This window comes from Corynebacterium pseudodiphtheriticum (assembly GCF_023509295.1).
Taxonomy (GTDB): Bacteria; Actinomycetota; Actinomycetes; order Mycobacteriales; family Mycobacteriaceae; genus Corynebacterium; species Corynebacterium pseudodiphtheriticum.
On record NZ_CP091864.1, the window covers coordinates 115,343 to 173,013 of the forward strand.

Here is a 57,671-nt window from a genome sequence, read left to right on the forward strand (position 1 = left end):
CAACAAAGAAACTTTTGGATGTCACCGGGTGGGATCTTGCTTCGGTTGATGCAATCGAACTCAACGAAGCATTTGCTTCGCAATCGCTTGCTTGCATCCGAGAATTGGAGCTTGCTGAGGCCAAAGTCAATGCCTGGGGAGGAGCAATTGCTCTTGGGCATCCACTAGGATCCTCAGGTTCACGGCTTGTCACTACTTTGCTGCACAGGCTGGAGGACACTGAAGAACAACGAGGCATTGCCACTCTGTGTGTTGGTGTTGGTCAGGGCTGTGCGATCGCTATTGAACGAATCTGATCAGCCCAAACTCTGACCACTAGAAACAAGGAAAAGGCGATATGAATTTTCCAGAATTCGGTACCCTCCGGGTCCAGCAGCACGATGACTGTGTGTTTGTGCAGTTAGACAGACCACAGGTGCGTAACGCAATTGACCAGGTTATGGTCGATGAACTGCATGAGTTATGCGGGATTTTGGAAAAAGACCCGCAGATTTTAGTCATCACTGGTTGCACAGTGGAGACTTCCCGGGGGGAAAAAACAATCTTTGCCTCGGGTGCAGATATTGCCCAGTTGCGTGAACGGCGACGCGACGACGCGCTGCGCGGGATTAATTCCACGATTTTCCAACGCATCGCGCAGTTACCTGCACCTGTCATTGCTGCAGTTGATGGTTTTGCACTGGGTGGTGGACTGGAATTGGCTTTAGCAGCAGATTTTAGAGTAGCTACCCCAGGAGCAAAATTTGGCCAACCAGAAGCGCAGCTCGGAATCATTGCTGCTGCTGGCGGAACGTACCGCTTGAAAAAATTGGTAGGTGAAGTTGTCGCAAAGGAGATCCTGCTAGCCGGGCGAATTCTGGACGGAGCCGAGGCAAAAGAGGCCCATCTGGTCAATGAATTGTATTCAGCAGACGAATTATTGGCAGGAGCACACGATCTTGCGGCACGAATCGCGAAGCAGGATCCTTTGGCAGTACGCATTACGAAGAAAGTACTGGACATGCCCGAGGCTGCTCATCCGCAGGTAGATAATTTGGCACAGGCGATTTTGTTTGAATCTGACGCCAAATTTGAACGGATGCAGGAGTTTTTGGACCGCAAGAAGAGATAAGCCACCTCGTGAGCGCATAGTGAGCTGACACTGAATACCTAGAGAGCACCGGAACCAGGAGAAATTACAATGAGTGAAACCTCAGAACCACACATCGCAGCGAAGGGATTCCCAGACCAGGTCGGTGTCATGGGTGGTGGGCGAATGGGGGCAGGAATCGCGCATGCGTTCCTGTCCGCAGGTGCAACAGTAACCGTCGTCGATATTAATGATGATGCTTTAGAAGCAGCACGTAAGCGCATCACGAAATCCGTAACCGGCTCGATTGATCGTGGTGCTGCAGGAAGCGTTGATGAATGGATGCAGCGTGTACAGCTCAGTACAGATGCTGGAGCTTTTGCTGGTTGTAGCCTCGTGGTTGAAGCAGTGCCAGAATCAATGGAACTGAAAAATAAGGCTTTCACCACGATTTCACAAGCATCACCTAAGGCAGTAATTGCGACGAATACGTCGTCGTTGTCTGTGTCTGAATTAGCTGATGTCGTCACCAATGATGTGATCGGACTTCATTTTTTCAATCCGGTACCAGCATCAAAATTGGTCGAAGTCGTCGTAGCTAAGAGCACACCGGAAGAACTAGTGAGCGATGCCCAGGGTTGGGTAGAAAAACTCGGAAAGACGCCCGTAGTGGTCAAGGATGCACCAGGTTTTGCTTCCTCGAGGCTTGGTGTCGCGATCGCGCTGGAAGCTATCCGTATGGTCGAACAAGGTGTAGCGAGCCCGAAAGACATCGATAACGCTATGGTGCTGGGGTACAAATTCCCAGTCGGTCCACTAGAACTAACTGACATTGTAGGCCTAGATGTCCGGTTGGGGATTGCGGAATATTTAGAAGAGACCTTAGGCGAACGGTTCGCCCCGCCCAAACTCATGCGAGAAATGGTGGAACGTGGTGAGCTCGGACGAAAAACCGGCAAAGGGTTTTACGATTACAGCGGTGATTCCTAGTGCTAATTCCGCGGGTCAACGATGGCATTGCTGATGCGGGCTGTGCACAAACGCTTGCCGACGTCGTCGGTGATTACAATTTCGTGGCTGCATATAGTTTTGCCCAGGCGGATCGCCGTTGCTGTTGCAGTTACCCAACCGTTTTTTCCAGATGAATGGTGAGTTGCATTGATATCTACTCCGACGGCGACCTTGCCAAACCGAGAAGCATGGATAACTGCAGCCCAGGAGCCTACTGCTTCCGCCAAACACACCATGGCTCCGCCGTGTAGCAGACCCAAAGATTGGCGGTTCCCGTCAATCGGCATCCGGGCAACGACAGTTTCTGGAGATTGCTCCAGAACTTCTACGCCCATCTTTTCGTCTAATTCACCAAGAACAATTTTCCATGTGGGATTTTCAGCCATCATCGGCTCCTTCAAAATTCATAACACTTGTGGACCGTCACAACCACTATAGGGCGCTTCTCACAAAAGAAAGGATTACATAATGACAACGACAACAGTAAATACTTCCAAGTTGGAAGAAAAGGTTCAGGTCGTACCAAGCTATCTCCGTGGTCAGTGGGTAACACCAGAAGACGTTTCCGATGCAGCACAAGTACGAGATGCGGCAACCGGTGAGGTGGTCTGTCATTTCAGTGCCAAAGGTTTAGATATTGCTTCTGCGGTGAATTATGCACGTGATGTAGGCGCAAAAAACCTACAGAAGTACACCCTGCATGAGCGCGCGATGATGATTAAAGAGATGGGTCTGTACCTGAAAAAGCACCGGGATGAGTTAAATGCACTTGCACATAAAACCGGAGCCAATAAGCGGGACAATTTCGTCGATGTTGATGGTGGAATTACCACCGCACTGGTTATTTCGTCCAAAGCACGGAAAGAGTTACCCAATTCTCAGGTCATCGTCGATGCTACTGAACCGGAAGTATTGTCTGCTGATGGTTCGTTTCTAGGCACACATATTTTTGTTCCGCAGCAGGGAATTGCTGTCCAGATTAATGCATTTAACTTCCCGGTATGGGGAATGTTGGAAAAATTTGCTCCTGCTTTCATCGCGGGAATTCCCACTATCGTCAAACCAGGTACCCCTTCGGGCTATGTGACGCAGTCTTGCGTGAAATTCATGGTTGAATCCGGAATTTTGCCCGAGGGGGCTATTCAGTTGATTTCGGGTTCAGCCCGCGATTTGTTGGACTATTTGGATTACCGGGATCAAGTGGCCTTCACAGGGTCTGCGGCGACAGCGCAGAAGTTACGCGCTCATCGTAACGTTGCAGAAAACGGTGTGCAGTTCAGTTCTGAGGCTGACTCGCTGAATGCCGCCATCCTGGGGGCTGATGTGTCGCCGGAAGATCCGGAATTCGCCATTTTTATCAAGGCAGTCTTCGCCGAAATGACTGCAAAAGCCGGACAGAAATGTACTGCTATCCGTCGTGTATTGGTGCCCAACCCTCTAAAAGAAACTGTGGCACAAGCGTTGCGTGATCGTTTAGCAGAGAAAGTGGTCGTCGGAGATCCGCGGGATGAAAATGCGACGATGGGTCCACTGGTCTCTGTAGAGCAACGCGCCGATGTTGCAGCCGCGGTTAGTCGTTTAGCAGATGCGGGTGGACAGGTGGTATGCGGTGGTCCTGATGAATTGGACGGCGCATACTTTGCTCCTACGGTGTTCACCTTTGATGACCCTTATGCGTCGGCGGTCCATGAAGTCGAGGCTTTTGGGCCCGTGGTTTCTATTGTTGGGTATTCGGACACTGTGGAAGCGATCGAATTGGCTGCGCGTGGCCGAGGTTCCTTGGTTGCGTCGGTGATTACTCACGACCCAGAAATTGCTGCTGAGTTTGCTCGCGGAGTTGGGGCGCACCATGGGCGGTTACATTTCCTTGATCGTGACGATGCGAAAACTTCGACTGGGCATGGTTCTCCACTACCGAATCTCATTCACGGAGGGCCAGGTCGTGCCGGTGGTGGTGAAGAACTAGGAGGTGTACGTTCCATTAAGCACCACATGCAGAGGGTTGCGATCCAAGGAACACCTGATCATCTGACTGCCATTACCGGCATTTGGCATCGGGGGGCGAAGGCGAACACTGTGTCGCGAGAAGACGTAGAAACTGGTCGAGGGGTGCACCCATTCCGTAAATCGATTGCGGAGCTAGAAATTGGTGACCAGTTTGTATCTGATTTCCGTGAAGTGCGTCTGGAAGACATCATCGCCTTTGCAGATTTCACTGGTGATCAATTCTACGCCCACACGGACGCGAAAGCGGCTGCAGCGAATCCGTTCTTCCCGAGCCAAGTAGCACACGGCTACTTGCTGGTTTCTTGGGCGGCTGGATTGTTTGTGGAACCCGCGCCAGGCCCGGTGTTGGCTAATATCGGCTTGGAAAACCTGAAGTTTGTCACCCCGGTTCCTGCTGGTACTTCCATCCAAGTGGTGCTGACCTGCAAACAGATCAAGCCCCGAGAAACCGAAATTTATGGTGATGTTTATTGGGATGCACAGCTGCTTAACCAAGATGGCGAGTTGTGTGCTTCTTATGATGTGCTCACCGGTGTGGAAAAGGAACACACAACGTTTGTTGACTGGTCTGACTAGTACGACCCAGTTTAAAACGGCGGCACGGCATCAGACTTCTGCTGGGCGGCCGCCACCCAGGGGTCGCCTGCAACCTCGGGCTGAGTGATGGTGGACTCGTGTGTGCGATCCCGGGATTCTGCCACTGGCTCGAGGTTCCGTATCGCAGTAATTGCTTCTTGGATTTTGTCGATGTGTTTCCGGCAGGCGGCAATTTTGATCGTGCGGAAACTGTCGTGATTCAGCATGCTTTGTAGTTTTAAAATGTCGCTGTACCAGAGCTGTTGCTCCTCCGTCATTGTTTCCGATGTTCTTGACGCCCTAGAAGTTCTGGATGCTTTCGAGGTCTGCGATGAGTTCGACATGCCCGGTGTATCTGCTTGGTTGTTCTCTGCGGCCAGGCGCTGCATTTTTTGTGCTTCCTCGCGCTGTGCTTTGCGGTAGCACGACATTTTCTGTGCCACGTTTTGTACCCATCGGCGGTTCGGCTTAGCTAGTGGGCCTTCTGCTTCGGTGGATTGCCAGGTGCCGTCGGCGAATAACCATACGATGGTTGCGGTGGCTGGTTCGAAGATGGGGCGGGCGCGTTTGTCGGTTTTGATGTTGTGGTGGTGTTGGCATAGTGAAATGAGGTTGGCTGGGGTTGTTGGCCCGCCGTTGTGGTATTCGATGACGTGGTCCATTTGGCACGTGGTTGCGGGTTCCTCGCAGCCTGGGTAGCGGCAGTGTCCATCGCGTCCGGTTACGGCTGCGCGCATGGTTGGTGTGGTGGCATAGCCTGTGACTTCGTGGTGGGCGGTGGCATCCATGTCGTGGTGCTTGTCTGCCTTATCGGCGAGGCTATCGGCAGCGGTGCCAAACAGTGTGGTTACACCGGCGCCGGTATCTGTAGAGATGAATAGTGGGGCGTCGGCAACGTCGGTGGCGCGGTAGCAATTCAGGGTCACGGATGTGTGTGCTTTACCCAAGAGCAGATCGATGGTGGCGTCGCGAAGCGAAAGACCGGACTGCTGCGCGTGCTCACGGATGTGTGCATCGATTGTCACGGCGGTAGTGGCGTCAGTATCGAAGCGAATTTCATGCGTATCGGTATCGTTGCGCTCAAAATCGGGAATACCGTTAACATCGTAGGTTTTCCTGGGTGATTCCTTCTTCTTGTCTTTGCGCACCGAGGAATCAAGGGCATCAATTTCGCGAATGATCCGGTTTCTTATGACTCTTCTCGACGCCATCTGCTGGTTAGGTTTGGTAGGAGTGAGGAGATCTACGAGCAGCTCATCGATGGCGGCAAACAGGCTGGCATTGACGGCACCTGCTTTATTCAGAGCACGATCAATGGTGATCCAATGTTCGAGATCTAATTGCCACATCGAGGTTGCTAGCTTGCGCAGCTGCGGAAGGTCTGACATGCGGTAAAACGCGCTGGCGATGTCACCGGCCTTGTGGTTGCCAACACCGCTGGCTGCAGTGATATACCGCAACATGAGGTCGTAATCATCGCTGGCAAGATCAGTGATTCGTTTCCACGCAAAATAAGCGTGACGACGCAGCTCCAGCATCGTCATGGCGTCTTTATCGTGTGGATTGCAGTGGGTGAAATATACCTCTGGGAACTCAGAAGAATGCTGGACGCCTTGCTGGCTCTTGCGGCGATGGTTGTTCTTTGCCACGACGTCCCTCCCCGAACGTGATTGCTAACTAGAATGATTTTAGTCTAGCGATGAAAAGAATAAAAAGCAATGGTGTTCGAATGAAAGTATGCCCCATAAATTTGGGACACGGTGCTATGGAACCCTGGCGAACTTGGGTGTTGTGTGTGAATATGCGTGTAAAACTGCTTATAATGGCAAGGTTTTGGGGTTGTTTCTCGAGAATGCACGAGATCATGGCTGTTTTGTTGAACTAGAAGGCATGTTCGTATTTGTCGCATCGATCTGCTAGTCTGCTGGATATGAAAAATTATTTATGTTCGAATCGTTGCGGGCGAGTTCTTGGCAGCCAGTGACCTAGTTTTGGCGGTTAACGGCGTGGTCCAGTTTTGGCAGGCGTTTGGCTAAAAATCCGTCGGCGTGAGGAGGGATAAAACACATATGGGGAGCACCACAAATGCCCTGATTTTGAAAACCAAACCGACTGAGTGCGAGACAATGGAAGTGCGGGCATAACTGTAAACAACTAAACAGAGTTACAAGCAGTCAAAGCAGCCATAGGCAACTACAAGCAGCTACAAGAAAATGAAAGGGAGCATGGGCGTGGTTATTGTTCACATTGCTATCGTGCTCGGCGCCATCTTCCTCGGCGCACGAATTGGTTCCATCGGCATCGGTATGGCCGGCGGTTTAGGCGTCGTTCTGCTGGGCCTTTCTGGAATTCCCGTAACCCGGGAAGATATTCCTTTCGACGTCATCGCCATCATCATGACGGTCATCGCGGCGATCGCAGCGATGCAACGTGCTGGCGGCATGGACTACCTCGTGCACATTGCCGAGCGTTTCCTGCGTAAACACCCCAAGCGCATTACCTTCTACGCGCCAGTAGTTACCTGGCTGATGACAGTGCTCGCAGGCACTGGTCACACGGCCTTTTCGACGCTTCCGGTCATCGTAGAGGTAGCAAAAGAAGGCAAAGTGCGCCCATCACGCCCCTTGTCGGTAGCCGTTGTTGCTTCGCAAATGGCCATCTGTGCCTCACCGATTTCCGCCGCCGTCGTGTTGTTGGCTGGCCTGCTGGAACCTATGGGCGTTGGCTACCTGCAGGTGCTCGCGGTTGTCATCCCGGCGACCTTCATTTCAATCTTCCCGGCCGCCTGGTTAGCCAATAAATTCGGCAAAGAACTTGCCGATGACCCCGTCTACCTGGAGCGCAAAGCACAAGGCTTGGTGGCAGAACCACTCGGGGCAAAAAACTACCAGCCGCAAGCTGGTGCCAAAGCCTCCGTTTTGATTTTCCTCGCCGCCATCGTCATCGTCATGGCTTGGGCAACTATCACCTCCGATCAGGTTGGCCTCATCGCCGAGCCAACCTTGCCGCGAAATGAAGCCATTATGACGGTCATGCTGACTGCGGCGACGATCATCGTCATGCTCACCAAAGTCCCCGCTGGCGACGTTCTCAACACCCCGGTTTTCAAATCAGGCATGTCTGCCTGCGTGTGCGTATTGGGTGTGGCTTGGCTCGGAACCACGCTGATCAACCACTACCTCGATGACATTCAAAACCTCGCCGGTGGTGTCCTGGAATCTTCGCCATGGTTGCTTGCGGTGGTCCTCTTCTTCGGCGCGGCACTGCTGTACTCGCAAGCAGCGACGACCAAAGCGCTCATGCCAGCGGCACTTGCCCTCGGTGTCAACCCGGTCACAGCCGTCGCAGCCTTCCCGGCAGTATCCGCACTCTTTATCTTGCCGACGTACCCAACGCTGCTGGCGGCCGTCGAAATGGACGACACCGGCACCACGCGCATCGGCAAAGCAGTGTTCAACCACCCATTCCTGATCCCGGGCGTGGTCAGCATCGCCAGCTCTGTGCTGCTGGGCTACCTCTTTGGTTCTGTGATTCTCTAAAACTTAGTGATATCGGCTAGCTCATTTTGCGGGCGCCCCGGGGCCAGTTATTCCGGGCGCCGGGGGTTCAGCAGATCCGAGCCTTCCGGAGCATGCGCGGGATCGGCGCCGGATTCCAGCTGCTTATTCTGCTCGTCGACGAAAATCACCCGCGAGCGATAATCGCGCAGTTCTTCGTCGCTGTACTGCGCATACGCGATGATGATCACCAGGTCACCCGGGTTGATTAGTCGCGCGGCCGCACCATTGATTCCGATGATGCCCGACCCGCGCTCACCGGTGATCGCATAAGTGGTCAGACGATTGCCGTTGTTGATGTCGACGATGTCGATCTGCTCGCCTTCGAGAATGTCCGCGGCCTCCATCAGCGCGGCGTCGATGGTGCACGAGCCGACATAATGCAGATCAGCCTGCGTGACTGTGGCTCGGTGAATCTTGGATTTCAACATGGTACGCAACACGGCACATACCTTAGTCGGTGCGGTGGTGTGGTGATAAACGGTCGGATAAAGGCGTGATAAACGGCGTGCTAATGGGGTGATGAATGGTCGGGTAGAAAAGCGATAAATAGACTAGTAGGAATAAAACCCGCAGCTCGCGCTATGCTTCCCGACGCGCACCCGCCCCTGGCAGCGCCACCGCAAACTCGGGTTCGGCGAAACCGGCCTCGGCAAAAGCCCGCGCGATGGCCTCCGCGGCCACCTCCACGTTCTCAGAAGGCAACAAAGCAATCGACGAACCACCAAAACCGCCGCCGGTCATGCGCGCCCCCAGCGCACCATGTTGCATCGCGACGTCTACCGAAACATCCAACTGCGCCACGCTGACCTCATAGTCATCGCGCAGCGACGCGTGGCTGGCCTGCATAGATTCGCCAAAGCCTGCCAGATCACCAGCCCGTAGTTGCTCGATTGCAGTGGCAGTACGGGCAATCTCGCTGACGATATGCCGTACCCGCTTGCCGACGGTTGCCTGCCACGCAGCAGCATCCACCCCTTCCGGCTTATTCGCGCTTGCCCAGCGCGCAGATGCGGCCTCGGCATCGTCGGCATACCGCAGGCTATCGACTCCCAGATCAGCGGTGACGCCATCGACGACGGCACGACGTGAGGCGTACTGGCCGTCGGCAAGCGAATGCGGTGCGTTCGTATTAGTGATCAGCACGGCCAAGCCACGGTCGGCGATCTGGAACGGCACCTGGTGGGTGGAATCGGTGGCGAAATCAATCGCAAGCGCGTGGCCCGGCTCGGCGAATAACGCAATGCGCTGGTCCAAACCACCAGTGGAAGCACCGACGACCTCGTTTTCCGCGCGGATGGCAGCGTGCATCAAAGCGGTGCGGTCAATGCTGGTTTTGCTCAGATCCGCCGCCGCCAGGGCCACCGAACACTCCAGCGCTGCGGAACTCGACAACCCGGCGCCTACCGGAACGTCCGAGACAATCGCGATGTCCAGGCCCGGAACCTCGAGGCCCGCGGCCCAGACCGTGCCGACGACATAACCCGCCCAATTATCCGGATAACCGGGGCAAACCTGGTCCATGGCGATTTCCGCATGCATGGTTTCTGCCTGCGTGTTTTCCGCACCAAACTGCGAGACCACACGGTAGACGCCGTCGTGGTTCAGCGCCGCAGCCACATAAGTACGCTGCGACAACGCAAACGGCAGGCAGATACCACCGGCATAGTCGACGTGCTCACCGATCAGGTTCACCCGCCCCGGCGCAGACCACACGCCGGCGGGGTCAGCGGGCTTTGCAGCTCCGAAGTGCTCGCGGAACAGCGCGGTGACATCGGCGATTGCTTGTTCAGTGCTGCGGGTGGAAAACCAATTAACCATCGTGATCAGCTACCTCTTTTTCGGCGATTTCCTCGTTTTCTGCAACTTCTTTGATGTCGGCGACTTCCCGGAATCGTGCGGCGATGCGCTCCGGGGTGGTATCGGAAATCCAGGCCCCCTGGCCGGACTCACTACCAGCCAAGAACTTCATGCGGCCCGGCGAGCGCATCAACGAAAACAGCTGCAGGTGCAAGCGGCCATCTTCCGGCGCATTGACCGGGGCCTGGTTCCACGACGCAATATACGGGGTGCGTTCGACGCCGTCGAAAAAGCGATCCATGCGCCCGAGAATATCCAGGTACAACCGCGTCAACTCGTCTTTTTCGGCATCGTGCAGTTCCGCGAAATTCGGCACCGCGCGGTGCGGGACCAGCATGATCTCCACCGGCCACTTTGCCGCGGCGGGCACGAACGCCGTGAAATACTCGCCGTGGACGACGACGCGCTGGCCGTCGGCATGCTCGCATTCCAGGATGTGATCGAACAGGTCTGGGCCGGTTTCAGCGCCACCAGTGCCAGTGCCAGCGCCAGACCCGCCTTGCGCTTCCCGAAATTCCTGCGCGCGGGTAGCGATCTGCGCGGCGCGCTCCGGAACGAACGGATAAGCATAAATCTGGCCATGCGGGTGCTGCAGGGTGACGCCGATTTCCTCGCCCCGGTTTTCAAACGGGTAGACGTACTCGATGCCGGGCAGCTCAGAGAGTTCTTTGGTGCGGTGCGCCCAGGCCTCGACGATGGTGCGGGCCCGGGTATACGGCAGGTCCCGGAAAGACACCTGTGAATCCGGGGTAAAACAGACTACTTCGCAGCGGCCGTGCCCGGGTTTGCTGGGCACGAAAGCGGGCGTGGCCGTGCCTGTTGCAGGGTCAGAGCCAGCACCCAAGTCAGCCTGCGATTCCGACTGCGCCAGCGACGGGAAGCGGTTCTGGAACACTACGACGTCGTAGTCGTCGGCAGGAATCTCGGTGGGCAACTGGCCTGGACGCGTCGGTGCCAGCGGGTTCTCATTCGCCGGCGGCAAAAAAGTGCGGTTCATCCGGTGCGCGGCATAGGTATACCAGGCGCCGGTCAGTGGATCCTGGCGCAGCTCCGAAGCGCTGCTGGCGGCGGGTAACTCGCGTTCGTCGACAAGCGTGCGGGTGCGTTCGCCGGAGACGAACTCTGGCGTGTCATCGAAGTAGAGCAGCTCGCGGCCGTCGGCAAGCTGGGTGCGGGTAATGCGCATCGGATGCTGCATGGAAAACTCCAGACTTAACGGGTGGTGGAATCGTCGGGATTGGCTTCGGCTGCAGCGCTAGCCTCAGCTGCAGCGCTAGCTTCAGCCTCGTCGATTTTGATCGGATTGGCCTTCGTCCACCAGAAGAACACACCGGCGGCGATCAGCATCGCCACGCCGGTCCACAGGTTATATGAGGAATCCTTCGCTGCACCCGTCGCGGCATCCACGCCCGGGTCCAGGAAGAAGAAGCTCAGCAGCAAGATCAGGCCGTACAGGCCCAGCAGTGCGCCGATGACGTTACGGATATCGAATGCGCCGGCGGTGTGGGAGCGCTGCGATCCTTGTGTACTCATGATTATGCGTGCTCCTTGCTAGATGAAGATGATGTTGAGGATAACGACCAACACCAGGCACAACACACCCAACGGGATAGTGCGGCGGTACCACGGTAGGCCATCTTCGGTGGAATCTGTGAGGTTTTCCTTCGGGGTGACGGACTTGACGAAGCCCACCAGCTCCTCGTCCGGCTTTGGCTTGGTGACCAGGGACACGACGATGGAAACTAGGATGTCCACGACGAAGGCCAGCGATGCTGCGACAAACGCGGTGCCTTGGCCCGGCAGGTTGAACAGGCCAGCTTCGACAGCAGAGAAGGTAGCAATCGCCCAATAAACAATCGCAGAACCAGTACCGGCAACCAGACCAGCCCAACCAGCGGTCGGGGTCATGCGCTTCCAGAACATACCCAGGATGAAGGTGGCGAACAGCGGCGCGTTGAAGAAGCCGAACAAGGTTTGCAGGTAGTCCATGACGTTGCCGAAGTTCGACGCCAGCAGTGCAGTGAACACGGCAATGACGGTGGCGCCGATTGTCGCCAAGCGGCCGACGCGGGTGTAGTAGTCGTCCTCGCGGTCTTTGACCACGTAGGTTTGCCACAGGTCATAGGAGAACACGGTGTTGAATGCGGAAATATTCGCGGCCATACCAGCCATGAATGCAGCCAGCAGACCAGCCAAAGCGATACCCAGCAGGCCGTTCGGCAACAGATCGCGCATCAGGTACAGCATGGCGTCGTTGGGTTCTGCAGAACCATCCATCAGTGGGGTGACGGTGGCTCCGGCGATCATGCCCGGGATGACGACGATGAACGGCACGAACATCTTCGGGAACGCACCAATGATCGGGGTTTTGCGTGCCGACGACAACGAATCCGCAGCCATGGAACGCTGCACCTCAACGAAGTTGGTGGTCCAGTAACCGAAGGAAAGCACGAAGCCGAGGCCGAAGACGAGGCCAATCGCGGAAACGATGGGGTGGTCAAAACCAGAAATTTCCGTACCGGGCCAAGCGCTGAAGTGGCTCGGATCAGCTACTTTTTCCTTCAGCCCAGACCAGCCGCCGACGCTGTGCAAACCGATCAGGGTCAGTGGCAGCAGGGCAGCGATGATGACGAAGAACTGCAGCACCTCGTTGTAGATGGCAGCCGACAGGCCGCCCAAGGTGATGTAGGAGAGCACGATGACGGCGGCGATCACCAGCGTGACCCACAGTGGCCAACCCAGCAGTGAGTTGACGACTTTGGCCAGCAGCAACAGGTTAATACCGGCGATCAGCAGCTGCGCCAAGGCAAACGACAAGGCGTTGACCAGGTGCGCACCATTACCGAAACGACGGCGCATAAACTCGGGGACCGAACGAACCTTGGAGCCGTAGTAGAACGGCATCATCACGATACCCAGGAATACCATCGCTGGGATTGCGCCGATCCAGAAGTAGTGCATCGTTTCGAAGCCGTACTGCACACCGTTGGCGGACATGCCGACGATCTCGACGGCACCCAGGTTGGCGGAAATAAAGGCCAGGCCCGTCACCCAGGCTGGTAGCGAGCGTCCAGACAAGAAGAAGTCGATGGAACTCGACACCTTTGACTTCGCTGCCCAGCCGATGCCCAGCACGAACAAGAAATAAATCGCCACCAGGGTGTAGTCCACCCAGGATGCATTCAAAAGCAGGGCGTCTTCCTGCATAACGGGAACCTCCCGGAAAATAGGCCTTCCCCAAAGCCGAGGAAGACCTGCATCGCTGGCCCGCTCGGTCCCTGTGTGAAGGAAAATGGATGTGCACCTAGCAGCGAAAACTACCCAAGTTAGGTAACCATCACATGAAAGGTGTTTTTCGGCGCATTCATCATAACCTTAAAGGGTTGGTTTAGGGTGAGGTGGGGTCGAAGTGGCGGAAATTCCGAAACGGAAGCTCATGCTGCTTGCCGACGCCAACTGCAGCAAACTTTCGTCACTGCGCAGCGCATTTGGCGGGCACGTCATCGGTTCCACGGCGACAGCCCGGCCGATACTCGGGGCAGATTCCGGGGAAGTATAAACCTGACACCAACTGAAATGCTCATCCGCCCACAGTATGGCGCCGTGGCCGTCGGCATTGCGCAGCTCGATCTGGTGGGCTGCGTGATCGCTGCTGGTTTGGGGTGCCTCCATCCGGAAACAATGGTCCAGCTCTATTCCCTCCATATGTTGGTGCTTGCCGACGATCTCCGCGGCCGGAATTTCCGGCCCCGCCGGAAGCAAGCGGTCTGGGTCGAGCGGCAGATTCGTGGCTGCTGGCATGGATAAGGTGCACTCATCCAGCGGTGCACCCAGCGCGCTGAGGTACGGGTGCCAGCCCACGCCGAAAGGGCTGGATTCGGTGCCAGGGTGGGTAGTTTCGGTGCCGGTATTGGTGACAGTGAGTTCTGCGGACAGGCCATCGTCGGCAAGCGCCCAGGTGATGGAATAGTGCAGCGGCCAAGCCCATTCGGTGCGCGCCGGGCCCTGCCACTGCAAAGTCACGGCACCGGGGGAGCGGTCGGTGATTTCCCACGCAGCTTCGGCGGCAAAGCCATGCAAGGCATTGTTGCGGTCGGGCTCGTTGCAGGCTAGGCGGTGGATGGTGCCGTGGTGGGAAAAGATTCCGTCGCCGGTACGGTTGGGCCACGGTGCGAGGAGTGCTCCGGCGGTGAACGGACGCGCGTGCTGATAGCCCGCTACCAGGGGTTTTTCGTCGTAAAGCAAGGTGGCCAGGCCAGCACCATGCGGGTCGATCGTGGCGGTGTAGTTGCCAGCGGAGATCTGCATTGCAGCGTGAGAGGTCATGCCCAGCAGTTTAAATCGTGTGGTGGAAAACCCCGCGGTGGTGTGGCTCAAGCGAGCCGTAATTGCGCACTATTCGGAAAATTGGCGAAAATTGTTAATTTAGAGGGGGTGCTAATCTAACAATTTTGCGTCGCATGCCTATTTTGCTGGGAAGTTTCAACCGGTTGACTTGAAAAGATCATTAACCCGAAACGTTAAAAATTGCTTGGGAACTTTTTCCATTCGGGGTGCGACTACTTTGTGTAGTTCGCGGCTGCAGACGAGAACTTCACCAAAACAAGTTTTAGTCCCCGAACCCGAAGGCTTTTGTCCATGACTCTACGCCAAGATCGCCCAGCGCAAGCATCTGCAACGATGCCTGCTGGCGCCGTCGATGAGACCTCTGCGCGCAATAAACGTGGCGCACGCAAACCCAATGCACTGGTTGCGCTGCTCCGACGCCTGCATTTCTATGCTGGCATGTTCATCGGACCGTTCCTGCTCATCGCCGCCATCAGCGGTGCACTGTATGCAGTCGCACCCACCGCAGAAAAGCTGGTGTATCAAGACGTACTGACCGTCACCCCGCCACCTTGGGCGGAAGGCGTTACCAACACCATCTCGCTGGAAAAGCAGGTGAATAATGCCCACGAAGCCTTCCCGGATCTGGATATTGCTCAGGTGTGGCCATCCTCGGAACCTGGTGAGACCACCCGCGTGCTGCTGATCGATGAAACCATCGACGAGGCAGAACTGCGCAGCGTGTTCGTCAACCCGTACACCGGAGCCGTCGTTGGTGACGAGCCATCTTATTCCGGTCTGGGCGAGCTGCCGCTGCGCCGGTGGATCTCGCACCTGCACGAAAGCATGCACTTGGGCCCAGTAGGTGAGTTGTACTCGGAGCTGGCGGCCAGCTGGTTGTGGTTCTTTGCCTTGGGTGGCCTGGTGTTGTGGGCTTCCCGCAATAAAAAGGTGCAGCAGCTATTCGGGTTCGCTAAGGCTCGGGCTGGCAAAGAAGCGAAAAATGGTGACGCCCAAGAGGGCAAGGACGTTAAGGACGCCAAGGAGGGCAAAAAGAAAGGCAGCGGACGTCGTCGCTTGGTGAACTTGCACGGTGTGACGGGTACCTGGATGCTCATCGGCATGCTGGCGCTGTCGGTCACCGGAATTACGTGGTCCACTTACGCTGGCGGAAACGTGAACCGCACCGTGGAAGCGTTGCAGTGGCGGGCGGATCCGATCACCACGGAACTCAGTGGGGAATCGGCAGCAGAGGCAGACCCGCACGCGGAACACGCTGGCCACGGCGGTGGCGGCGGCGCGGAAGCAGAATCTGAGGCTCGTGCTTGGACCCCGGAGGAAATCGCCGAACAGGCCGATCAGGTTCTGGCGACGGCTCGTGAAGAGGGTCTGACTGGTTCATTACGCATGTACCCAGGCGAAAGCGTGGAGCACGGCTGGCAGGCCAGTGAGCGCTGGACTGAATGGCGTACCACCTCGGATGCTATTTCCGTCGATGGTGAGACCGGCGAAGTCATTGACCGCCTGCCATTTTCCGAGCTGCCACTGTTTTCCAAGCTGACCTCGTGGGGCATCTATCTGCACATGGGGATCATGTTCGGCTTGCCGCTGCAGATCCTGCTGCTGGTCACCGCCCTGGCTATCGCCGGGTTGGTGGTGCTGGGCTACCTGATCTGGTGGAAACGCCGCCCAACCCCGGGCGCAACCGCAGGCATCCCAGGGCCACGCACCAAGCTGAGCAGCACACAGTGGATCATCGTTGCAGTATTCCTGGTGGCCGTGGGCGGTTTCTTGCCGCTATTCGGAATTAGCTTGGCAGCGATGCTGCTTGCCGACGTCTTGCTCAGCAAGCGCGCCGGGCACACAGGGCACACCGGGCACGAAACCAGGCGTGCAGCTGTCGACGGCGCACGTGCTTAATTAGGATCGGTTTTTATTACTCCCAGGAGCTAGGCGCCTCGACGTGGTCGCGGCGTTTCTCTCCTTCGGCGTACAACGGCATGTCCTGACCGGCACGGTAGAACGGCGCGTTGTTTGCTGGCAGTGGGTTCTTGCCCTTGATCAAATCTGCTGCCTTCTCCGCGACCATCATCGTCGGCGCATAAATATTGCCGTTGGTGATTGATGGGAAGACCGAAGCGTCGACGACGTACAAGCCTTCGGTTCCCCACACCTGCATGGTGTCTGGGTCCACCACTGCCATTGGGTCGTCCTCCGCACCCATCTTTGCAGTACAGGAAGGGTGCAAAGCGGTTTCGCCGTCGTTGCGGACCCACTCCAGGATCTCCTCGTCGGTTTGCACAGCCGGGCCAGGGGAGAATTCGCGGGTGCCGTGCTCGGCCATCGCGTCGGTGGCCATCAGCTCACGTGCCTTGTGCACGGCTTCGACCCATTCGCGGCGGTCCTGCTCGGTGCGCAGGTAGTTGAACAGCATCTTTGGCTTGACGTGTGGGTCTGCCGACTGGATGCGCACCCAGCCCTTGGTGTCGGAGAACATTGGGCCGACGTGCCACTGGAAACCATGCTTGACTTTGGCTGGGGTGCCGTCGTAACGCACCGCCATAGGCAGGAAGTGGAACATCAGGTTCGGGTACTCTTCGTCGTCGTTGGAACGCACGAAGCCACCGGCCTCAAAGTGGGAGGTTGCCACAGGGCCCTTGTGGGTCAGCAACCACTGCAGGCCCATGAACGGCCAACGCCACTTGCGCAGGTAAGGCTGCGAGGAATGCGGCGTATCTACCTCATACTGGATGTAGACCTCCAGGTGATCCTGCAGGTTTTCGCCCACGCCTGGCAGTTCCTTGACGACGTCAATGCCGTGCTCTTCCAGCAATTCGCGCGGGCCCACGCCGGAAAGTTGCAGCAGCTGTGGCGTGTTGATAGCGCCGGAAGCCAGAATGACCTTGTCCGCGTAGATGCGTCGGGTAGCACCCTGCCATTCGTATTCCACGCCCTTGGCGGTGGTGCCGTCGAAAATTACGCGACGGGTGAAAGCCTGGGTGCGTACTTCCAGATTTTCCCGCTGCAAGATTGGGTGCAGGTAGGCGCGTGCCGACGAATGGCGGCGGCCTTTTTTAATATTGCGGTCGAAAGGCGCGAAGCCTTCCTGCCGGTAGCCGTTGACGTCGTTGGTCAGTTCGTAGCCGGATTCCTGCACGGATTTGAATAGTGCCTGGAACAGCGGGCTGGTCGCTGGGCCGCGGGAAAGATACAGCGGGCCGTTGTGGCCGCGGCGCGGATCGTTGGCGTCGGCGCCTTTCGCGGTTTCCATTTTGTTGAAATAAGGCAGGCAGTGTGCGTAGTCCCAGTGCTCTAGACCTGGGTTTTCTGCCCACTTTTCATAATCCAGCGGGTTGCCTCGCTGGAAAATCATGCCGTTGATGGAACCGGAACCACCCAATACTTTGCCGCGGGCGTGAGGCACGCGGCGGCCATTCATCTCTGGTTCTGGCTCGGTTTCGTAGAGCCAGTCGTAGTCTTTATCGCCGATGGGGAAGGAGAAGCCCGAAGGCATGTGGATGAAAAGGTCCCAGATGCTGTCTGGGCGTCCGGCTTCCAGGACGACGACGCGGGTATCAGGGTCTTCGGTCAAGCGGTTAGCAACCACCGATCCTGCAGATCCACCGCCGACGACGACGACATCGCTGACCTCGTCGGTAACTGGCGCCGAGTTTTTCGACGCTTTTTTGGCCGAGGTCGCGGCATTCATGGAATTAAACAGTCGCGAAAAAATGCTCACGCTGTGTCCTTTCTACTGCTAGGGCCCACGGCGGTAGCCGTGTGCGGAACAACCCACCAGCCTAGCTGTGAAAAATAGCCCTAGCCAATAACTGTGTGATGGTATACAGTCAAAAAGCTTGAAAACTGAGAATTGGTTCAAAGTAGAATCAAAAAATCCGCACAACGCATCCGCAAAATGCAGCAGCATATGCGTAACAGTAAAAATAAGGAGATGGTGGTGGCTGAACAAGCTGAGCCGCAATCGACAAATACTAGGGCTTCGCGGTTTATCCCGCGGGCTCTGGTGGGAACCTTCCGTGCAGAAACCGGTTATGATCACGGCGACGACGTCCCAGTGGCGAAGCCGAACTGGGTGGTGTTTGGTTTTTCCAGTGCGATCATCCTGGCAATCGCGCTTTACACGTTCATTGCTACGGAATCTGCGGAAAATAACCTGAACGCGATCACCAGCTGGATCGCCGGTAATTTTGGCTGGTTTTATATTTTGACTGCCACCGCGGTGGTCATCTTCGTGTTGGTCGTAGCATTTTCCCGCACCGGCAGTATCCGGCTGGGGCCGGACCACTCCCGTCCGAAGTACAGCCTGTACACCTGGGCATCGATGTTGTTCGCTGCCGGTATCGGCGTCGACCTGATGTTCTTCGGTGTCGCTGAACCACTCACGCAATACTTTGAGCCACCAACCACGGACCCAGAAACTTACGCCGCGGCGAAAGAAGCCGTGGCCTGGGCTATGTTCCACTATGGAATCGTCGGTTGGGCCATGTATGCGTTGATGGGTATGGCTTTTGGCTACTTCGCCTACCGCTTGAACATGCCGTTGGCGATCCGCTCGGCGCTGTATCCCATCATCGGCAAGCGTATTCACGGTGCTGCTGGTCATTCCGTGGAAGTCGCCGCGATGCTGGGTACCGTTTTCGGTATCGCGGCGTCGCTGGGCATCGGTGTGGTCCAGCTCAGCTATGGTTTGCACATTATCTTCGGCTTTGAGGTGACCATGGGCTTGCAGGCTACCTTGGTTGCCGTCGGCGTGATCGTGGCGACGATTTCCGCTATATCCGGCGTCGACAAGGGTATTCGCCGTCTTTCGGAGCTCAACGTGGCCGTCGCCATTTTCTTGGGCTTGTACGTGCTTATCGCCGGTAAGACCGCCTGGTTGCTGAACTCGCTGATCGATAACGTCGGCACGATGCTGGCGAGTTTCCCGGCTTGGGTGATGGACACCTACGCCTACGCGGATGATCAGGAAGCCGTCAGCGCGTGGATGGAAGCCTGGACACTGTTCTTCTGGGCCTGGTGGATTGCTTGGGCGACCTTCGTCGGCCTGTTCCTGGCACGCATTTCCCGCGGCCGCACTCTGCGCCAATTCGTCATCGGTACCTTGATGTTCCCATTCCTATTCATCGTGCTGTGGATGTCGTTTTTTGGTAACTCGGCACTGGATTTGGTCATGGGCGGCAATAATGAAGAATTTGCCGAAACCGCGATGGCACAGCCGGAGTCCGGTTTCTATGAGCTGCTGGGCACCTACCCGGGTGCGTCCGCACTGATTTTGCTGGCCACCCTGTGTGGTTTGCTGTTGTACATCACCTCGGCGGACTCCGGTGCGCTGGTGATGGCGAACTTCACCTCGCACATCATTGACCATCGTCAGGATGGCGCGCCGTGGTTGCGCGTGTTCTGGTCGCTGACCGTCGGCGTATTGACGCTGGGCATGTTGGGTATCGGTGGCGTGGCCGCGGTGCAGGCTGCCACGGTGATCATGGGCTTGCCGTTTGCTTTCGTGATGTGGATGGTGATGTTCTCGCTGTGGAAGTCCCTGCGGCAAGAAAATATCCAACGCGATTCCCGTGCAGTGGCGCTGCACTCCGCGATCGCCGGTCGTGTTGCCGGTGCCCGGTGGAAATCCCGGATTGGTCGTGCCAACCGCTGGCCAAACGGCGAGGAAATTACCGCGTACTTCGAGAACACCGCCACCCCTGCGCTGGAGAAACTCTGCACTGAGTTGCGTAATGAAGGCCTGGATGCCCGTTTGCTCACCAGCTTGGTACCGGAGTGTCAGTTGCCGCAGCTGGACCTGGAAATTCAGCTGGGCGACGAGCGCGAGTTCCGTTATCAGTTGTACCCAATCCAGACTGAAAGCCCGGATTTCGTAGACGGAAATAGTGATTATTATCGCTTGGAAGTCTTCGATAACAACGGATCCATGGGCTTTGACGTCTATGGCTACGACGAAGATCAGCTGATCAATAACGTGCTTGACCTCTACGATCGCCACTTGGAGTACCTGCACATGCAGGCGCCGCTGCGTGGTTCTTCGGACCTGTCGGATAATTCGGATCCGGTTCGCAGCTGGAAGGAAGACTTCTCCGAATAAAGCCGGTGTTATTGACCCTGGCTAGTAACCGCGGTGCGATTAGCGCGTCAGCAGTACAGCTATAGTGAAGCCCCCAGATCACCTTGTAGGCAACAGTCCGCTGTGATTCCGGGGGTTTCTTGCTGTTCGGATGAAGCTATTGTGTGGCTTTTATTGTCCAAAAAGAAGTAACAGCAGCAGCTGTCAGGAAAGTTGGAATCAAAAGCCACAGTCCGCCGGTGGAGTCAACAAAAATCATCAACAGTATAGGGATGATCAATGCTGCCCATGCGGCAATGATGCACGACTGTGCCAGTTTTGAATAGCTCATGAGAACTCCTTAGCAAAAAGCAGCAGCTCCGGTGTTAGCAGTGTGTAGATTATCGCATTCATTAAATAACTTGCGACCCATATTCAGATCATTACAAGACTTCTCCGAATAAAGTATTGTATTGCGCATGAGTACAAAAAAGATTGCGCTGTCCTTAACTGCTGCCGCAACGATGGCAGCAAGCATCATTACCGCTCCAGTCGCTCACGCCGTACAGGGCGGAACTCCAGTTTCCGATGACGATGCGAACGCGAAAAACGTCGTTATCGTCTCCGGATGCACCGGCACCGCCATCAGCCCACACTGGGTGTTGGCTGCACGGCATTGCTTCGGTGACGGCACCACCGCAAAGCTGGTGCGCACCGGAATTGAAAAGACCGGCACTAAAGGCTCCGAAGAGGTCTATCACGCACCAAGTGGCGATATTTCCTTGGTGCGCATGTCTACGCACTCCTCATTTGATTTTGACAGCTACCCAGAGCTGGCCACTGAAGAACCGAAGCCAGGCCAGGTAGGAACCTTCTACGGCTGGGATAACACCTCACACAAGCGCTTGCCGCATTCACAGGCTGAGGTGCAAGGTATATACCAGGACGGTAGCTACGACAACGGCAAGATGTATACCGTGCACCACAAAGATGGTGCGTACTCGCAGCCAGGTGATTCCGGCGGGCCGTTCTTCATCAACGGCAAGCTGTCCGGTGTGGCTTCCGCAATTTCCGGTGATGGCGTGCCACTGAATTTGGCCGATATCTCTGCGCAGCTGGACTGGATCAAACAGACCATGGCGAAAAACGGTGACGAGCCAAACCTGGGCAATGGCGCGGTTAATGGCATGGACAAAATTTTGCAGGAGAAGGGGCTGCAGAAGCCGGGAGCGGAAAAAGATAAAGAAAACGGGCAGCAAACTCAGGAGCAGGCAGCAAATCCAGAGCAGCCCCAGCCACAGCAACCACAACCGCAGCCAGAGAGCCAGGAACCAAAGCCTGCGCAAACAAAACCTGGAAAGCAGCAGCCAGCGAAACCTGCACGGCCTAACCAGGGCAGCCCGCTGCTGTCGTCGTCCAGCCTGTAAATTTCTGTCCGGGAATTTCCTTTTTGGGCCACGCTGAAATGAACCGCAGAAGAATTGTCTGATGCGGTTTTACACAGGGGGTATGCGGGGCTTAACGGATTGTTAAATAACTCTCATATGGTTTTTAGTCGAAATGGAGACTTTTCCAAATGAAGTAACATGTCCCGCATGAACATAAATAAGATTGCGCTGTCCTTAGCTGCTGCCGCAACGATGGCAGCAAGCATCATTGCCGCCCCGTCCGCTCATGCCGTGCAGGGCGGCACTCCGGTCTCGGATGACGATGCACTGGCGAAAAACGTCGTCATCGTTGGCGGATGTACCGGAACTGCCATCAGCCCGCACTGGGTTTTGGCAGCAAAACACTGCTTCGGCAACGGCACCACGGCACACATGTTGCACACCGGTGTCGAAAAGACTGGAGTGGATGGCACCGAAGAGGCCTACCACGCACCAACCGGCGATATTGCCCTGGTGCGTATGTCCACGCATTCCGCATTCACATTCGACAGCTACCCAGAGTTGGCTACTGAAGCGCCAAAGCCAGGACAAGTGGGTACCTTCTACGGCTGGGATAGCACCGCGCACAAGCGGCTGCCGCACTCCCAGGCAGAAGTGAAAAACTTATATCAAAACGGCAGCTATAACAACGGCAAAATGTACACGGTTCACCACAAAGACGGAGCGTATGCACAGCCTGGTGATTCCGGCGGGCCATTGTTCATTGACGGCAAGCTATCCGGCGTAGCCTCCGCGATTTCTGGCAACGGAACGCCGATGAACTTGGCCGATATCTCAGCTGAGATCAACTGGATCAAGCAGACTATGGCGCGCAATGGAGATGAGCCAAATCTGGGCAATGGAGCGGTCAACGGCATGGATAAACTGTTGCGGTTGAAAGGTTTCTTGCCACGGGCGTGAGCAAACTTGCACAGCGCGGGGACATCTTTCGCAGTAAAATTGGGGTATTCAGACACGAAAACCCAAGCGAAAGGTGTCATTTTGACCAACGCGAATAACCGCAGCACGCTGTTTGACCCCACCACCACGGACTTGCTTGCCGACGTCTACCGCGCCGGAAACGACGCCCCAGCCAGCTTGTTCATTGGTGGGCAGTGGCGCCAGGCGCAAGAAGGCGGCACTCGCACCATTAACTGCCCTGCTGATGGCACCACGGTGGGCATGGTCTCGGAAGCCACGGATGACGACACCATCGCGGCTATCAAGGTAGCCCGTGAAACTTTTGACTCCGGCGTGTGGTCGTCGGTGCCAGCCCGGGACCGTGGCCGTCTGGTCATCGGCATTGCAGATAAAATCCGGGAAAATAAAGAACTCTTCGCCGCCGCAGAATCCGCAGACACCGGTAAGCGCTTCGAAGATTCTCTGGTGGATATGGACGATATCGCCGCAGCCTTCGAACACTTCGGCACCTTGATCGGCCACCAGGCCGGCCGCGTGATCGACCCGGGCATGGATAATGTGCGCTCGCGCATTGATCACGAACCAGTCGGCGTCGTCGGCATGGTTACCCCATGGAACTACCCGCTGCTGCAGGTCGCCTACAAGGTCGCACCAGCCATCGCTGCTGGTAATACCTTCGTGCTCAAGCAAGCAGAACTGACCCCACACACCGCGATGCTGCTGATGGCCGTCACCAAGGAACTCGGCTTGCCCGACGGCGTGGCCAACCTGATCACCGGTGCAGGCGCAAACTGCGGTAACCCATTGTCTACCCACCCGGATGTGGACATGGTCTCGTTCACCGGTGGCCTGCAAACCGGCAAGCTCATCGCCCGCAACGCGGCAGAAACCGTCAAGCGCGTGGCCCTGGAACTAGGCGGCAAAAACCCGAACATCATCTTCGCGGATGCAGACTTCGACGTTGCCGTCGACAACGCGTTGAACGGCGCGTTCTTCCACTCCGGCCAGGTTTGCTCGGCGGGTTCGCGCATTCTGGTGGAGGAATCGCTGCACGATAAATTCGTCGAAGAATTTGCCAAGCGCGCCAACAACATCAAGTTGGGTGGCCCAACCGACGACAAGGCCGAAACCGGCCCGCTGATTTCCGCCGAGCACCGCGAAAAAGTCGCCGGTTATGTAGAAGAAGCCCGCGAGCACGGCGCGAAGATCCTCTCTGGCGGGCGCGTTGCCACCAGCGAGGACAGCAACGGCCAGCACGGCACCGGGCAGTCGGATCTGGGCGCAGGTTTTTATTACTTGCCGACGGTCATCGACGGCGTCGACCGCAATGCCGACATGGATTTCGTTTACGACGAAGCCTTCGGCCCAGTCGTCACCATCGAGACTTTCCGCGATGAAGACGAAGCCCTGGAGATCGCCAACGACACCATTTACGGCCTGACAGGCGCAGTATTTACCACCGATGCCGGTAAAGCCGAGCGCATCGTGCGCGGGCTGCGTCACTGCACCATCTGGATCAACGACTACCACCCATACCTGCCGCAGGCAGAGTGGGGCGGTTACAAGCAATCCGGTAACGGCCGCGAGCTAGGTGAGGTCGGCTTAGCGGAATACCAGGAGCACAAGCACGTGTACCATAACCTGACGCCTACCGTGCACGGTCAGTTTGGCCAGCAGTAACTAGTGAGTCGGTTGCTTATTCGGTAACTGGCTGACCGCCGTGTACAACTCGTCGTGGGGTTTGGCCGCTTTGTAGGCGGCCACCCAGACGTAGATAAACGACACGTACAGCACGATTCCGGTGACGATCTTGCTGCCGATGAGCAGCACGAGGTCGTCGCCAAGAATATTCCAGCCAAAGTGGCAGGCGAACGCCACGGCAAACCAACCCAGCGCGTGCGTGAGCCGCCACCCCAGGCTCCGGTCAGCGGCAAACAATGCCCAACCGATGCCCCAACCCGCCAGACCGGTGAACGCGATATGTAAAAACGGGCCGAGGAACACCCGCGCAGCCCAAATCTGCAGCACACCCATGATGTCTGAGGACGGGTGGATCGGCGACATGACGATGCCGTAAAGCAGATTTTCAAAAGATTCAAAACCTAAGCCAACCAGCATGCCGATGACAAAACCATGCCACGGGCGGTTGAGCTGCTTAAACGCCAATAAAATAAAAACTACGCCGGTGGCTTTCGCGATTTCTTCGGGGTACGCCCCGCCCCAGGACGCGGCTGTTGTCGTGGCGCCGGTATGTGCGGCGAGATCAATAATCGACGGCGCGCTCACCGACACCAGTGCGTAGCTGGTGCCCGCACCCCACAGCACCGCCAACAACGCGGGTGCCCAGCCCTGGTATGGCCACAGGCGGGTCTTGCGAACCACTGCGATGAGAATACCCAGATACAACACAGTGAACACTGTGCTGATTACCGCTGGCACGGGGAGGGCGAGAGCATGCGTTAGCACCGGCAGAACCATGAATGGCAAGCCCAGCAGGATGAACAAAAACAGCGAATAGCGGAATAATTTACTCATGATTATGCGACCCGCCTGACGGTGTGTGCTTGTGTGTTGCTGTGCGTTTGCGTGCTCGGATGCGGTGCTGCGTTATGCACGGGTTGTGGTTCTGGGGGCAGCAGCGGATTGTCCGCCGCATCACTGCCTGTTCCGGTATAGCTTTGCAGCAGTTCACGGACGATTTTTGGCAATTCCTCGCCGGAAATTTCCCGCCAGGAGCCGGTGACAATATCTAAGTTTTCGTTGATGCGCCCACGGAACACGATGACCTGGGAAGCGCCGAGTTGGCTCGTCGACATGGCGATACCGTGGCCGTTGGGCTCGATAAGCAAACGCTGTTCGCCTGCGCGCAGAATATCGCCTTCGGGCAGGTCGGTGCCCGCCACAAAACGAAACATGCGGCGTAGCGTCAGGTCCGGATCACCGGCGTGCGGGGTAGTCAGCGACTCAATGTGTAGACCAGGGCAGTTCCAGCCCTGCCCGGTCAGCGCCATGGCATCAACGGGGCATTCCCGGTCCGCTAGGTGTATCTCTGCACCGGCCACAGGGTCTTTCACCACCAGGGGAGTGGTGGCCTGCTGCGCCGACGGGGTGACCTTGTTGAGCACCACCGGAGCGAGCATGGCGGCGACGACCACCAGGACAAGCACCACCCACAGCAACGTGGTGCGTTGCGGCTGGCTACGGTACAAGCGCAGTTGGGTGGGGCGCAGATTGGGCAGAGAAACTGGAGCGGGCATGCTAGCCAGCCTAGTAAACTAGGCAAACATGAATGACCTATATAGCTATGTCAACGGCCCGTGGTTGGAAAACCATGTGATCCCGGACGATCGCGCCGTGGATGGCACCTTTCACAAATTGCGTGATCAGGCCGAAGAAGATGTTCGCGAGATCGTGAACGAGGACAACGGCCGCGCCGGTAACCTGTTTGCCTCTTTCATGGATACCGAAGGCGTCAATGCTGCTGGGTTGGAACCGCTTGCCGACGACTTCGCCAAGCTTTCTGTCGCTGATATTGGTGAGTTCGTAGAAAACCTGGGTGCACTGGAACGCGTTGGCGTCGGCAGCCCGCTGACGTTCTGGGTAGAAAAGGATTCTGGCAGTGAAGATTCGGTGGCCTACCTGGTGCAATCCGGTCTTGGTCTCCCGGATGAGGCCTACTATCGCAGCGAAACCCATGCGGAAACCTTGGCTGCCTACCGCGAACACGTCGCAAAGATGCTGGGCTTTGTGGATCCCGCGAAGCTGTTCGGGTTGGATGCCGACGTGGCCGCAGAGCGCATCGTGGCCCTGGAAACCGAAATCGCCTCTGGGCATTGGGATGTGGTTGCTAGCCGCGATGCCCTGAAAACCTACAACCCGACGGATTTCGACGAGCTGCCAGAGTTGATCCAGCGCTTGCTACGTGGTGGCAACTTGCCGGAGCACCGCCTGGTGAACATGATGCCGAGCTATGTGGAACATCTAGTTGGGCTGCTTACCGACGACCGGTTAGCGGACTGGCAGCTGTGGGCCACCTGGCACATTTTGCTCTCCCGCGCGGGCATTCTGCCAGAAGAAGTGACCGAGACGAATTTCAATTTCTACGGCCGCCAGCTCACTGGTTCCACCGAGCAGCGCGATCGCTGGAAGCGTGGCGTCGGCATCGTGGAATCTCTGGTGGGGCAAGAGATCGGCAAACTCTTCGTCGACAAGCACTTCCCGGCCTCGTCTAAGGAAGACATGCTGGAGCTGGTGGATTACCTGATTCGCGCCTACCGCCAGCGCATCTCTGAGCTGGAGTGGATGACGCAAGCTACTCGTGAACGTGCGTTGGAGAAACTGGAACAGTTTAAGGCGAAAATCGGGTACCCGGATACCTGGCGGGACTATTCCGGCCTGGAGTTCTCCCCGAAAGGTGCCGATCTGGTGGCAAACGTGCGCGCCGGGGCTGCGTTTAGCCATGACTATGAGCTGGGTAAGGTTGGCAAACCAGCGCGTCGCGACGAGTGGGTGGCCAATCCGCAGACGGTCAACGCGTTTTATAACCCAGTGGTCAACGACATCACCTTCCCGGCCGCGATTTTACGCGCACCGTTCTATAACCCAGAAGCAGATGCCGCGGAGAACTTCGGTGCGATTGGTTCCGTCATCGGGCACGAGATTGGTCACGGTTTTGACGACCAGGGCTCGAACTACGACGGCCAGGGCAACCTGAACCAGTGGTGGTCGGATGAAGACCGCGCGGCTTTCGACGAGCTGACCGAGAAACTGGTGCAGCAATTCGATGGTTTGGTGCCATCAGTGCTGCGGGACGCGGGAAGCGGTACGGACGGTTCTGCCTCCAGCTCTGATAATGCTGAAAACGCTGATGGTGCAGAGAATTCTGCCAACGCTGAGAAGCCGGGCGTGAACGGTGAGTTCACCTTGGGTGAAAACATTGGCGACCTGGGCGGATTGGGTATCGCCGTGGTGGCGTACCGGTTGTATCTGCAGGATCGCGGCATGAGCTACGACGACACTGCCGTGGAAGCCTTTGCTGTTGAAGACGCGCAACCTGAGCTTTATGAGCGGAAGTTCAACGGCCTACAGCGGCTGTTCCTGGCCTGGGGGCGGGTGTGGCGTACTGCGATTCGCCCAGAGATGGCGAAGCAGTACTTGGCCATCGACCCACACTCACCAGCGGAATTCCGCTGTAACCAGATCGCAGCAAACATCGACGAATTCTACGAGGCCTTCGAAGAAGTCGGCCCGGATTCGCCGATGTATCTGCCGCCGGAACAGCGCGTGAGCATTTGGTAGCTACTGCGCAAGCAGCTCGTAGCTAGCAGTGCGCAGCTGCCTGCGTTATTTCACCGTGAGGCTGGCGAGGACATACTCTTCGCCATTGTCGCGGTGCACGCCCAGCAAGCCATAGGTGTCTTTTTCATCTTGCTCGCTGGGCGTTAATTCTGTGCGGAAATGCAGCTCAAAGTTTTTCACTTCACCGTCGACGTTGACGGTGCCTTCCGCGAAATCAACGGTGCCCTTGTCTAGGTGTACTGCGCTGATGTGGGCATCGGGGGATTTTCCGGTGCCGCGGATGGCGAAAATCGGGATGATGCCGTTGGAAAACGCCGCGCCCCGCTGCCCAGTCATCATGGCGCGTACCCACTGTTCCACGGCGACGGAATCGCATAGTCCGTAGGCTACGGAGCGTTGTCCCAGTACAGAATGTTGCATGGACACGATCGGGTTAGCTGCCGCGCGTGGGTCCAGGTTGTCTGCGGCGCGGTAGCTGAGTGATAGTTGGCGGAGCTGTTCGGAATCGTCGGTGCCCACATAGACCTCGATGCCGACTTCCCCGGCTGGGTCCACCAGGCGGTAAAAGCCCTGCAAGTCGGTGATATTGCCGTATTGTGCGGCGATTTCTTCTTTGCCTGGCTGTAACTTCGCATCAAAAATTTCTGCGACTGCGGTCATCAGGGACTCCTTTCACATGGATCACTGTTGGGCCCTATAGTACCGAGCCAGGCCTGCCTGACGCCTGGATTAGACGCCTCGACCCGAGGCCTGGATTGGAAGTCTGGATTAGGTGGCTGGACTAGCCAGCTGGACTAGCCACGTAAACTACAATTCATGACGGAAAATAGTGCGATCAATAAAAACGTCAGCAAGCAGCGCCCAGAAGGCTTAAGTGCGGAAGAAGCACGCATGTACGACGATTTTCAGATCGGCGGCCACGAGCGCGAGATGCCGGAAAGCGAACGCTTGGAGCAGCTGGCGTCGTTTATTGATGCCCACTACGATAAACCCGCTGGTTGGGAGGCAGAGGCCGGCGCAGCCCAGTCGGGAACTGACCACCCCGGCAACCAGCTTGCCGACGCGCGCGCAGAAATCGAAAATTACCTGGCCCGTCTGCCGGACCGCATCACCCACGCTGCGATGATCATGCTGGGAAGCGCGGTGGACCATTCGTTGCCAGTTACGGCCTATGCCCAAGGAATTGAGACACGGGACGATGAGTTTGGCCGGTGGTACCTGCCAGAAAACCCACGTGGGGTGGCCGTCGCGGTGGTTGGTGGCTGGTGGTATGCCGGTGCTGCCCGCGAAATGTCGTGGGAGCCGGAGATCGCCGCATTGGCTGGTTATTCGCAGCGGGCAATTTTCAGCGTGCATTTTCCTTTGCTGCCGGAGGCTTCTGCTGCAGAAGCTAGTGCATTTGTACGCCGTGCGGTGGAGGCAGTGCGTGCTTCGGCGGAAACCACTGCAGAAAGCAACGAGTTGCTCGCGTGGGGCAAGTGGGCTGGGGCCGATTTGTTGCTGGAGCACGCTGACCTGGTCGACGCCCTGGTGCTCACTTTCGGCAGTGCAGATTCTTCTGCGGCTGCGGGCGTCGGCAAGCGGGTGGTGCGGCAGCAACTTACCGCACACCGCCACGTTGCCACGCCTACCACGGCGCGTGCGGCAGTCCGGGAAATTGCGGAGTTGTGGGGAATTCGCTGATGCCAATTGAGCCAAAAGAGCCAAATGAGCCGACTGCTCCGCGGCTGCAGAGCGATCTCAGCGTGATCATGTCGGTTTATCACAAGGACCAGCCCGATGCCTTGCGTGCGTGCCTGGATTCTTTACTGCACCAGACGCGCCCGGCGGAAGAAATCCTCGTTACCGTCGATGGCCCCGTTGGGCAGGAGCTGGACGCGGTGTTGGCGGAATATGCCGATCACATCACGTTGTTTCGTTTGCCAGCAAACTGTGGGGCTGCCATCGCGCGCCAACGTAGCTTGGATGAGGTCACAACCACCTACACCGCAGTGATGGACGCCGATGATGTGTGCTTGCCGCACCGCTTCGAGTTCCAACTGGCCGCGCTTGCCGACGACAACCTGGACCTAGTGGGTGCGGCCATGTATGAATTCGACGGGGATGGTGACGGTGAGCCGGAAGAACTTATCGTGGCGCGTCGTCCGGGAACGCCCACCGAGGAAATTGCCAAGAAAGTAAAAACGGTGACGCCGTTCAACCATCCGACGATCATCATGCGCACAGAACTCGCACGCGCAGCTGGTGGCTATCGTCCGGTGGCGTTGTTGGAAGACTACGACTTTCTGGCACGCATGCTGGCACACGGGGCAAAGGCCGCGAACTTAGTGGAACCTTTATTGTACTTTCGGGTGAATGATGCGATGTTTCAACGCCGCTTGCACAAAAAGGCGTTTGTTTCCGAATGGCGGCTGCAGCGTAACTTGGTCAGCTATGGTCTGATCTCGTGGCCCCGGGCCGTGTTTAATTTTTTCGCGCGTAATACTTTCCGGGTACTTCCGCCGCCGCTGCTGCGATTTGCGTATCGGGTGTTGTTCCGGTCAGAAGCCGGGGCAGGAAACAGCTAAAGGAGCAAATTCGTGCGTTGGATGACTGTGGCGATGGTGTTTGCTGCCGCCAGCGGATATGTGGTCATGGTGTTGGCCGCTGCCGTGCTGGGCACTGATGGGGCCGACCGTTGGTTGGTGTTTTGGTCGTCGTTTTTTGCGGTCGCGGCTGTGGCTAACGGCATGCTGCAAGAAACCACTCGGGCGGTGGGGGAGGCGCAAAACCAGGAAGGGCAAAAAACACAAGAAGCGCAGGAACCGCAGGAAGGGCAGAAAGGGCAGAAAACGCAAGCCGCACAACCAGTAGCCGCACCTGCCGCTACCACGGCTGCGCGCCTGAACAAACCAGCAAACCCACTGCGCACAGGCGGGATCACCGGTATTGGCTTGGGCGCATTAGCGGCGTTGACGGCCCTGTGGTGGGCGCCGTCGGTAGCACCAGAAAATTCGTGGTGGGCGGGCATACTCATGGCCGTCGGTATCGCGAGTATCTTCGTGCAACAAACCGTCGCGGGCTTGTTATCAGGCACAAACCGGTGGAACCGCTACGCCGCCTTATTGGGCATGGATGCTGCGCTTCGCTTGGTGATCGCCGGGTTATTATCCCTGGATTATTTGACCGTGCAGATGATCCCACCGGCGGGCTACCAAATTGGCTTCATGATTGCGACGGTTTGCGGCGCGATCTCGTGGATCATCGTCATCGCCGCCTCCCGCGACCGGCGGAGCATCGTGCACGCCGAGGTCGATGTCACCGGTCGGCAGTTGTGGCGCAACAGCCTGGCCGCCATGGCCGCTACCGTCGCCACCGCGCTGATGGTCACTGGATTTCCGGCCCTCGTGGATCTCAGCCTGTCGATCTCACCGACGACCACCGCGGTGCCTATCGCTGCGTTGCTGTATTGTGTGATGCTCACCCGCGCCCCACTTTTGGTACCGCTGACAGCATTCCAATCCGCCGTCGTCATGTTCTTTTTGCGCCGCCGCGAACAACCACTCGGGGCTTTGCGTGCCCCGGTGGCAGGTCTGGTTGGGCTCGGTATTGTCGGGGCGGGTTTAGCCTGGGCAATTGGGCCGTGGTTGTTTGGCCTCTTTTTGGATGATGATTTCATTTTGCCCGGCTCAGTGCTCGCGGTATTGACAGCGGCATCGGTGGGAACTGCACTGTTGATGCTGACCGGTTCGGCGGTGCTTGCGCACCAGCGGCACCGCTCGTATACCCTCGGCTGGTGGGCAGCAGCGATTGCTTATATATTGCTGCTATTGGTGCCGTTGGATCTGGTGACCCGATCCGCGCTGGCCCTTGCGGTTGGCCCCTTGGCTGGGGTGGCCTGGCATGTCGCCACACTCGCCCGGCTTCGTCCAAAATATGCGTCTGATTAGGATATAGTAACGCTTGATGAAATATTCCGATGTCTGGCTGGTGATCCCGTGCTTCAATGAAGCGACGGTGATCCGTGACGTGATCGCAAACGCACGAAAGACCTTTCCGAATATCGTTGCGGTCGATGATGGCTCCAAGGATGGCTCACCAGAACAAATCCTGGCTGGCGGCGCGCACCTGGTGCAACACCCAGTGAACTTGGGGCAGGGGGCGGCAATCCAAACCGGCGTGGAATATGCTCGCGCACAACCCGGTGCACGCATTTTTGTCACCTTCGACGCCGACGGGCAACACCAGGTCCACGATGTGGAGAATATGATTGCCCGGTTGCGTCAAGATGAGCTAGACATCGTCGTCGGTACGCGTTTTGGAGCTTACGAACGCGAATCTTCCCAGGTTCCGCTGCTGAAACGCATCGTGTTGCGCATCGTGGTCGCACTGTCGCCGAAGCTAAAACGCCTGGGCTTAAGCGACGCCCACAATGGCTTGCGCGTGATGGGGCATCGTTTCGGCAATGCGCTGCAACTACGCATGAACGGAATGAGCCACGCCAGCGAATTCGTGGACATTATGGGCAGCGGCGACTGGGCTGTGGGCGAAGAACCCGTCGACGTGCTGTACACCGAATATTCCATGTCGAAGGGCCAGTCACTGTTCAACGGTGTCAATATTCTTGCCGACGGGCTACTGGGAAAGAGGCTGGATTAAATGTTGTTGATTCAAATTCTGCTGGTCATCGCGGTTGCCGCGTTGACTCTGTATTTCCTGAGCAACCGCCGCAAAGCACGCGCGAAAGCCGGCGTGAAAATCGGCTTCGTGACATTTCTGGTCCTTGCTATTTTCGCGGTGCTGTTCCCCGACGCGACGACGTGGGTGGCGCAACTGGTGGGCGTGCAGCGGGGAACCGATTTGATGCTTTATGCACTGATCGTAGCCTTCGTGTTTGTCACGGTCAGCTCGTATCTGCGCTTCCGCGAACAAGAACTACGCTTTGCTCGGCTGGCGCGTGCGGTGGCATTGAGTAATGCCCAGGCTCCGGATGACCTGAATGATGCGGACGATCTTAAGGGCGCGGATAATGCGGAGGATGCGGAACCAACCGGTGCCAGAGAAAACCGGGCCTAATAATGATTAGGCCCAGCGGTGACCGGGCTTAGTCGCGACCAGTCCTAGCTGCCACCGGTTCTAGCTGCGGAAGTATTCCACGGTTTTCGCTACACCTTCTGCGATATCTACCTGCGGGCGCCAACCTAATAGCTGCTCAGCTTTGGCTGGGTTCAGGCAGCTGCGTGGCACATCGCCGAGCCGCGCGGGGGCAAATTCTGGGGTATCCGGGGCCCCAGCGGCCGCGGCAACCAAGGTGTGCAGCTGCCGGTCTGAAGTTTCCACACCCGTACCGATATTGAAGCGCTCGCCACCACCTGCGGTTCCAGAAGCCGCCAGGTAGGCCGCGACCACGTCGTCGACGAAAATATAATCCCGGGTATTGCTACCGGTGCCGAAGACCTTCGTGGGCTCACCGGACAACAACCGCTGCGCGAAGATCGCTACTACGCCGGCTTCCCCGTGCGGGTCTTGCCGCGGGCCGTAGACATTTGCCGGTGCAATATGCGAACACTCCAGGCCATAGAGGTGCCGGTAGGTATTCAAATAAATCTCGCCAGCTGCCTTGCTGGCCGCATACGGCGAGTGTGGATCAATTGCTGTGGATTCATCAACTGGGTAGTCGTCCGGAACCCCATAAATAGAACCACCGGATGGCGTACCAACAATTTTTCGGACCCCCGTTTTCCGTGCGGCTTCGGCCAGACGAATCGTGCCAATAATATTGGCTTGCGCATCATGCAATGGATCCGTCACGGAGTGGCGCACGTCGATCTGCGCGGCCAGGTGGAAAATTACCTCTGGTTCATGTTCTGCACAGATGCTTTCGAGATCGCCGGTGATGATGTCGGCTTCCACGAAACTGAAACCGTCATGGTCGCGCGCCAGTTCTAAGTTGGCACGGTTACCCCGGCTGAGGTTGTCTAGGGCGACAACCTCGTCGCCCCGTGCCAAAAGTTGATCGACCAATGTAGAACCGATGAATCCGGCGCCGCCGGTAACCAAAGCCTTCATGCCCCTAAGGTTACGCCTTCCGCCCTATGGTGTCTGCGGCGGGTATGGGCTATTCTCCAGGATCTTTTCCAATTCTGCGGCACTAAACATTTCGTCGACGGCGTAGATGGTGACTTCCCGGTGGCGGTACACTTCGGTGAGTCCAGGCGCGGTATCTCGCAAGTTCAGCAAGACGTCATTGGGTGGTTGCTTTTCTGGACCCCAAAAATTCGGTGGACTGATGAACACATAGTTTATGTTCATGCGTTTGAGGATGGCGTCGACTTCCTGGCCGTCGCTAGTACCCGAACCCGCCTGGTCCAGGGTATGGAAAAGCGCGGTCAGCTCCGGTTCTACGGCACCGGTATAGAAATAATGCCGTGCGGTGCTAGGAAGCCGGTTATAGGCATACATCCAGCCGCTTCCTTCATCCGGGTTCACAAAAATGTGCCCGTCATAGGCTTTCGGCTGTTCAGCCAACCAATCATAGGCGCGCAGGTCGCGCTCGCTCACCAGGCGGCCAGAGCGCGAGTCTTGGGATAGTGCCCGGGCCGGTTCTTGCAACGTGATCAGGGAAGTACCCGCCACGATGGCGATCACCACCCCTGTGACCCCAGCGGTGATTGGTAGGCGACGAATGCGGTCTTTGTTTATCGCCGCGGCTACTTTGTGGATGATCCACCCCAGCAGTAGAGCAGCCGTGGCTGCCACCAGAATGGATACCCACACGTTGATGCGCCGGGCATCCGAATAAAACGGGCTCACAATCTCTTGTAGGAAATCGCCCACCGGGGTTTCAAAATACTTCATGGCGTGCGCAGACAAGGCCACGCCCAAAGCCCACAGCAAAATAGGCCAGACGGTTTTGCGCGCCAGCAAAACCAGCGCACCAATGCCACCGATGATCAGCAAATGCCAGGTAGGGCCAAATTCATTCGTGTGCCTCGTGAGCAATCCAGCAGCCAAGCGCCAGCTTTCGGCTCGGTCAATCCCCTGGACCTCGAAGGTGCGGGCGAAATCACCGAAATCTTCTGCATCCTCATTGCCAAACAGAAACACAGCAGCCGGAATGGCAGTAGCCACTGCACCGAGGCCTACCGCGGCCAAAGTTAAGAAATCACCCAAGCGTGAGCGCGTCGGTGCGAACAGTGCGTGGAAAAGCCAGTAGAACACCACCAGGAACACCGCCAGCAACAAACCCTGGGGCTGGCTGCTCAGCGCACCAAACAACGCGAAGATGGCAAAGGGGATGGCTCGGCGATCGCGCAGGCAATGGATCGTCAACATCGCCGCCATGACCCCCAGCATCATTGAGGTAGCAGCGGGAATGGCTGCGACACGAATCTCGATCCATGGCAGTGCCGGGAAAAACGCGGTGCCGGCCCCAGCGATACCGGCCACTGCACGCCCGCCCAGCAGGCCAGCCAATGCAGCCACTGCCCAAGGAGTCACGAAAGCCAGCATGATCCCGGAGCCGAGGTTGTACTCGGCCATCGTGGTGAGATCCACCCAGCGCGCAGGAATGGAAACGACGGAATGCCACGCGGTGGGGTAATACATCGGGGCGCCAGTGAATTGGTGATGCAATGCGCCCATCTCGCCCGGAGCCGCAATACCTTCTTCACTGATAAACGCCAGCACATTCGCGTGCCAGTGCGCATCCCAGCCTTGGAAGACATTGTTGATGCCATGTGGCATATCCGCCAAGTAATTCCAGTACATTCCGCCGATGCTCAGTGCACCCGCGCCCACGCCAGCAACCGGAAGCCAATCCTTTGCTTCCCAACGACGACGCGTCGGCGCTAGTGTTGGCGTTAGCGTCGACGCTACCGGTACGGGCACCAGACGCCCCCACAATTCCGCCAGCACAACGGCAACCAGCAAGGTGATCGCGGCCGTCGGCAAGCGCCAGCCAGCCCCAAACACGTTGCTTATTTGTACACCAGCAGCGACGATGCCAAACGTAATCGCCGGTGCCGCCAGCAGAGCAACTGGCACTGACAGGCGAGCTCGCCAGCCAACCAGCAACCCGGGCAAGATCACCACGGCGATGAGACTGGCGACGAAAATCGCTGCGTCCATTGCTTAACTCCGTTCTTTACGGATTTTCATGTCCGAGCTGTGCCACAGACCGCTGCGGGTGTGCTCGCTGTAGTCGATCGTAGCTTCATCCGGGGCATTGCCTGCAGAATCGCGTCGCAGCTCGTATTTGTGCACCGCACCCCAGTCGCGGTTCCAGTCGCCATCCAAATATCCGGGGATTTCATAGGACCAGTTCACGGCTTCTGCCGTGGCCATCGCGCCACCACCGTAGTAGTCCTGGAAACCACCCAGCTGGGATTGCGCATCAGAGTCCGGCAACACGCGGAATTCTGGGATTTCTGTGACGCCTGCGTAGTGGTCAAATGGGCGCTGGCACGGGAATTGGAAGGCCGTCGACCAGTCCAGTAACGCCGGGGTATCGCCGTCGAAACGTTGGCTCACTGGCTCCAACTCCGGGTTGCGTGGCGGGGTCAGCGCGATCCAGTCTTCTGGGTCCAGCGAATAGTCCTCGGCCACCAAGCGCACCACGTCGGCGTCTTCGGGGATTTCCTCCAGTGGGAAGCGCAGGTTGCGCCAGTCCGGGCGCTGGCCGACGTCCATCATCTCCACCTTCTTGGTGTTTTTGACCTTGCCATCCGCACCGCGGGTGCCGTATTCCAGCAACAGCTCTTCGCCTTCTTGCTCGATGCCGTTGATGTCGTGGTGGGCGATGCGACCAGCGGCAGAGACCACCAGCAGCGGGGCCGACTCGCGGCGTTCCGGCAGTTCATACCAGCCCGTGCTCAGCTCTGCGGCTGCCTGTGGCTCGGATTTATCCACCCACGAACCCAACACCGGCACCCGGTTATAGTCCAGGTTGAATGGCAGGCGGATGGTGGATTCGTTCACGCCAGCATCGGCACGGTTACCATCCTCGGTTTCCTCAGTCGATTCCGAACCCTGGCCCGCGCTGGTTGGCGAATCGGCATCACCGATCACACCGACAGCAGCTGAATCGCCACCATCCGGCTCGATCTCAGAAGGCACACCGTTTGGGGTGAAACCGCGCGAGTCACCAGCCTCGAGTGATTCGCCGAGTTGCCCATTAACCGGGCGCAAGAACGAATCATTGGTATTGGTCTCCAGCAAGGCGTCGTCGGCAAGCGCGCAATGCTCCCCCGTCAACGCCTGCAGATTTCCCTTGCCGATGGAATACGACGGGTATTGATCCACAAAAGCTTTGCCGAACGATGCCATCGACAGCGCAACCGCTAGCGCAGAAACCACCGCGATTGGTGCCGCCATTACGCCAGCCCAACGCGTATTGCGTTCTGGTTTCGGCGAGCGGAAAGAATAAACGACGCCGACCAGCAACACGATCAGAGCCAACAGCAACACAACGTTGGTGGCTTCGACACCGCGCAACTGGATCGTGCGATCCCACCAAGGGATACCAAACGAGGACACATACCACCAGGCATTCCAGCCGGCCAGAGTGAACGCCAGCAGGAACAACACGCCTGCGATCGACAGCACACGAGCGCGCCGGGAGCGCACAGCTACCTGCGAAAGCACCACTGCACCCAGTGCGGCGATTGCGGCAGCAATACCGGCGTAGATACCGAAGTGGTGGGTCCACTTCGTTGGGGTGAACATGAGGAAGAACAGTGAGACGAACACGATCAACACCAGGCGCAACGCCGGGCCATTCGCCATCTTCCGGTCCCGCACAAACGCGTACAGAATCAGGGCGATGCAGGCGAACATCACCACAGGGCCGAAGCGGCGGGTAAACGAGCCATCCACGGTTTGTTCAAACAAGGTCTGGTAGCGGACGAACTCGAAGAACCACTCCAACGACGGGCCGACCTCGCCACGCACGCGGGTAGATTCCATGACCGTCGCGATGGTTTGGTTGTTGAAGATCATCACCATGATCATGGTCCCGGCAGCCAAAAACGGTGCGATCATCGCCGCGGCCGTCAGCTTGCTGCCTTCTAACAACTGCAGGCGGTAGCGCAAAATGCGGATCAGGTACGGCAGCGCGATCAGGAACGAACCGACCGCAAACAGTCCCGTCGGTCCCGCGGCCAAAGTGACCGTTGCGATGAAGGTACCAATCGCCGCAGGCAACAGACGCTGAGCCACAATCGCCCGCTCAAAAGATACCCAGGTGAGCACCACGCCCAGGGCGACGAATGGCTCCGGGCGGATACCGTTGTTGAAAGGCAACCAGAAGGCCAAAAACACCAGCGCGGCGGTCCAATGTGCCACGCGTCGGTCGTTCACCATTTCGCCCAGGCGCGGCAGAATCTCGCGGGAAAGTACCCACCAGATCGCCAGACCACACAGCAGCGCGGGTAGGCGCATCCACAGCGAGTTCGTGGATACCGAAGCAAAAAGCGCCAGCAGATCGTAGTACGGGGTACCAAACGGTGATTCCGGCACGCCATACCAGCGGTAATAATTCGCCATATAATCGGCGTGTTCAGTCACCCGTGCCATCGTCAGGATATAGCCGTCGTCCGAGGTATTAGCACCAAAAACGTGCCAGAAAGCCAGCACCGCCACCACTAGGCCATCCAGCGGGCGCAACTTAAACCAATGTGGCGGCAGCACCCGCAGATCCTTTCGGCCATCCAGCAGATCCATCCGCGCCAAAGCGATCAGCGAAAGCACCATGAAGAACACACCCAGCCCCATCGCCAGCGATTTCGCGAGCGTCGGGGTGGAGGTAAACCGCGAGTTGATCTCCACGTCCACATCCAGGCCTGCTGCGGTCAGCGTGGCCACATTTTCCGGGGTGTCCTCGATCTCGGTATAAATGCCGGTGACCTGCGGGCGCAGATCATCTTCCGTCTCCGCGGAATGCTTGCCGACGGCTACCTCAGCACCGTCTGCAGTAACCGAAATATTGATCAGTGCGTCGTCGGCAAGCGCAGCGACCTGCGATTCCTGCAGGCTTAGCAGCACCTCGTCGAGCGCAAAAACGTCCAAGCCACCGTCGGTAGAACGCACGAACAACCCGCGGTTGGAGGCCTCAGTGGAATCCTCCGGGACTGTGCCTAACACCAGGGTTTGTTCTTCGCGCAGCTGATCTAACGCAGAAACTGGAATCGTGGCATGGAAAGATTCCGGGGCCACGGAAATCAGTGGTGCGTTGACGGAATTCAGTGAGTCATTTTGCGGCCACGCAAACGAGGATTGCGTTTGGGTGACCGGCAGCAGCGGAGTGGCAATAAACAGCAAAAAGCCCACGACGCCGGTGATGATCGCCGTGAGTTGGAGCTTTTTTGCATGTGCGGCTGCGGTGGGGTTCGAGGCGCTGTGGGCACTGGCTGCTCGCTGTGCTGATTCCTCGGTTCCGACTGACTGGGGGTTGAGAGGTTGAGGTGACACAACGTGTCAGTTTAGCCCAGCCGCAGCCGAAAATTGGTCTTGACGGTCGTTATTTACGCCCCTATTTGGTGCCCTTATTTGGTGCGATTAATCACCACATAAGGCCCGATCTGTTCGACATCCCACAAACTTTGGTCTGCGAAAACCTCGGCGTTGAAAAATACCCCTTGGTAGGCCACATTCGGGTTATTCGGGTACAGATCCACCGCGATGTGCGTCTTGTATTCCTCGTCGTTTTTATCGCCGCGGAAGATGAAAACATCCGGGCCCTTCCACTGCTCATCTTCCAGAGCGGCGGCGAAATCCTGGGGGTCGGAAAGCTCCTCGAATGACGCTTCCGCCCAGTGCTTGATGGTGTCGTTGCGCTCTGTGAATTGCCCCATCGGGTTGGCATAGTGCGAGGTGAAACCATTGAACCCATAGAACGGGTAATAAGACAGCAGCAGATTTTCGTCGGTCAACACAACCGTTTGCTGTGGGGAGTGGCCTGCGGCACCGAGCGTCGCGACGATCTTCTGGAAGTATTTCGCCGAACCTGGGGCGAATTGGTCGGCGCGTTCGCCGTAGCCGTCAGTGTCGGTATAGGCGTGGTCAATTTCATCTTCGTTGGTCACGGAAATCTGCTGCGCGTAGCCAATACTGATTGCCACCAGTAGCACTGTGAAAGCGCCGGAGAGCTGGCGGGCGGACAACGTGAGCTTCCGGGACTCGAAAAAGCGCACCACCGCGGTGCGGTCGGCATCGGCGAAGGCGAAAAAGCCTGCGGTTGACAAGATCAGTGCGATCGGTAGTTCGATGCGGAAGCCCAGCAACGTGGAGCCCAACAGCGTCATCAGCATTGAGGCCAGCACCCAGCCGTAGAGCACGATGGTGGCGATTAACAACGGACGGCGTTTGCTGCGCAGCACCAAGTAGAGCAAGCCGAGCAAGCTGAAGAAGCCGAGCGCGGAGAACTCGAAAAATGGCAGCGGAACCTGCGTTCCTTCGGAGGGTAAGAAGTGTTGGGCGACGGAGGACGGCTTATATTCCGCCGTAGCCACCAAGTACAGGTATGGGCCCCATGAGATGGCAGCGATAGCCATAGAACCCAGCCCCATGACCGCCAGGCGGATAAACGGGCCGAGGTTGCGTTGGCCCGGTTGGCTGGTCCAGAAATAGTGGATGGTTAGCACAATGGTGATCAGCGCAGTCACGCCGACGAACAGCGTGTACATTGTGGCGGAAACTCCCAGGTAGACCGCCACACCAGCGACAGCCAACCAGGAGCCACGCACCGCGCGGGCAGCCATCACTACCGCCGGAGCTATACCCATGCCGACGATGGCAGCATAAGGTTCATCTGCCGCCATAGAAAGCGTCACCGCAGTATTCGCGAGCGCCAAAGTCGTCGCCAGGGGCAACGATCCGGTTAAGCCTTGCCACACGGGAACGAGCAGCGCGGCGGCCGTCGCCAAGGACACTAGCGCCCACGGCTGATAAACCTCCCAACCGGGCATATCCAGCAGGTTTGCCAAACGCCCGCCACCCCAGAACCAGCCCAGCGGGTAGTAAGTGGGCATATCCAGGTAATTCATGTCCTGGTGGCCAAGGTTGGTAGCGGTTCGGGTGAGGAACTGTGTGCGGAACAGTTGGTCTACTTGCAGGCCGTCAAGCCACAGGCGAGTGGCAGAAAGCGGAATGCCCAGCGTAGCGATGGTCAGCCCGGCAGGCGAGAGATAGCTGACCAGGTAAGTCAGCGCGGTACGCCATTGGGGCTGTGCGCGGTTGTCAGTTTTGCGCCATTGCCACAACAACACGGCCACCAGCACGAGCAAGCCGACCGCGAATGCGGTGGCCAGCGCGCGGGTGACCATGGAGGTATTAAAAGCCGGGAGATTCGTCCGGTCCAGGATGATCCAGGCGACGAGTGCGACGACAAAACTGCCCAGCCCCGTGCAGGCTAGGGCCGTGAAAATCTGGGGCCGGGTGAGTTGGTCTGGTTTGTTCATTCAGGGTTTCTTGTCGGGCAGGCAGGACACTTAGAACGGCAGACGACGGAAAATCGCCTGTGGGATGAACTGGAACGCCAGCGAGACGTAGCGGAACAGCGGGTGGACGAAGATATTGTCCTTGCCGTTTTTGATCGCCTCGACGGTGGCCTTGGCGACGTCGTCGACATTGACGGTCAGGGGAGCTTCGCCGGCTTCCGCCGACATCTTGGTGCGTACCTGGCCTGGACGTACGACCAGCACGTTCACGCCGGAATCGCGCAGGGCTTCACCCAAGTTGACGAAGAAGCCGTCGACCCCGGCCTTGGAAGCGCCGTAGACGAAGTTGGAACGACGCACACGCATACCAGCCACCGACGACAGCGCGACGATGGTGCCGTGGCCCTGCTGGCGCATCTTCTGCCCCAGTGCCACACCTACCGAGATTGCGCCGGTGTAGTTCACCTGGGCCGAAGCCACCGCGGCTTCGTGGGATTGCCACAATTCTTCCTGGTCGCCCAAGGTGCCGAAGGCAATCACCGCGATATCCACATCGCCGGTAGCAAAGGCTTCGTCCAACACGCCAGGGTGGGAATCGTAATCGGTGGCGTCGAAATCAATGACGTTGACCTCGCTGGCGCCAGCATTTTCCAGGTTGCGTGTGGAATCTGCTACGCGTGGCGAATCCTTGCGCGCAGCCAGAGTGACCTTGGCTGGGCCGGCCGCCAGCAATTCGCGGGCGATGCCGACGCCAATTTCACTGGTTCCGCCGAGCAACAAGATGTGCTGGGCTTGACCTACAGCATTCAACATAAAAATAGGGTCCTTTAAAAAGTTTTGGGGATTAGTGCAGATTGTGGGCTTAGCGCAGCTTGTGGGCTTAGTGCAGCTTGTGGGCTTAGTGCAGCTTGTGGGCTTAGTGCAGTTCCAGACGACGCGACATATCCGAGGCGAACACGCCGGTCGGGTCAATCTGATTACGGGTATCCAACCACGACTGCATCTGGGGGTACATCTGGTGGAATTTCTCCGCGGAGGTACGCGATTCCTTTGCCAAGTACAAGCGGCCGCCGAAATCCAGCACGCGCTTGTCCAACTCGTCCAAGAAGTGCCCCAGGCCCGGTTTGATGGGGAAGTCCACACAAATATTCCAGCCCGGCATTGGGAAGGACAACGGAGCGCGGTTGCCTTCGCCGAAGAGTTTGAAGACGTTCAGTGCACTGTAGTGGCCGGAAGCCTGGATGGAACGCACGATGGACTTCAACTCGCTGGTGGCTTCGCGTGGCACGACGAATTGATATTGCAGGAAGCCGCGTGAACCGTAACCACGGTTCCATTCACCAATCAGATCTAGCGGCTGATAGAACTGCGTCAGGTTCTGCACCTGGTCACGGTACTCACCGGATTTCAGCCACCACGCCTGGCCGACGGCTTTCATCGTCAGTTTATTCATAGTGAAGTTCGGGAAAATATCCGGCACGGTCACAAGCTGCGGTGCGCTGAACTTCAACGGGTCCTTCGCCAGCTTCGGGGAGAGCTCTTTCAGCTGATCTAACGTCGCCAAGCTGCCGCGCGAAATCGCGGCACGGCCCAGCTTTGGTTCTGGGCTGATGGCGTCGAACCAGGCCGAGGAATAGGTGTAGTTGTGCTCGGAGCCGTCGGCATGAAACTCGATGGTTTCATCGAAATTGCTGGTCAAATCGCCATCGGCAATGAAAAACGCGGTTTCGGTTTTGGTCATGCGGATCGTGGCCTGCACGATGATGCCGGTCAACCCCATGCCGCCAACCGTTGCCCAGAACAGCTCGCCGTCTGGATCATCCTCGGAGCCTTCTGGCTTCAGCGTCAGGATCTCGCCGCTGGCTACCAGCAGGTCCATGGATACGACGTGGTCACCAAAAGAACCAGCCGAGTGGTGGTTTTTGCCGTGAATATCCGGGCCGATCGCACCACCGATGGTTACCTGGCGCGTACCAGGAAGCACGGGAACCCACAGGCCATACGGCAGGGCGGCCTTCATCAACTGGTCCAGGGTCACGCCGCCATCGACGACCACCAAGGCGGTGTCTGGGTCGATGGAGTGGATCTTGTTGAAGCGCTGCATGTCGATGACCAAACCACCCGCGTTTTGGGCCGGGTCCCCGTAGGAACGGCCCATGCCGCGGGCGATGACGCCACGTTTAAGGTGGTCGGGCTTGTCAGCGTTGTCGTCGGCAACCTGCTTGACGGCCGCGACGATGGTGTCGAGGTCTTCCGTGCTCAGAACTTGCGCGCGGGTCGGGGCCGTGCGGCCCCAGCCGTGCAGGGTGGCTTCGCTGGTGTGTAGTTCCATGGTTACTACTATAAGTCCATCAAATGGCGGATGGGGGCAGGCAACTCGTCCTGTGAGGTGATCGTGTCTCCGTCGTATTCGCGCAACAGGCGATAGACTTCGCGCCGGGAGGTGCTATCCAGCATGGGAAGCTCCTCGGCGAACAGGCGCGTCATGAACTCATTGAGCGGCAGGTTGGTTTCCTGCGATGCAATATAAGAGCCGTTCAGGCGGTCATTTTCGGCGTCGTAGGAGTCTTTTTTCCGTTTTCCGAACATGCTTTAAGCCTACGTGTTCTGGCCTGCTCGTCTACCCTGGGGCGTATGCGCAGGCACAGCAACGTCGTGTATTTGCGGGAACGGACTGTCATCGTGCGGGCTTCCCTGGTGCGTGACGATTATGAAATTCACCGCCATATCGGGGTCTCTGAATCACTGGATTTGGCGGAGCTTGCCGACGTGTTGGCCACCTGTTTTGATCTGCGTGATGAGCAAACCCCCTGGCACTTCACGACGACGGGTCGCTTGCCGACGAGCTCGCGCGTAGAAACCTCCCGGCTCGACCCGCAGCACCTGGTTGGTGAATACCTGGGCAGTGAGCACGCCGGTGTGAATTTTCACTGGGGCCTGTGGGTCTTCCAACTGCAGACTGTGGAGACGTACCCGCGCGATAAGGAAACCCCGGTGGCGCTGTGTGTGGGCGGCTCGGGTTCTTTTCTGGGCAGCAAGTTTGATCTCACCGCGATTAACGCGCAGTTGACCGGCCCTGATGCTATCGATCAGGTGTTGGCGGAGGTCAACCCGGAGGTTGGCGCGCTGATTCGACGCTCTGGGGTGACGGATTTGGTGCCGTTGTTGCAGGCGATTGATGTGGGCCGGGAATGTGCGGTGGATGCGCAGGTCCGCGCGCGGTTGGAACAGTTGCCGCTGGAAACCGAGCCGCGGCGTCGGGAAGCGTTTTGGGCATGTGTTCTGGGGCTTTCGTGCATGGGTGGGCCGGAAATGACCGACGAGATCGCCGGGGTGCTGTTTGCTGCGCTGGGAGATTCTGGGCAATCAGGCCAGACAGGCCAGAGCGTTAAGCCACGCCAGTTGTGCGCAGATTCGCTTTCTGTGTTGGCGCAGTGTGTGGCGGAGGTGGCGCCGGTGGATCGGTTGGATTTGTATCGCGTTTTGTTGCGGGGTGAATCGGCTGCCGGTTAGGTAGGATCTGTGCAGTTATTGTTTGCCGTTGCTGGCAGAGTGTTTGCCGAGAAAGTCGAGTGAGTTTCATGCCTAAGTTTTCCGCGGTGCAGGCGCTGCGTTCGTCGTCGGTGGATGATTCGAAGAAGCTGCAGACGCAGTCGCTGAAATTCTTGCTCACGGGCATTGTCGCTGCGATCGTCGACTTTTCGTTGACGTGGATTCTGCAGATCGGCTTGGAAGCCTTGGCTCCGTTTTGGGCTCGTACCGTTGGTTTTATTTTTGGCACGCTGACGGCGTATTTGTTGAACCGTGCGTGGACGTTCCGGGCGCAGAAATCTTTCCGACGCTTCGCGGCGGTAGCGTTGCTGTACACGATGACGTATCTGATTAACGTCGGTGGTTCGCGCCTGCTTTTCGAGTTGTTTTCGGAAGTTTTTGGCTGGGCAGACTCGATTGCGCTGGCGGTTTCGTTCGTGATCGCGCAGGGTACTGCCACGGTCATCAACTTCTTCGTGCAGCGCCTGTTCATTTTTAAAAACGCTGAGCCGATTTAACGCGCAGCGAATTTAGAAATGGCGGCGGTTCCTTCCATGTGGTGGTTGACGAGCGAAGTATTCTTGGTTGATCCGCCCGATGATCTGATGCCTGGCGACGCATTGCCCAGGTAAATGTTGCGTAGTTCATGATTGTGAGGTTCCTTGATGGAGTCAATGAAAAATTCTTTGCAGCCTGCTCCACCTGACAAGGTTTTTCTCGCTTATGTAAACCGAAGGCCGCTGCATAAAATGGATATGAGGTGGGGTAAGCAGGTCCTAGCTGGCGCCAGTTTTAGTGAAAATGAGGTGTTGGATTGGATAGAAAAAGGTAAACAAGTTGAGCATGATATTTGGTATGAAGAATTAATCCTGGAAAATCCTCACGAAGTCTCCGGCACACCAAAAGAAGTTTTTGTGTATTTCAGTGGTATTACTTGCGAGGGCTGGGAGGAAGACTTTGAGTGGATGGATCCGGTGGGGCGTAGAGCCACTATTCCAATGAATTATGTGGGTGTGCCACGGCCTTGGCCAGCGCAAGCGGAAACCGGAGAAGAATATGGTGACATAGTGTGGAATCGGCAGGATCTTCATCTTTGGAGGGTTCCGTGTCCTTGGACGAGTGCTTATCTTTTGGCCCCGTTTCCTCATGCCAGCACCCCGGATATTAACTACGGCAAACCTTGGACAGTCTAAATTAATCACGCTCCCGGCCCGGGCAGCCGACAGCGGTGTCATAGCACCACCTGTAAAGCCCCGGTAACAGTTTTCTTAGCCCTGAGGTCGACGGAAATCTTCCGTGCGTCCTCGATTATGCAGGCGCAACCAGTTTTTAAAACCAGCGAAATCACGACGCTGCACCAAAAAGAACCACCCAAAGCGGGCGAATTCCTGCGGCAACAGCTTCTTCATTCCACGCTGCCACAAGATATAACCACGGTTACGGTAGGTGAAAAATCGCTTGCCTGGATTATCGGGAAATTGCGTGTGCATCTTGCCACCGAGAATCGGCTTGAACTCGTCGGCACCATCCGGGTGTAAATACGCCGCGGTCAGGCATGTGCCAAAACTTAAACCGGAATTGACCAGGCGGCGGTGGTATTCCACCTCATCTCCGCGGATAAACAGACGATAATCCGGCACTCCGATCTGCTCCATGGCGGCAGCCGAAATCAGCGCGCCATTAAACAGCGAGGCGATGCCCGGCAAAAATTCGCCGTCCAATTCGTCCAGGCGCCGACGCCAAACTAGGCCCTGCCGCAGCGGGAAGGCCAGGCGCTGCGGATCGTTGATATTGCACACGACTGGGCTGACCTGGTGTAGCCCGTGGGATTCGGCTACGGAATACAGCTTGTCCAGTACGTGCTTATCGGCGGGGCGCCCGTCGTCGTCGGCACACCAAATGGCATCCGCGCCCAGCGCGAGGGCCGTGAGAAAACCATAAGCGAAACCGCCGGCACCACCGAGGTTCGTGTGGCTCGGCAAATAGTGGCCGCGCTCGCCAGCTAATTCGTCGACAAGCGTTTCCACCGCAGCTTCTGCGCCATTGTCGACGACGATGATCCAGTCGACCGGGTGTGTTTGCGCAACCACCTGCTCGAGCGAGGCACGCAGCAGCTCGGCGCGGCGGTGGGTCACGATCACCGCGGCGGTGGAGCCAGTACGGCGCAGCGACGACGTAGAGGTCGGATCTGGCGAAGCAGAAGAAGCTGTCATGGAATCCATCCTATTGCTGAGGTTGGGTGTAACTCTGGACGCGTTTAGCCCTGGACGCGTTTAGCTCTGGAAGCGTCGTACCAGATCACGCACGTAATTACCGGCCTCGACGCCTTCGTAATCCTCGACGACGTCCTCCACGCGGCCCACGGAACGAATCTCGCCTTTGTCCACCCATAACGCCGTGTTACACAACTGCGCCAAGAAATCGTTGGAGTGCGAAGCAAACACCAAAATACCGGCGCGTTTGACCAGCTCTTGCAGGCGCACGCGGGCTTTGGCCATGAAGGCGGCATCCACGGCGCCGATGCCCTCGTCGAGAAGCAAAATTTCCGGCTCAATAGAGGTGACCACACCCAGCGCCAAGCGCACGCGCATACCGGTGGAATAGGTACGCAGCGGCATGCGCAGGTAGTCGCCGAGCTCGGAGAACTCCGCGATCTCGTCCATTTTCTTTTCCATCTGCTTGCGCGACTGGCCCAAAAACAGCCCACGGATAATGATGTTGTCGTAACCGGAAATCTCCGGGTCCATACCCACACCCAGGTCAAACACCGGGGCGACACGGCCGCGCACATCGGCGCTGCCACGAGTGGGTTCATAGATGCCGGACAGCAGGCGCAGCAGGGTAGATTTACCTGCGCCGTTGTGGCCAACCAGCCCAACACGGTCGCCTTCGCGCAGGTGCAAGTTGATGTCACGCAGCGCCTCGACGACGACGGTGTTACTGGCGTTTTTCCCCAACGCGCCGCCGGCGGTGGAAAGCATTGCCTTTTTTAGTGAGCGCGACTTGGCATCGAAGATCGGGAAATCGACGCAGGCGTTGTAGGTATCGATTGAGACCATGGTGGAAACTCCTTAAACAATCCCGCAGGATGAAACCCAGCTAAATTAAACCCAGTAGCTAACGCGGAAACGCCAGCGCTTCATTGCCAGCAACGCCAGACCAAATCCGGCGACGGTGCAGCCGAGGACGACCCACCAGTGGTAGGCGTCGACAGGCTGGCCGATCAGTGGGCCACGAACGATTTCGAGGTAGTGGAACAGTGGATTCAGCTCCACCAGGCGGGCTGGGCCTTCGATGCCGTCGCCGCCTTGTTCTTCCAGCGTGCGCACCGTCCACACGATGGGGGTGACATAAAACAGCAGCTGGGTCAGGGCTTCCAGCAGCGGGGCGACGTCACGGAAACGGGTGGCGACGATGCCGAAGAACATCGATACCCACGCGCCATTGAGCACCAACAGCACCAGCCCGGGAATGGCCAGCAGCACTTCCCAGCCCAGGTGGCGGGGGAAGATGATGATCAGCGCGACCCAGATGATCATGTTGTGCGCCAGGAACAACAGCTGGCGCCACACCAACCGGTACACGTGTACAGAAATCGCGGCGGGGAGCTGTTTGATCAGTCCCTCGTTATCGATGAAGATCATCGAGCCGTCCTTCAAACAACCCGAAATGAACGTCCACATGATCAAGCCCACAGTCACGTGCGGCAGGAATTCCGCGGTGGGGATGTCAAACAGCATGGAGTACAAAAAGCCCAGCGCAGTAGCCATAGCGCCGGTAGCAATGGTGATCCAAAATGGCCCTAACACCGAGCGTCGGTAGCGCTGCTTCATATCCTGCAAACCCAGCAGCAGCCACAGTTCGTGCTGCTTCAGGCCGTGTGACAGATCGCGCCAGGCAGCCCCGAAGGTCATGGACTTAGACTGGGGTGCATCGCCGTCGGCGCCAGAGGTCATCCGGGCAATATCTTGGTCAAGCTGCGTATTGTTCTCCTGCACAAGGGCAAACCTTAGCAGTTGCGTGCTGCCTGGCGAGGCTACAACGCGCACCGCCCTGCCGTGATTCTTTGTGTGAGCTGGGAATTTCTTGGGGGATAGGCGTCGGCCAGGAGGATTGAATGCGCCGCAATTTTCGGTATACAGTATTAGCGGGCAAGGCAGAAGGGAGCTGAGACAGGCATGGCTTATGACGTCTACAGCGTGCGTGGTTTGTACACCACGCTATCTGAGGGCTGGACGTATCTGAATGCGCATGCCACTCCGCAGGTCCCGGAACGCGTGGCGGTGGGTGTCGCCCGCGCTTTCCGTAATGCCACCTCTGTGAGCACCGGCCCGACCGGGAGCCATTCGCAGCGTCAACATGCCGGGCGGTTAGAAGGCGATGTGTACATCGAGAATGCCCGTGGCGCCGTGGCAGATTTGCTGGGGGTGCGCGCCGATCGCGTCGTCCTGGGTTCGAGCCTGCCGGTGCTGTATCAGTCTTTAGCGCGGGCGATGGAGCCGATGCTCGCGCGCCGTGGCACCTCGGTGGTGTTGTCGGGGTTGGATGCCCCGGAGGTATCTGCGCCGTTTTCTGGGCTTGTCGACGATACCCGCTGGGCCTTGCCGGATTTAGCCACGGGCGAGCTGCCGGCGTTTCAGTATAAAGATCTGGTCGACGGCCACACGCGCTTTGTTGCATTGTCCGCCGCGCATGATCTGCTGGGCACGGTCGCGCCGGTTAGTGAGATCGTGGAGCACGTGCGTTCGCGTTCGCGGGCCTGGACGCTTGTCGACGTCTCCAGCATCGCGATGTACCGGCCGATCGTGGCTGATGACTGGGACTGCAATATCTTGGCTATCGACCTGGCGCAGATTGGTGGCCCGCAGCTGGCCGCGCTGGTCTTCCGCGATACTGCGATGTTTAAACGCATTGCGCCGATTTCACCGACACAAGACTGTGATACCTACGCGAAGCTGGAATCTCCGTTTTCTGCAGGCCTGGCTGGTGGCGTCGGCCCGGCGGTGGATCACGTGGCGCGGCTGGGTTCGGCCCCGGCTGGTTCGCGGCGCAAACGTGTGCAGCAGTCCATGGCGGAGCTGGATGTGTACATGGCGCGGTTAACGAACCAGATGTATACGTTTTTGGGCACGCTGCCTGCCGCGCACATCATTGGCGTGACTGGTGAAGCCGCGGCTGGGTCGACGGCGGACCGGCTACCGCGTTTGTCGTTTGCTGTGCACGGAGTACCGGCGGCGACGGTGCACCAGCGGCTATTCGATAACGGGCTGGTGACCACCATCGCGCCAAATACCCCGCTGTTGGAAAACATGGGGGTCGGTGAGATCGGTGGCGCGGTGACGATTTCCGCCGCACCATTCAATACGGAAGCTGATATCGCGCACCTCACGCGCGTGGTGGCTTCGCTGGCTTAACTTTCCACCCCGTTAAACGACAAATAGCCCTCTAGAAGGTCAACAAATAACCCTCTAAATCGTCGACAAACCGCCCTCTAAATCGTCGACAAACCGCCCCTTCGGCGCTATGATCAGCAATTATGTACTTACCTAGGGTTGTTGATCAGATGCTGGCCGATCGCTTGTCTTATTCCGGTGGTGTGCTTATTGAGGGGGTTCGGGCCTGCGGCAAAACCGAAACCGCTCGGGCACATTCCAGCTCTGAGGTGGCCTTGGATTCTGGGATGCCGTCAGTACAGGTAGCTCTCGACAATGACCCGAACTTACTGCTAGAAGGCGCGAATCCGCGACTTATTGATGAATGGCAGTTGGAACCGTCGTTATGGAATATCGTGCGGCGAGAGATTGATCGCCGTGGAGAAAAAGGGCAGTTTATTCTGACTGGATCTTCGGTGCCAGCGGAAGATGCGCAACGCCATTCCGGGGCATATCGCATTGCGCGGTTACGGATGCGTCCGATGACGCTTGCAGAACGCCGCATTGGTGATACGTCGGTGTCGCTGCAAAAATTATTCTCGGGTGCTGAGCTGGCGCCAATGTTGGACAACCCATTTACGGTTTCTGATGCGCTAGACCATCTTGCGCACGGCGGCTGGCCGACTGACCTGGAATTGCCGACGAATCAGGCACTGGCGCATCTCACGGATTATGTCGATGATCTCATTAACCGCGATGTGGAGCGTCTCGATGGGGAATCGCGCCGGGACCCAGATCTGATGCTGGCGGTGTTGCGCAGCCTGGCGCGAAATGTGGCATCGGAAGTCTCATATGCCACGGTTGCGAAAGATATTTCTGGTACTCGCACGACAAAACCGGATACCGTAGCGGCGTATATCAACGCTTTACGACGCCTTTATGTCGTGGAAGAGCAACCTGCGTGGGCACCACATTTGCGTTCGCGCGCGAAAGTTCGACAGAGCCCGAAACTGCATTTCGTTGATCCCTCTTTGGCCCTGGCAATCCACGGTGCATCAGCGGATTCGCTACGCAGTGATCTGGAAACCGCCGGATTTTTGTTTGAGTCACAGGTCGTACAACATCTGCGAGTGTTTGCCGAAGCCCACGGCGGCAAGGTGTATCACTACCGGGATTCGTCGAAACGCGAGGTCGATGCCATCGTGCAACTGCGTGACGGCCGGTGGGCAGCGGTAGAAATAAAACTCGGGCAGCGGCAGATCTCGAAAGCAGAGGAATCGTTGCACAGCTTCGCCGAGGTCATCGATACGAAAAAGTCGGGCGCACCGGAATTCATGGCAATCATTACCTCCGATGGCCCGGTGCTGCAGCTACCAAGTGGAATTGTGACGTTTCCACTGCACGCGATGGGGGTCTAGCTGTCCTGCGTGAGCACCAGCGTGCCGGTGACTTCGCCAGAGTCGAGTGCTTGGTGCGCGACCGCGGCGTCGGCAAGTGGGTAGCTGGCGTGCCGGTGGTGGGTGATGGAGCCGTCGGCAAGCCAAGGCCAGACGTTGGCAACAGTTTCGCGCACGATCTCGGCTTTTGCCTCGGTATCGCGGGAACGCAGTGTGGTGCCGAAAATACTTAGGCGATTAGCCAGCACCGCGCCCAGGTTGATCTCTTCTTTCGTGCCACCTTGCATGCCGATGATCACCAGCTTGCCGTCTTTGGCCAGCGATTTTAGGTTCTGCTTCAGGTATTTCGCGCCGATGATGTCCAAGATGACGTCGCAGGAGCCTTTCAGCTTGTCGACGAAATCCTCTTCTTTGTAGTTGATTAAGATATCCGCGCCGTATTTCTTGCAGGTTTCCAGCTTTTCCGCCGAGCCTGCAGTGACGGCGACTTCCGCGCCCAGTTTTTTCGCGACCTGAATGGCGAAGGTGCCGATGCCGCCACCGCCGCCGTGAATCAGAATGGTTTGGCCAGAGCGCAGGCCAGCCGTCATCACCAGGTTGGACCAGACAGTGCAGGCTACCTCCACGACAGAGGCGGTATCTTCCAGGGAATAGCCCTCTGGGATTGGCGTGAGTTGGCCTTCGGGCACAGCGACGTATTCCGCATAACCGCCACCGGCGAGCAACGCGCCGACTTCTTCGCCTACCACGCGGCCGGTATCACCGGCATCAACGATGGTGCCGGTGGCTTCCAGGCCGATGAGTTCGGATGCCCCCGGTGGTGGCGGGTATGCGCCCTTGGCCTGGAGTAAGTCCGCGCGGTTCACGCCAGATGCTGCCACTTTGACCAGCACCTCGCCCGCGCGCAGGGTTGGCACGTCCACTTGGGTGAGTTCTAGCGACTGTGGGTCGTCGGCATCGGTTTGCACGATGGCGTGCATGGTGGCCGGGATAGTCGCGTCTGTGGTGGCTTTTGCAGTGTTGGTGGTTACATTTTTCTGGGCCTTTTTCGGAGTCATAGAATTCCATGGTAGGTTAATGTCGCTGGAGGTGTGGCAGAGCGGCCGAATGCACTGGTCTTGAAAACCAGCGTGGGGAAACTCACCGCGGGTTCAAATCCCGCCGCCTCCGCCAGTGGACATGCCGGTGGCGCCTGTTTTATTTTAGGTGCCACCGGTTGTTTTTATTTGCAATGCCCTGGGCAAGAATTCACCTGGCTTGGCTTGGATTCCAGGCAAAGAAAAATCCCCCGGCATAACACCAGGGGGGCGGAGCGCTAGGATTTTGATTTTTTAGTGGCGATAAAGAACCAGATTGCGCCTACGATCAGTGCCGCGACTGTGAATCCGATGCCGATTTCTTTTGATTTTTCCGCCGCGACATCGGCATAATTTTGCTCCGAAAAAGCTGGTGCTAGGACTAGGCAGTAGATCCAGCTACCGGCGATGACCGCAGCGAATGATCGAATGATTCTCTTGGGCTCAGTGAAGTTAGACATTGATGTTCTCCTTTCGGTCCTCCGCAAACCTTGATGAAGTCAATATTGTCCGCAAACTGTGATGAAGTCAATGCTGATTTGACTTCATTGCCCTGTTGTGTTGTTTGTGCTAACGCTAAGATGCAGGGGCTTTACCAGGGCAGAACGGGGTGTGACTAGCGGTTTCATCTGCGCAGCGTCGTCACTTTATCCCCGGGCGCGCACGGGGCTGGTGATCATCGCGACGATGCTGCGTGCGAAAGCGAAAATTCCGGCACCGAAGGCAGCGGACCAGAAGCCGTCAATAGTAAAGGTAATACCCCAGATATTGACAGCATTGGTGATCACCGCAGCCAACCACAGGATCGCGATATTCACGAAGAAAGAAAACAGACCCAGCATCAGGCAATTGATCGGCGCACCCACTGTGCGCACAATTGGGCCGACGGTGGAGTTGACCAGCATGAACGCGATTGCGACGATACCCAGCGCGATAGCAGGATCGAAGGATTCGTCGACAAGCAGTTTATTCGGGCCCGTGTAATTCACGCCCGGTACCAGCCAAACAGTCACGGCGAGGGCCGCGGCAATGGTGATGATATTGAGTAGCAGCGCGAGCGCACGCATTATGCACGCACCTTCTTCCACGCGGTAAGCAAGGCGTCGGTCTCTTCTGCAGTGGTGGCGGTAATGCGCAGACCTTCGTCGAAAGCACGCACCAACACCCCAGATTCAGCCAAATGTGCAGCCACTTCTTGTGGGCTGTCGTGTAAAGATTCGGCCGGAACCCACACGAAATTAGCGAAAGATTGCGTCAGGCCCAGCTCGTCGGCAAGCCGGTCGCGCTGCTGATTAGTTTCGGTGATGCGTTCGTTGAGCTCGTAGGCAGCCTCCAAAGAAGCTATTGCTGCAGCTTGCGCTACTGCGGACACGCTGAAGGGAATTGCGACTTTGCTCAGCGTAGCGATGATTTCTGGGTTTCCGAAGGCATAGCCGACGCGCAAACCCGCCAACCCGTAGGCCTTCGAAAACGTGCGCAGGCCGATCACGTTCGGGTACTGCCGTACGGCTTCGGTGGCCAGCGGGGTGTTATCGGCGGTGTTGTATTCCACATAAGCCTCGTCTAGCGCGACGACGACGTCGGCGGGCACCCGGTCCATGAACTCGCGGAATTCCTCGGTGCTGATGGTGGTGCCGGTGGGATTGTTCGGGTTGCACACGAAAATCAGGCGAGTGCGTTCGCTGATGGCGTCGGCCATGGCGGGGAGGTCATTACGCAGCTCGCGCAAGGGGACCGGCACGGCAGTAGCGCCGGTGACCTGCGTGAAAATCGGATAGGCCTCGAAGCTGCGCCACGGGAAGATGACTTCATCACCCGGCTGGCAGGTGATGGTTACCAGCTGCTGACATAATGCGGAAGAACCCGTGCCGACGGTGACGCTGTTTTCGTCGGCAAGCCCCAGGTGTGCGGCGAGCTTCTTGCGCAGCTCAACGGCTCCCATATCCGGGTAGCGGTGGGATTGCGCAGCGGATTCGGTAATCGCCTTGGTGATGCTCGGCAGCGGTGAGTGGGCAGATTCGTTAGAAGAAAGCTTGACTGCATCCGGCATGCGCTTACCGGGGACGTAGGCAGGCAGTGATTCCAGATCTTCTCGCAACATGCGTGTAAGTGTAGTCTCATCTAGCGGGCGCACGGGATTAATTGCGCGAGGGCATGCTAACAGTTATGCTAGATCGCGTTGGAGATGTGCCAGAGTGGCCGAATGGGACTCACTGCTAATGAGTTGCCTGCTTAACAGCGGGCCGGAGGTTCGAATCCTCTCATCTCCGCAGCTTGGCCCCGGTAAGATTCTTCTTACCGGGGCTTTTGGCATCGCGTAATTTTCGGTTGCATGGCTCACGCTGGCCTGATCTATGCTTAGCGCATGAAAGCAGCCTTTCGCTTTGACGGCATTGATTTAGCCCGCGGCCTCGCCATCGTCGGCATGGTGTTTGCGCATCTGGGCCCCACCGGTTTTGATGGCGGGGTTGTTGCGGACTACACGAGCACCGCTTTTGCCGGCTACCCCTCGGCACTGTTCGCGGTGCTGGCGGGCGTTTCTTTGGGCCTTTTCCACGAGCGCGGGGCCGACGACCCTGTGCGCACGCGCCTGGCGACGCTGGTGCGGGGTGTGATTCTTTTGGTCGCGGGCACGTTGATGTCGATGGTGCAGTCCACCATCGCGATCGTGCTCAGCACCATTGCCGTGATTTACCTGCTGTTGTTCTGGTTGCCTCGTTGTAAAACCTGGGTGATTTCCGTGGTTATCGCGGTGCTGGCGACGGTTTCTTCGGTGGGCTTTGTGCTGGTGGATCTCGTGCCATTCGGTTTTGAGCTGTTCATGCCGCCGTACCCGGTGCTGGCGTGGCTGACCTACGGTGCCGTGGGCGTTCTGGTGCACCGCTTCCTGGTGGGCAACACGAAGGCCCAGGCCATTGCGGTGGTTCCTGCGTTGCTGCTTGCGGCCGTGGGGTTTGTTATTCGTGTGAACAATGCCGCGGTTTTTCCGTATGACCCGCTTGCCGACTACACTGAGCCGCAGTTTGATAAAGAACCGCTTGTGCAATTGCTGTTGACGCAGAGCTTCGAGCCGCACACGGGATTGTTCGGTGATCTGTTGGCGAGCATCACCTGCGCCATCGCGGTGATCTGCCTGTGCTGCCTGTTGTGCCAGGTGCGCTGGGCGAATATTCTTGCCTATCCGTTGCGCGCGGTGGGTGCGATGGCCTTGACGACGTACGTCGCACACGTGTTTATCGCGGGCTTTTTCATGCTCGGTGGCATTCCGTTGGATGCGGGCGAGACTTTCGATATCAGCGGTACTGGCCCGGTGCAGTATTCGCGGGTTGAGCCCGCTGAGGGCAGCGTGCATGAAAGTACGGAATCCGAAAGTGCAGCCGAAACTGACAAACCTGAGAAACCTGTCGAACCTGACCCGAGCTTTCAGCGCTACCAAAAAATTATTCAAGAAGCGGATACCTGGCAGGAATATGACGAGCTGACCGCGGAATTCTGGGATGGCAAGACCAAAGGCTGGGTTCTGGGTGACGACGAGTTTGATCCGGATGAGCTGGATGTGAAAGACGCTGGTCAGATCCATAATTGGGCCATCGCCGCGTGGAATGCCCTGGGGCTGATTGTGTTCGCGGCGGTGTGGAAGGCGTTTTTCCGACGCGGTCCGCTGGAATGGGTTGTGGCGCGGCTTATTAACAAAGCAGTGTTGCGTAAAGAGGCCAGCATGCAATAGGGTAGCCATACCTTAAAGATGGAGGTTGTATGCTCACGCCGGAAATATGTGCGCAAAGCCTAACCAGACGCATTCTGGGTGGCGCTGGCACGCTTTCACTCGTCCCGCTGGATGTGGATGCCACCGTGTCCATCGCGGTAGTCGCCCACGGCTTTGACCATCATGGCCAGATGGTGGTTGCCTGTCATGTCGACGATGTTGCCTGTCTTGTCGACGGGCGCGTGCGCCTGGACGGCATTAAGAAGGCCTTGGAGTTCAGTACCGACATCACTATCGCCAGCCTGCACGCCGTGGCAGCAGTGGAATGGCAGCCCGGCTGGTATGCGGCGCAAGACCTGGTGGAAGAACCCACCCCGTTTCTGCGCTTCGGAATCGTGACTTTGGACCACGCGCACCTGCACTGGCCCTGCGGCGCGAGCTTGGTGCGGATGGCGGAGCTACAAGACGGCGATGCGCAGCGGGCCGCCGGGCAAGAGCGACTCGATGAGTTTGCCGCGCGTGAGGTACTCGATGTCGTCGGCAAGCGCCGCCTAGCCACCCTGCACGAAGAGGTGATGGCGGGGGTGACCGACGGATTGGTGCTTAGTGATCGGACCCAGCCAATGTGCCCGCACTGGAATGGGCAAGTCTGGGTTGCCGACGTGAACGAATGTGGATTCATGCTGATCGCGACGGGCGATGACCGCATGAGCGTGACCATGGTGGGTTTTGCCAGCCCGGCACAGGGACTGGTGAATTTTGAAACCGCAGTAAAAGCTGTGGCGGGGTAGCAGTAGCGTTATACCAGCACCCCGGCAGGATTTTTGATAACCGCGCAACCGGTATATTCTAGCCGGAGCTTACTGGGTATACCGCATGCCCAGGGGTTTAGTCCGGCCTATAGAGGCGCTCAATAATCCTGTAAGGGAGGTGCGTTATGCACGATGCAGCAGTAGAAGCAATTGACGAACTAGAAGGTCTGCTGAGGAGTCATGACGACGTACCTCCGCGGGAGGCGTTACGATTACGCAAACTGCTGGACGAAC

At 57.6% G+C, this 57,671-nt stretch carries 51 protein-coding genes and 2 tRNA genes (2 of these 53 running past the window's edge); 26 read left to right on the forward strand and 27 right to left on the reverse strand.

Features of this window, described 5'->3' with window-relative positions; genetic code table 11:
• The 3 genes from L9H78_RS00500 to L9H78_RS00510 form a co-directional block, all read left to right on the forward strand.
• Positions 1-296: the 3' portion of an acetyl-CoA C-acyltransferase gene (locus tag L9H78_RS00500; protein ID WP_249620694.1), read on the forward strand. Its footprint begins 910 nt before the window's first position; only the last 296 of its 1,206 coding nucleotides appear in the window; its start codon lies beyond the left edge, outside the window; it ends in the stop codon at positions 294-296.
• Positions 297-337: 41 nt separating this feature from the next.
• The gene (locus L9H78_RS00505) at positions 338-1,111 is read left to right on the forward strand and encodes an enoyl-CoA hydratase/isomerase family protein (protein WP_249620135.1); all 774 of its coding nucleotides are present in this window, start codon (positions 338-340) and stop codon (positions 1,109-1,111) included.
• A 69-nt stretch (positions 1,112-1,180) separates the two neighbouring features.
• Positions 1,181-2,059, forward strand: coding sequence for a 3-hydroxyacyl-CoA dehydrogenase family protein (locus L9H78_RS00510; RefSeq protein ID WP_249620136.1), 879 nt, complete (start codon positions 1,181-1,183; stop codon positions 2,057-2,059).
• Between the two features lie 2 nt (positions 2,060-2,061).
• On the opposite strand, the gene L9H78_RS00515 is transcribed toward L9H78_RS00510, so the two are convergent.
• Positions 2,062-2,469, reverse strand: coding sequence for a PaaI family thioesterase (locus L9H78_RS00515; RefSeq protein ID WP_249620137.1), 408 nt, complete (start codon positions 2,467-2,469; stop codon positions 2,062-2,064).
• A gap of 79 nt (positions 2,470-2,548) precedes the next feature.
• Here L9H78_RS00515 and paaZ point away from each other — a divergent pair, with 79 nt between their 5' ends.
• Entirely contained in the window at positions 2,549-4,663 is a 2,115-nt protein-coding gene (gene paaZ, locus L9H78_RS00520; protein ID WP_249620138.1) for a phenylacetic acid degradation bifunctional protein PaaZ, read from the forward strand.
• Between the two features lie 11 nt (positions 4,664-4,674).
• On the opposite strand, the gene L9H78_RS00525 is transcribed toward paaZ, so the two are convergent.
• Positions 4,675-6,312 (reverse strand): HNH endonuclease signature motif containing protein, encoded by a 1,638-nt coding sequence (locus tag L9H78_RS00525; protein ID WP_249620139.1) that lies wholly within the window; start codon positions 6,310-6,312, stop codon positions 4,675-4,677.
• A gap of 582 nt (positions 6,313-6,894) precedes the next feature.
• On the opposite strand from L9H78_RS00525, the gene L9H78_RS00530 reads away from it, so the two are divergent.
• On the forward strand, positions 6,895-8,202 hold the full coding sequence (locus L9H78_RS00530) for an anaerobic C4-dicarboxylate transporter (RefSeq protein WP_249620140.1): 1,308 nt from the start codon (positions 6,895-6,897) through the stop codon (positions 8,200-8,202).
• A gap of 47 nt (positions 8,203-8,249) precedes the next feature.
• Here the strand turns inward: L9H78_RS00530 and panD are convergent, their stop codons facing one another.
• From panD to L9H78_RS00560, 6 genes are all read right to left on the reverse strand, one after another.
• On the reverse strand, positions 8,250-8,663 hold the full coding sequence (gene panD, locus L9H78_RS00535; RefSeq protein ID WP_249620141.1) for an aspartate 1-decarboxylase: 414 nt from the start codon (positions 8,661-8,663) through the stop codon (positions 8,250-8,252).
• 139 nt (positions 8,664-8,802) lie between these two features.
• Positions 8,803-10,041 (reverse strand): galactokinase, encoded by a 1,239-nt coding sequence (galK, locus tag L9H78_RS00540; RefSeq protein WP_249620142.1) that lies wholly within the window; start codon positions 10,039-10,041, stop codon positions 8,803-8,805.
• Entirely contained in the window at positions 10,034-11,278 is a 1,245-nt protein-coding gene (galT, locus tag L9H78_RS00545) for a galactose-1-phosphate uridylyltransferase (protein WP_249620143.1), read from the reverse strand. Before galT ends, galK begins: the two co-directional genes overlap by 8 nt.
• Positions 11,279-11,292: 14 nt before the next feature.
• Positions 11,293-11,613, reverse strand: a complete 321-nt coding sequence (locus L9H78_RS00550; protein ID WP_249620144.1) for a hypothetical protein — start codon at positions 11,611-11,613, stop codon at positions 11,293-11,295.
• Positions 11,614-11,631: 18 nt separating this feature from the next.
• Positions 11,632-13,287, reverse strand: coding sequence for a sodium:solute symporter family protein (locus L9H78_RS00555; protein ID WP_249620145.1), 1,656 nt, complete (start codon positions 13,285-13,287; stop codon positions 11,632-11,634).
• A 168-nt stretch (positions 13,288-13,455) separates the two neighbouring features.
• On the reverse strand, positions 13,456-14,406 hold the full coding sequence (locus tag L9H78_RS00560; protein WP_249620146.1) for an aldose epimerase family protein: 951 nt from the start codon (positions 14,404-14,406) through the stop codon (positions 13,456-13,458).
• Positions 14,407-14,718: 312 nt separating this feature from the next.
• Between L9H78_RS00560 and L9H78_RS00565 the strand changes: the two genes are divergently transcribed.
• A complete protein-coding gene (locus L9H78_RS00565; RefSeq protein ID WP_249620147.1) occupies positions 14,719-16,326 on the forward strand; it encodes a PepSY-associated TM helix domain-containing protein in 1,608 nt (535 codons plus the stop codon).
• A 16-nt stretch (positions 16,327-16,342) separates the two neighbouring features.
• On the opposite strand, the gene betA is transcribed toward L9H78_RS00565, so the two are convergent.
• Positions 16,343-18,115 carry a choline dehydrogenase gene (betA, locus tag L9H78_RS00570; RefSeq protein WP_249620695.1) on the reverse strand — a complete coding sequence of 591 codons (1,773 nt, stop codon included), beginning with the start codon at positions 18,113-18,115 and terminating at the stop codon, positions 16,343-16,345.
• Between the two features lie 219 nt (positions 18,116-18,334).
• Here betA and betT point away from each other — a divergent pair, with 219 nt between their 5' ends.
• Entirely contained in the window at positions 18,335-20,524 is a 2,190-nt protein-coding gene (gene betT, locus L9H78_RS00575) for a choline BCCT transporter BetT (protein ID WP_430622738.1), read from the forward strand.
• 136 nt (positions 20,525-20,660) lie between these two features.
• On the opposite strand, the gene L9H78_RS00580 is transcribed toward betT, so the two are convergent.
• A complete protein-coding gene (locus L9H78_RS00580; RefSeq protein WP_249620148.1) occupies positions 20,661-20,834 on the reverse strand; it encodes a hypothetical protein in 174 nt (57 codons plus the stop codon).
• Positions 20,835-20,961: 127 nt separating this feature from the next.
• On the opposite strand from L9H78_RS00580, the gene L9H78_RS00585 reads away from it, so the two are divergent.
• The 3 genes from L9H78_RS00585 (at position 20,962) to L9H78_RS00595 (ending at position 24,510) form a co-directional block, all read left to right on the forward strand.
• Positions 20,962-21,909, forward strand: a complete 948-nt coding sequence (locus L9H78_RS00585) for a S1 family peptidase (protein WP_249620149.1) — start codon at positions 20,962-20,964, stop codon at positions 21,907-21,909.
• A gap of 168 nt (positions 21,910-22,077) precedes the next feature.
• Complete coding sequence (locus L9H78_RS00590; RefSeq protein ID WP_249620150.1) at positions 22,078-22,830, forward strand: trypsin-like serine protease; 753 nt, start codon at positions 22,078-22,080, stop codon at positions 22,828-22,830.
• Positions 22,831-22,911: 81 nt separating this feature from the next.
• Positions 22,912-24,510: an aldehyde dehydrogenase family protein gene (locus L9H78_RS00595; RefSeq protein ID WP_249620151.1), complete on the forward strand. Its 1,599-nt coding sequence runs from the start codon at positions 22,912-22,914 to the stop codon at positions 24,508-24,510.
• On the opposite strand, the gene L9H78_RS00600 is transcribed toward L9H78_RS00595, so the two are convergent.
• A complete protein-coding gene (locus L9H78_RS00600) occupies positions 24,511-25,365 on the reverse strand; it encodes a PrsW family intramembrane metalloprotease (protein ID WP_249620152.1) in 855 nt (284 codons plus the stop codon). It abuts the gene before it with no gap.
• Between the two features lie 2 nt (positions 25,366-25,367).
• Positions 25,368-26,087, reverse strand: coding sequence for a hypothetical protein (locus tag L9H78_RS00605; protein WP_249620153.1), 720 nt, complete (start codon positions 26,085-26,087; stop codon positions 25,368-25,370).
• A 28-nt stretch (positions 26,088-26,115) separates the two neighbouring features.
• On the opposite strand from L9H78_RS00605, the gene L9H78_RS00610 reads away from it, so the two are divergent.
• Entirely contained in the window at positions 26,116-28,128 is a 2,013-nt protein-coding gene (locus L9H78_RS00610) for a M13 family metallopeptidase (protein ID WP_249620154.1), read from the forward strand.
• 45 nt (positions 28,129-28,173) lie between these two features.
• Here the strand turns inward: L9H78_RS00610 and L9H78_RS00615 are convergent, their stop codons facing one another.
• The gene (locus L9H78_RS00615) at positions 28,174-28,788 is read right to left on the reverse strand and encodes a CG0192 family protein (RefSeq protein WP_249618043.1); all 615 of its coding nucleotides are present in this window, start codon (positions 28,786-28,788) and stop codon (positions 28,174-28,176) included.
• A 156-nt stretch (positions 28,789-28,944) separates the two neighbouring features.
• Between L9H78_RS00615 and L9H78_RS00620 the strand changes: the two genes are divergently transcribed.
• The 5 genes from L9H78_RS00620 to L9H78_RS00640 are packed head-to-tail and all read left to right on the forward strand — an operon-like array spanning position 28,945 to position 33,183.
• Entirely contained in the window at positions 28,945-29,811 is an 867-nt protein-coding gene (locus L9H78_RS00620; RefSeq protein WP_249620155.1) for an alpha/beta hydrolase family protein, read from the forward strand.
• Positions 29,811-30,695 (forward strand): glycosyltransferase, encoded by an 885-nt coding sequence (locus L9H78_RS00625; protein WP_249620156.1) that lies wholly within the window; start codon positions 29,811-29,813, stop codon positions 30,693-30,695. Before L9H78_RS00620 ends, L9H78_RS00625 begins: the two co-directional genes overlap by 1 nt.
• A gap of 12 nt (positions 30,696-30,707) precedes the next feature.
• Positions 30,708-32,057, forward strand: a complete 1,350-nt coding sequence (locus L9H78_RS00630) for a hypothetical protein (RefSeq protein WP_249620157.1) — start codon at positions 30,708-30,710, stop codon at positions 32,055-32,057.
• A gap of 16 nt (positions 32,058-32,073) precedes the next feature.
• Positions 32,074-32,766, forward strand: a complete 693-nt coding sequence (locus tag L9H78_RS00635) for a glycosyltransferase family 2 protein (RefSeq protein ID WP_249620158.1) — start codon at positions 32,074-32,076, stop codon at positions 32,764-32,766.
• Positions 32,767-33,183 (forward strand): DUF2304 domain-containing protein, encoded by a 417-nt coding sequence (locus tag L9H78_RS00640; RefSeq protein WP_249620159.1) that lies wholly within the window; start codon positions 32,767-32,769, stop codon positions 33,181-33,183.
• A gap of 60 nt (positions 33,184-33,243) precedes the next feature.
• On the opposite strand, the gene L9H78_RS00645 is transcribed toward L9H78_RS00640, so the two are convergent.
• From L9H78_RS00645 to L9H78_RS00675, 7 genes are all read right to left on the reverse strand, one after another.
• Positions 33,244-34,176, reverse strand: a complete 933-nt coding sequence (locus L9H78_RS00645; RefSeq protein ID WP_023018551.1) for a GDP-mannose 4,6-dehydratase — start codon at positions 34,174-34,176, stop codon at positions 33,244-33,246.
• A 24-nt stretch (positions 34,177-34,200) separates the two neighbouring features.
• Positions 34,201-36,237, reverse strand: coding sequence for a DUF3488 domain-containing protein (locus L9H78_RS00650; protein ID WP_249620160.1), 2,037 nt, complete (start codon positions 36,235-36,237; stop codon positions 34,201-34,203).
• 3 nt (positions 36,238-36,240) lie between these two features.
• Positions 36,241-39,576 (reverse strand): arabinosyltransferase domain-containing protein, encoded by a 3,336-nt coding sequence (locus L9H78_RS00655; RefSeq protein WP_249620161.1) that lies wholly within the window; start codon positions 39,574-39,576, stop codon positions 36,241-36,243.
• Positions 39,577-39,650: 74 nt separating this feature from the next.
• A complete protein-coding gene (locus tag L9H78_RS00660) occupies positions 39,651-41,564 on the reverse strand; it encodes a galactan 5-O-arabinofuranosyltransferase (RefSeq protein WP_249620162.1) in 1,914 nt (637 codons plus the stop codon).
• A 30-nt stretch (positions 41,565-41,594) separates the two neighbouring features.
• Entirely contained in the window at positions 41,595-42,356 is a 762-nt protein-coding gene (dprE2, locus tag L9H78_RS00665; RefSeq protein ID WP_249620163.1) for a decaprenylphospho-beta-D-erythro-pentofuranosid-2-ulose 2-reductase, read from the reverse strand.
• Positions 42,357-42,459: 103 nt separating this feature from the next.
• Positions 42,460-43,875: a decaprenylphosphoryl-beta-D-ribose oxidase gene (gene dprE1 / locus L9H78_RS00670; protein WP_249620164.1), complete on the reverse strand. Its 1,416-nt coding sequence runs from the start codon at positions 43,873-43,875 to the stop codon at positions 42,460-42,462.
• Between the two features lie 8 nt (positions 43,876-43,883).
• Positions 43,884-44,132, reverse strand: coding sequence for a hypothetical protein (locus tag L9H78_RS00675; protein WP_021353564.1), 249 nt, complete (start codon positions 44,130-44,132; stop codon positions 43,884-43,886).
• A gap of 45 nt (positions 44,133-44,177) precedes the next feature.
• Here L9H78_RS00675 and L9H78_RS00680 point away from each other — a divergent pair, with 45 nt between their 5' ends.
• The 3 genes from L9H78_RS00680 to L9H78_RS00690 all read left to right on the forward strand — a co-directional run bounded on the left by L9H78_RS00680 (position 44,178) and on the right by L9H78_RS00690 (position 46,267).
• Positions 44,178-45,056 carry a hypothetical protein gene (locus L9H78_RS00680; RefSeq protein ID WP_249620165.1) on the forward strand — a complete coding sequence of 293 codons (879 nt, stop codon included), beginning with the start codon at positions 44,178-44,180 and terminating at the stop codon, positions 45,054-45,056.
• 68 nt (positions 45,057-45,124) lie between these two features.
• Complete coding sequence (locus L9H78_RS00685) at positions 45,125-45,592, forward strand: GtrA family protein (RefSeq protein WP_023018545.1); 468 nt, start codon at positions 45,125-45,127, stop codon at positions 45,590-45,592.
• 156 nt (positions 45,593-45,748) lie between these two features.
• The gene (locus tag L9H78_RS00690) at positions 45,749-46,267 is read left to right on the forward strand and encodes a hypothetical protein (RefSeq protein WP_249620166.1); all 519 of its coding nucleotides are present in this window, start codon (positions 45,749-45,751) and stop codon (positions 46,265-46,267) included.
• Between the two features lie 75 nt (positions 46,268-46,342).
• Here L9H78_RS00690 and glfT1 read toward each other — a convergent pair whose 3' ends face one another.
• Genes glfT1 through wzm form a run of 3 tightly spaced genes read right to left on the reverse strand, consistent with a single transcriptional unit; the run spans position 46,343 to position 49,072 of the window.
• Positions 46,343-47,287, reverse strand: a complete 945-nt coding sequence (gene glfT1 / locus L9H78_RS00695; RefSeq protein ID WP_249620167.1) for a galactofuranosyltransferase GlfT1 — start codon at positions 47,285-47,287, stop codon at positions 46,343-46,345.
• Between the two features lie 60 nt (positions 47,288-47,347).
• The gene (gene wzt, locus L9H78_RS00700) at positions 47,348-48,133 is read right to left on the reverse strand and encodes a galactan export ABC transporter ATP-binding subunit Wzt/RfbE (RefSeq protein WP_049149602.1); all 786 of its coding nucleotides are present in this window, start codon (positions 48,131-48,133) and stop codon (positions 47,348-47,350) included.
• Positions 48,134-48,178: 45 nt separating this feature from the next.
• On the reverse strand, positions 48,179-49,072 hold the full coding sequence (wzm, locus tag L9H78_RS00705; protein ID WP_126850165.1) for a galactan export ABC transporter permease subunit Wzm/RfbD: 894 nt from the start codon (positions 49,070-49,072) through the stop codon (positions 48,179-48,181).
• 180 nt (positions 49,073-49,252) lie between these two features.
• On the opposite strand from wzm, the gene L9H78_RS00710 reads away from it, so the two are divergent.
• Together L9H78_RS00710 and L9H78_RS00715 are read left to right on the forward strand one after the other, a co-directional pair.
• Entirely contained in the window at positions 49,253-50,488 is a 1,236-nt protein-coding gene (locus tag L9H78_RS00710) for an aminotransferase class V-fold PLP-dependent enzyme (RefSeq protein ID WP_249620168.1), read from the forward strand.
• A gap of 122 nt (positions 50,489-50,610) precedes the next feature.
• Complete coding sequence (locus tag L9H78_RS00715; protein ID WP_249620169.1) at positions 50,611-51,864, forward strand: ATP-binding protein; 1,254 nt, start codon at positions 50,611-50,613, stop codon at positions 51,862-51,864.
• Here L9H78_RS00715 and L9H78_RS00720 read toward each other — a convergent pair.
• Positions 51,861-52,823, reverse strand: a complete 963-nt coding sequence (locus L9H78_RS00720; RefSeq protein WP_249620697.1) for an NAD(P)H-quinone oxidoreductase — start codon at positions 52,821-52,823, stop codon at positions 51,861-51,863. The two genes, L9H78_RS00715 and L9H78_RS00720, sit on opposite strands and share 4 nt — an antisense overlap.
• A 105-nt stretch (positions 52,824-52,928) precedes the next feature.
• On the opposite strand from L9H78_RS00720, the gene L9H78_RS00725 reads away from it, so the two are divergent.
• Positions 52,929-53,016: transfer RNA gene (locus L9H78_RS00725), tRNA-Ser, on the forward strand.
• Between the two features lie 142 nt (positions 53,017-53,158).
• Here L9H78_RS00725 and L9H78_RS00730 read toward each other — a convergent pair.
• The 3 genes from L9H78_RS00730 to hisC form a co-directional block, all read right to left on the reverse strand.
• The gene (locus L9H78_RS00730; RefSeq protein WP_249620170.1) at positions 53,159-53,380 is read right to left on the reverse strand and encodes a hypothetical protein; all 222 of its coding nucleotides are present in this window, start codon (positions 53,378-53,380) and stop codon (positions 53,159-53,161) included.
• A 186-nt stretch (positions 53,381-53,566) separates the two neighbouring features.
• Complete coding sequence (locus tag L9H78_RS00735; protein WP_249618061.1) at positions 53,567-53,986, reverse strand: phage holin family protein; 420 nt, start codon at positions 53,984-53,986, stop codon at positions 53,567-53,569.
• Positions 53,986-55,020, reverse strand: coding sequence for a histidinol-phosphate transaminase (gene hisC, locus L9H78_RS00740; RefSeq protein ID WP_249620171.1), 1,035 nt, complete (start codon positions 55,018-55,020; stop codon positions 53,986-53,988). The genes L9H78_RS00735 and hisC overlap by 1 nt, the downstream gene beginning before the upstream one ends.
• Positions 55,021-55,100: 80 nt before the next feature.
• Between hisC and L9H78_RS00745 the strand changes: the two genes are divergently transcribed.
• The 4 genes from L9H78_RS00745 to mgtE form a co-directional block, all read left to right on the forward strand.
• Positions 55,101-55,189: transfer RNA gene (locus tag L9H78_RS00745), tRNA-Ser, on the forward strand.
• A gap of 95 nt (positions 55,190-55,284) precedes the next feature.
• The gene (locus L9H78_RS00750; protein ID WP_249620172.1) at positions 55,285-56,646 is read left to right on the forward strand and encodes a DUF418 domain-containing protein; all 1,362 of its coding nucleotides are present in this window, start codon (positions 55,285-55,287) and stop codon (positions 56,644-56,646) included.
• Between the two features lie 29 nt (positions 56,647-56,675).
• Complete coding sequence (locus L9H78_RS00755; RefSeq protein WP_249620173.1) at positions 56,676-57,416, forward strand: hypothetical protein; 741 nt, start codon at positions 56,676-56,678, stop codon at positions 57,414-57,416.
• A gap of 146 nt (positions 57,417-57,562) precedes the next feature.
• Positions 57,563-57,671, forward strand: partial view of a magnesium transporter gene (mgtE, locus tag L9H78_RS00760; RefSeq protein ID WP_021353155.1) — the 5' end (the start) only. Its footprint extends 1,256 nt past the window's final position; the window shows 109 of its 1,365 coding nt (coding positions 1-109); it begins with the start codon at positions 57,563-57,565; its stop codon lies off the right edge, out of view.

Coding starts and splice junctions, on each gene's coding strand:
- L9H78_RS00610 (WP_249620154.1), top strand. CDS start 26,116: ATGAATGACCTATATAGCTATGTCAACGGCCCGTGGTTGGAAAACCAT.
- L9H78_RS00585 (WP_249620149.1), top strand. CDS start 20,962: ATGAGTACAAAAAAGATTGCGCTGTCCTTAACTGCTGCCGCAACGATG.
- L9H78_RS00685 (WP_023018545.1), top strand. CDS start 45,125: ATGCCTAAGTTTTCCGCGGTGCAGGCGCTGCGTTCGTCGTCGGTGGAT.
- L9H78_RS00640 (WP_249620159.1), top strand. CDS start 32,767: ATGTTGTTGATTCAAATTCTGCTGGTCATCGCGGTTGCCGCGTTGACT.
- L9H78_RS00515 (WP_249620137.1), bottom strand. CDS start 2,469: ATGATGGCTGAAAATCCCACATGGAAAATTGTTCTTGGTGAATTAGAC.
- L9H78_RS00580 (WP_249620148.1), bottom strand. CDS start 20,834: ATGAGCTATTCAAAACTGGCACAGTCGTGCATCATTGCCGCATGGGCA.
- L9H78_RS00555 (WP_249620145.1), bottom strand. CDS start 13,287: ATGCAGGAAGACGCCCTGCTTTTGAATGCATCCTGGGTGGACTACACC.
- L9H78_RS00600 (WP_249620152.1), bottom strand. CDS start 25,365: ATGAGTAAATTATTCCGCTATTCGCTGTTTTTGTTCATCCTGCTGGGC.
- L9H78_RS00565 (WP_249620147.1), top strand. CDS start 14,719: ATGACTCTACGCCAAGATCGCCCAGCGCAAGCATCTGCAACGATGCCT.
- galT (WP_249620143.1), bottom strand. CDS start 11,278: ATGCAGCATCCGATGCGCATTACCCGCACCCAGCTTGCCGACGGCCGC.
- L9H78_RS00680 (WP_249620165.1), top strand. CDS start 44,178: ATGCGCAGGCACAGCAACGTCGTGTATTTGCGGGAACGGACTGTCATC.
- L9H78_RS00675 (WP_021353564.1), bottom strand. CDS start 44,132: ATGTTCGGAAAACGGAAAAAAGACTCCTACGACGCCGAAAATGACCGC.
- hisC (WP_249620171.1), bottom strand. CDS start 55,020: ATGTTGCGAGAAGATCTGGAATCACTGCCTGCCTACGTCCCCGGTAAG.
- L9H78_RS00645 (WP_023018551.1), bottom strand. CDS start 34,176: ATGAAGGCTTTGGTTACCGGCGGCGCCGGATTCATCGGTTCTACATTG.
- L9H78_RS00735 (WP_249618061.1), bottom strand. CDS start 53,986: ATGCGTGCGCTCGCGCTGCTACTCAATATCATCACCATTGCCGCGGCC.
- L9H78_RS00715 (WP_249620169.1), top strand. CDS start 50,611: ATGTACTTACCTAGGGTTGTTGATCAGATGCTGGCCGATCGCTTGTCT.
- L9H78_RS00615 (WP_249618043.1), bottom strand. CDS start 28,788: ATGACCGCAGTCGCAGAAATTTTTGATGCGAAGTTACAGCCAGGCAAA.
- L9H78_RS00650 (WP_249620160.1), bottom strand. CDS start 36,237: ATGGACGCAGCGATTTTCGTCGCCAGTCTCATCGCCGTGGTGATCTTG.
- dprE1 (WP_249620164.1), bottom strand. CDS start 43,875: ATGGAACTACACACCAGCGAAGCCACCCTGCACGGCTGGGGCCGCACG.
- L9H78_RS00635 (WP_249620158.1), top strand. CDS start 32,074: ATGAAATATTCCGATGTCTGGCTGGTGATCCCGTGCTTCAATGAAGCG.
- paaZ (WP_249620138.1), top strand. CDS start 2,549: ATGACAACGACAACAGTAAATACTTCCAAGTTGGAAGAAAAGGTTCAG.
- betT (WP_430622738.1), top strand. CDS start 18,335: ATGCGTAACAGTAAAAATAAGGAGATGGTGGTGGCTGAACAAGCTGAG.
- glfT1 (WP_249620167.1), bottom strand. CDS start 47,287: ATGACAGCTTCTTCTGCTTCGCCAGATCCGACCTCTACGTCGTCGCTG.
- L9H78_RS00550 (WP_249620144.1), bottom strand. CDS start 11,613: ATGAGTACACAAGGATCGCAGCGCTCCCACACCGCCGGCGCATTCGAT.
- galK (WP_249620142.1), bottom strand. CDS start 10,041: ATGGTTAATTGGTTTTCCACCCGCAGCACTGAACAAGCAATCGCCGAT.
- L9H78_RS00660 (WP_249620162.1), bottom strand. CDS start 41,564: ATGAACAAACCAGACCAACTCACCCGGCCCCAGATTTTCACGGCCCTA.
- L9H78_RS00730 (WP_249620170.1), bottom strand. CDS start 53,380: ATGTCTAACTTCACTGAGCCCAAGAGAATCATTCGATCATTCGCTGCG.
- L9H78_RS00750 (WP_249620172.1), top strand. CDS start 55,285: ATGAAAGCAGCCTTTCGCTTTGACGGCATTGATTTAGCCCGCGGCCTC.
- L9H78_RS00510 (WP_249620136.1), top strand. CDS start 1,181: ATGAGTGAAACCTCAGAACCACACATCGCAGCGAAGGGATTCCCAGAC.
- L9H78_RS00720 (WP_249620697.1), bottom strand. CDS start 52,823: ATGCACGCCATCGTGCAAACCGATGCCGACGACCCACAGTCGCTAGAA.
- betA (WP_249620695.1), bottom strand. CDS start 18,115: ATGAATGCCGCGACCTCGGCCAAAAAAGCGTCGAAAAACTCGGCGCCA.
- L9H78_RS00710 (WP_249620168.1), top strand. CDS start 49,253: ATGGCTTATGACGTCTACAGCGTGCGTGGTTTGTACACCACGCTATCT.
- L9H78_RS00590 (WP_249620150.1), top strand. CDS start 22,078: ATGAACATAAATAAGATTGCGCTGTCCTTAGCTGCTGCCGCAACGATG.
- L9H78_RS00505 (WP_249620135.1), top strand. CDS start 338: ATGAATTTTCCAGAATTCGGTACCCTCCGGGTCCAGCAGCACGATGAC.
- L9H78_RS00605 (WP_249620153.1), bottom strand. CDS start 26,087: ATGCCCGCTCCAGTTTCTCTGCCCAATCTGCGCCCCACCCAACTGCGC.
- wzt (WP_049149602.1), bottom strand. CDS start 48,133: ATGGTCTCAATCGATACCTACAACGCCTGCGTCGATTTCCCGATCTTC.
- L9H78_RS00560 (WP_249620146.1), bottom strand. CDS start 14,406: ATGACCTCTCACGCTGCAATGCAGATCTCCGCTGGCAACTACACCGCC.
- L9H78_RS00625 (WP_249620156.1), top strand. CDS start 29,811: ATGCCAATTGAGCCAAAAGAGCCAAATGAGCCGACTGCTCCGCGGCTG.
- L9H78_RS00755 (WP_249620173.1), top strand. CDS start 56,676: ATGCTCACGCCGGAAATATGTGCGCAAAGCCTAACCAGACGCATTCTG.
- L9H78_RS00690 (WP_249620166.1), top strand. CDS start 45,749: ATGAAAAATTCTTTGCAGCCTGCTCCACCTGACAAGGTTTTTCTCGCT.
- L9H78_RS00620 (WP_249620155.1), top strand. CDS start 28,945: ATGACGGAAAATAGTGCGATCAATAAAAACGTCAGCAAGCAGCGCCCA.
- dprE2 (WP_249620163.1), bottom strand. CDS start 42,356: ATGTTGAATGCTGTAGGTCAAGCCCAGCACATCTTGTTGCTCGGCGGA.